Annotated in this window: 47 protein-coding genes and 1 rRNA gene (1 of these 48 running past the window's edge); 16 read left to right on the top strand and 32 right to left on the bottom strand. The window is 67.5% G+C overall.

Going from position 1 to position 57671, the window contains the following annotated elements; genetic code table 11:
* From rrf to AC1DKN_RS10200, 4 genes are all read left to right on the top strand, one after another.
* Positions 1-96: ribosomal RNA gene (rrf, locus tag AC1DKN_RS10185) — 5S ribosomal RNA — on the top strand; the annotation flags it as partial.
* A 303-nt stretch (positions 97-399) separates the two neighbouring features.
* Positions 400-1878: a CBM96 family carbohydrate-binding protein gene (locus AC1DKN_RS10190; RefSeq protein WP_476871192.1), complete on the top strand. Its 1479-nt coding sequence runs from the start codon at positions 400-402 to the stop codon at positions 1876-1878.
* Positions 1879-2014: 136 nt separating this feature from the next.
* Positions 2015-2875 carry an SDR family NAD(P)-dependent oxidoreductase gene (locus AC1DKN_RS10195; RefSeq protein ID WP_476871193.1) on the top strand — a complete coding sequence of 287 codons (861 nt, stop codon included), beginning with the start codon at positions 2015-2017 and terminating at the stop codon, positions 2873-2875.
* 94 nt (positions 2876-2969) lie between these two features.
* Positions 2970-3269 (top strand): excalibur calcium-binding domain-containing protein, encoded by a 300-nt coding sequence (locus AC1DKN_RS10200; protein ID WP_476871194.1) that lies wholly within the window; start codon positions 2970-2972, stop codon positions 3267-3269.
* A 192-nt stretch (positions 3270-3461) separates the two neighbouring features.
* On the opposite strand, the gene AC1DKN_RS10205 is transcribed toward AC1DKN_RS10200, so the two are convergent.
* From AC1DKN_RS10205 to AC1DKN_RS10230, 6 genes are all read right to left on the bottom strand, one after another.
* Positions 3462-5279 carry a putative bifunctional diguanylate cyclase/phosphodiesterase gene (locus AC1DKN_RS10205; protein ID WP_476871195.1) on the bottom strand — a complete coding sequence of 606 codons (1818 nt, stop codon included), beginning with the start codon at positions 5277-5279 and terminating at the stop codon, positions 3462-3464.
* A 146-nt stretch (positions 5280-5425) separates the two neighbouring features.
* Complete coding sequence (locus AC1DKN_RS10210; protein WP_476871196.1) at positions 5426-7561, bottom strand: putative bifunctional diguanylate cyclase/phosphodiesterase; 2136 nt, start codon at positions 7559-7561, stop codon at positions 5426-5428.
* 103 nt (positions 7562-7664) lie between these two features.
* The gene (locus AC1DKN_RS10215; RefSeq protein WP_476871197.1) at positions 7665-9938 is read right to left on the bottom strand and encodes a putative bifunctional diguanylate cyclase/phosphodiesterase; all 2274 of its coding nucleotides are present in this window, start codon (positions 9936-9938) and stop codon (positions 7665-7667) included.
* 148 nt (positions 9939-10086) lie between these two features.
* The gene (locus AC1DKN_RS10220) at positions 10087-11259 is read right to left on the bottom strand and encodes a glycosyltransferase family 4 protein (protein ID WP_476871198.1); all 1173 of its coding nucleotides are present in this window, start codon (positions 11257-11259) and stop codon (positions 10087-10089) included.
* A gap of 385 nt (positions 11260-11644) precedes the next feature.
* Positions 11645-11884 carry a hypothetical protein gene (locus tag AC1DKN_RS10225; RefSeq protein ID WP_143264731.1) on the bottom strand — a complete coding sequence of 80 codons (240 nt, stop codon included), beginning with the start codon at positions 11882-11884 and terminating at the stop codon, positions 11645-11647.
* A gap of 66 nt (positions 11885-11950) precedes the next feature.
* Positions 11951-13387 (bottom strand): flotillin family protein, encoded by a 1437-nt coding sequence (locus tag AC1DKN_RS10230; RefSeq protein ID WP_476859199.1) that lies wholly within the window; start codon positions 13385-13387, stop codon positions 11951-11953.
* Between the two features lie 356 nt (positions 13388-13743).
* Here AC1DKN_RS10230 and AC1DKN_RS10235 point away from each other — a divergent pair, with 356 nt between their 5' ends.
* Positions 13744-15240 carry a phenylacetate--CoA ligase family protein gene (locus AC1DKN_RS10235; RefSeq protein ID WP_476871199.1) on the top strand — a complete coding sequence of 499 codons (1497 nt, stop codon included), beginning with the start codon at positions 13744-13746 and terminating at the stop codon, positions 15238-15240.
* A 41-nt stretch (positions 15241-15281) separates the two neighbouring features.
* Here the strand turns inward: AC1DKN_RS10235 and AC1DKN_RS10240 are convergent, their stop codons facing one another.
* Both AC1DKN_RS10240 and AC1DKN_RS10245 read right to left on the bottom strand, forming a co-directional pair.
* Positions 15282-16217 (bottom strand): HNH endonuclease, encoded by a 936-nt coding sequence (locus AC1DKN_RS10240; protein ID WP_476871200.1) that lies wholly within the window; start codon positions 16215-16217, stop codon positions 15282-15284.
* A complete protein-coding gene (locus tag AC1DKN_RS10245; RefSeq protein ID WP_476871201.1) occupies positions 16214-17440 on the bottom strand; it encodes a serine hydrolase domain-containing protein in 1227 nt (408 codons plus the stop codon). Before AC1DKN_RS10245 ends, AC1DKN_RS10240 begins: the two co-directional genes overlap by 4 nt.
* 211 nt (positions 17441-17651) lie before the next feature.
* On the opposite strand from AC1DKN_RS10245, the gene AC1DKN_RS10250 reads away from it, so the two are divergent.
* The 3 genes from AC1DKN_RS10250 (at position 17652) to AC1DKN_RS10260 (ending at position 20552) form a co-directional block, all read left to right on the top strand.
* Entirely contained in the window at positions 17652-18191 is a 540-nt protein-coding gene (locus tag AC1DKN_RS10250; RefSeq protein ID WP_476849152.1) for a GNAT family N-acetyltransferase, read from the top strand.
* Between the two features lie 54 nt (positions 18192-18245).
* Positions 18246-18683, top strand: coding sequence for a VOC family protein (locus tag AC1DKN_RS10255; protein WP_476871202.1), 438 nt, complete (start codon positions 18246-18248; stop codon positions 18681-18683).
* A gap of 174 nt (positions 18684-18857) precedes the next feature.
* Positions 18858-20552, top strand: a complete 1695-nt coding sequence (locus AC1DKN_RS10260) for a SulP family inorganic anion transporter (RefSeq protein ID WP_476871203.1) — start codon at positions 18858-18860, stop codon at positions 20550-20552.
* A gap of 41 nt (positions 20553-20593) precedes the next feature.
* Here AC1DKN_RS10260 and fdxA read toward each other — a convergent pair whose 3' ends face one another.
* The 9 genes from fdxA to AC1DKN_RS10305 form a co-directional block, all read right to left on the bottom strand.
* The gene (gene fdxA / locus AC1DKN_RS10265) at positions 20594-20923 is read right to left on the bottom strand and encodes a ferredoxin (RefSeq protein WP_028277294.1); all 330 of its coding nucleotides are present in this window, start codon (positions 20921-20923) and stop codon (positions 20594-20596) included.
* A 6-nt stretch (positions 20924-20929) separates the two neighbouring features.
* Positions 20930-22405, bottom strand: coding sequence for an aldehyde dehydrogenase family protein (locus AC1DKN_RS10270; RefSeq protein WP_476871204.1), 1476 nt, complete (start codon positions 22403-22405; stop codon positions 20930-20932).
* 56 nt (positions 22406-22461) lie between these two features.
* The gene (locus AC1DKN_RS10275) at positions 22462-23250 is read right to left on the bottom strand and encodes an SDR family oxidoreductase (protein WP_223915886.1); all 789 of its coding nucleotides are present in this window, start codon (positions 23248-23250) and stop codon (positions 22462-22464) included.
* Positions 23250-24182 (bottom strand): dihydrodipicolinate synthase family protein, encoded by a 933-nt coding sequence (locus AC1DKN_RS10280; protein WP_476871205.1) that lies wholly within the window; start codon positions 24180-24182, stop codon positions 23250-23252. The genes AC1DKN_RS10275 and AC1DKN_RS10280 overlap by 1 nt, the downstream gene beginning before the upstream one ends.
* Positions 24183-24243: 61 nt before the next feature.
* Positions 24244-25074, bottom strand: coding sequence for an enoyl-CoA hydratase-related protein (locus tag AC1DKN_RS10285; RefSeq protein ID WP_476871206.1), 831 nt, complete (start codon positions 25072-25074; stop codon positions 24244-24246).
* On the bottom strand, positions 25071-26318 hold the full coding sequence (locus AC1DKN_RS10290; protein WP_476871207.1) for a CaiB/BaiF CoA transferase family protein: 1248 nt from the start codon (positions 26316-26318) through the stop codon (positions 25071-25073). The genes AC1DKN_RS10285 and AC1DKN_RS10290 overlap by 4 nt, the downstream gene beginning before the upstream one ends.
* Positions 26315-27697 carry an FAD-dependent oxidoreductase gene (locus tag AC1DKN_RS10295; RefSeq protein WP_476871208.1) on the bottom strand — a complete coding sequence of 461 codons (1383 nt, stop codon included), beginning with the start codon at positions 27695-27697 and terminating at the stop codon, positions 26315-26317. The genes AC1DKN_RS10290 and AC1DKN_RS10295 overlap by 4 nt, the downstream gene beginning before the upstream one ends.
* 32 nt (positions 27698-27729) lie before the next feature.
* The gene (locus AC1DKN_RS10300; RefSeq protein ID WP_290370335.1) at positions 27730-27864 is read right to left on the bottom strand and encodes a hypothetical protein; all 135 of its coding nucleotides are present in this window, start codon (positions 27862-27864) and stop codon (positions 27730-27732) included.
* A gap of 112 nt (positions 27865-27976) precedes the next feature.
* A complete protein-coding gene (locus AC1DKN_RS10305) occupies positions 27977-28585 on the bottom strand; it encodes a helix-turn-helix domain-containing protein (RefSeq protein WP_028277301.1) in 609 nt (202 codons plus the stop codon).
* Between the two features lie 590 nt (positions 28586-29175).
* Here AC1DKN_RS10305 and AC1DKN_RS10310 point away from each other — a divergent pair.
* Together AC1DKN_RS10310 and AC1DKN_RS10315 are read left to right on the top strand one after the other, a co-directional pair.
* Positions 29176-30480 (top strand): MFS transporter, encoded by a 1305-nt coding sequence (locus AC1DKN_RS10310; protein ID WP_476856620.1) that lies wholly within the window; start codon positions 29176-29178, stop codon positions 30478-30480.
* Between the two features lie 148 nt (positions 30481-30628).
* Positions 30629-31096, top strand: a complete 468-nt coding sequence (locus AC1DKN_RS10315; RefSeq protein ID WP_476871209.1) for a cytidine/deoxycytidylate deaminase family protein — start codon at positions 30629-30631, stop codon at positions 31094-31096.
* Between the two features lie 233 nt (positions 31097-31329).
* On the opposite strand, the gene AC1DKN_RS10320 is transcribed toward AC1DKN_RS10315, so the two are convergent.
* A complete protein-coding gene (locus tag AC1DKN_RS10320) occupies positions 31330-31749 on the bottom strand; it encodes a DUF4383 domain-containing protein (RefSeq protein WP_253906807.1) in 420 nt (139 codons plus the stop codon).
* Between the two features lie 220 nt (positions 31750-31969).
* Between AC1DKN_RS10320 and AC1DKN_RS10325 the strand changes: the two genes are divergently transcribed.
* The gene (locus tag AC1DKN_RS10325) at positions 31970-33289 is read left to right on the top strand and encodes a cell division protein PerM (RefSeq protein ID WP_476871210.1); all 1320 of its coding nucleotides are present in this window, start codon (positions 31970-31972) and stop codon (positions 33287-33289) included.
* 22 nt (positions 33290-33311) lie between these two features.
* On the opposite strand, the gene AC1DKN_RS10330 is transcribed toward AC1DKN_RS10325, so the two are convergent.
* Positions 33312-33755, bottom strand: a complete 444-nt coding sequence (locus AC1DKN_RS10330) for a hypothetical protein (RefSeq protein WP_476859185.1) — start codon at positions 33753-33755, stop codon at positions 33312-33314.
* A gap of 39 nt (positions 33756-33794) precedes the next feature.
* Here AC1DKN_RS10330 and purN point away from each other — a divergent pair, with 39 nt between their 5' ends.
* Complete coding sequence (gene purN / locus AC1DKN_RS10335) at positions 33795-34370, top strand: phosphoribosylglycinamide formyltransferase (protein ID WP_476871211.1); 576 nt, start codon at positions 33795-33797, stop codon at positions 34368-34370.
* A gap of 471 nt (positions 34371-34841) precedes the next feature.
* Positions 34842-35477, top strand: a complete 636-nt coding sequence (locus AC1DKN_RS10340; protein WP_476871212.1) for an endonuclease domain-containing protein — start codon at positions 34842-34844, stop codon at positions 35475-35477.
* Between the two features lie 70 nt (positions 35478-35547).
* Here the strand turns inward: AC1DKN_RS10340 and AC1DKN_RS10345 are convergent, their stop codons facing one another.
* Positions 35548-36900 carry an MFS transporter gene (locus AC1DKN_RS10345; protein WP_476871213.1) on the bottom strand — a complete coding sequence of 451 codons (1353 nt, stop codon included), beginning with the start codon at positions 36898-36900 and terminating at the stop codon, positions 35548-35550.
* A 150-nt stretch (positions 36901-37050) separates the two neighbouring features.
* On the opposite strand from AC1DKN_RS10345, the gene purH reads away from it, so the two are divergent.
* The gene (purH, locus tag AC1DKN_RS10350; RefSeq protein ID WP_476871214.1) at positions 37051-38736 is read left to right on the top strand and encodes a bifunctional phosphoribosylaminoimidazolecarboxamide formyltransferase/IMP cyclohydrolase; all 1686 of its coding nucleotides are present in this window, start codon (positions 37051-37053) and stop codon (positions 38734-38736) included.
* 1027 nt (positions 38737-39763) lie between these two features.
* Here the strand turns inward: purH and AC1DKN_RS10355 are convergent.
* The gene (locus AC1DKN_RS10355) at positions 39764-40762 is read right to left on the bottom strand and encodes a trypsin-like serine peptidase (RefSeq protein ID WP_476871215.1); all 999 of its coding nucleotides are present in this window, start codon (positions 40760-40762) and stop codon (positions 39764-39766) included.
* 245 nt (positions 40763-41007) lie between these two features.
* Between AC1DKN_RS10355 and AC1DKN_RS10360 the strand changes: the two genes are divergently transcribed.
* Complete coding sequence (locus tag AC1DKN_RS10360) at positions 41008-43230, top strand: NADP-dependent isocitrate dehydrogenase (RefSeq protein WP_476871216.1); 2223 nt, start codon at positions 41008-41010, stop codon at positions 43228-43230.
* A 197-nt stretch (positions 43231-43427) separates the two neighbouring features.
* Here AC1DKN_RS10360 and AC1DKN_RS10365 read toward each other — a convergent pair whose 3' ends face one another.
* From AC1DKN_RS10365 to AC1DKN_RS10410, 10 genes are all read right to left on the bottom strand, one after another.
* Entirely contained in the window at positions 43428-43964 is a 537-nt protein-coding gene (locus AC1DKN_RS10365; protein ID WP_476871217.1) for a mucin-associated surface protein, read from the bottom strand.
* The gene (locus AC1DKN_RS10370) at positions 43961-45163 is read right to left on the bottom strand and encodes a serine/threonine-protein kinase (RefSeq protein WP_476859222.1); all 1203 of its coding nucleotides are present in this window, start codon (positions 45161-45163) and stop codon (positions 43961-43963) included. Before AC1DKN_RS10370 ends, AC1DKN_RS10365 begins: the two co-directional genes overlap by 4 nt.
* 474 nt (positions 45164-45637) lie before the next feature.
* Entirely contained in the window at positions 45638-46894 is a 1257-nt protein-coding gene (locus AC1DKN_RS10375; RefSeq protein ID WP_476871218.1) for a hypothetical protein, read from the bottom strand.
* Positions 46895-47046: 152 nt separating this feature from the next.
* Positions 47047-48117: a Gfo/Idh/MocA family protein gene (locus tag AC1DKN_RS10380; protein WP_476871219.1), complete on the bottom strand. Its 1071-nt coding sequence runs from the start codon at positions 48115-48117 to the stop codon at positions 47047-47049.
* Positions 48118-48300: 183 nt separating this feature from the next.
* The gene (locus AC1DKN_RS10385) at positions 48301-49008 is read right to left on the bottom strand and encodes an ABC transporter ATP-binding protein (protein ID WP_476849134.1); all 708 of its coding nucleotides are present in this window, start codon (positions 49006-49008) and stop codon (positions 48301-48303) included.
* A gap of 2 nt (positions 49009-49010) precedes the next feature.
* Positions 49011-50459, bottom strand: coding sequence for an ABC transporter permease (locus AC1DKN_RS10390; protein ID WP_476871220.1), 1449 nt, complete (start codon positions 50457-50459; stop codon positions 49011-49013).
* A gap of 287 nt (positions 50460-50746) precedes the next feature.
* Entirely contained in the window at positions 50747-51850 is a 1104-nt protein-coding gene (locus AC1DKN_RS10395) for a substrate-binding domain-containing protein (protein WP_476871221.1), read from the bottom strand.
* A 65-nt stretch (positions 51851-51915) separates the two neighbouring features.
* Positions 51916-53184, bottom strand: a complete 1269-nt coding sequence (gene mmsB, locus AC1DKN_RS10400; RefSeq protein ID WP_243180208.1) for a multiple monosaccharide ABC transporter permease — start codon at positions 53182-53184, stop codon at positions 51916-51918.
* Between the two features lie 54 nt (positions 53185-53238).
* Positions 53239-54795, bottom strand: coding sequence for a multiple monosaccharide ABC transporter ATP-binding protein (gene mmsA / locus AC1DKN_RS10405; RefSeq protein ID WP_026537837.1), 1557 nt, complete (start codon positions 54793-54795; stop codon positions 53239-53241).
* Positions 54796-54926: 131 nt separating this feature from the next.
* Positions 54927-56117, bottom strand: coding sequence for an ROK family transcriptional regulator (locus AC1DKN_RS10410; RefSeq protein ID WP_028277321.1), 1191 nt, complete (start codon positions 56115-56117; stop codon positions 54927-54929).
* A 241-nt stretch (positions 56118-56358) separates the two neighbouring features.
* Here AC1DKN_RS10410 and AC1DKN_RS10415 point away from each other — a divergent pair, with 241 nt between their 5' ends.
* Positions 56359-57165: a nitrilase-related carbon-nitrogen hydrolase gene (locus AC1DKN_RS10415; protein ID WP_476871222.1), complete on the top strand. Its 807-nt coding sequence runs from the start codon at positions 56359-56361 to the stop codon at positions 57163-57165.
* Here the strand turns inward: AC1DKN_RS10415 and AC1DKN_RS10420 are convergent.
* On the bottom strand, positions 57144-57671 hold the final stretch of the coding sequence (locus AC1DKN_RS10420; RefSeq protein WP_476871223.1) for a PucR family transcriptional regulator. The gene runs 1248 nt beyond the window's last position; only the last 528 of its 1776 coding nucleotides appear in the window; the start codon falls outside the window, past its right edge — the gene reads right to left on this strand; the stop codon is at positions 57144-57146. The two genes, AC1DKN_RS10415 and AC1DKN_RS10420, sit on opposite strands and share 22 nt — an antisense overlap.

The raw sequence follows: 57671 nt of genomic DNA on the forward strand, positions 1-57671 counted from the left end.
AAAACGCCCGGTCCCATCCCGAACCCGGAAGCTAAGACCCACAGCGCCGATGGTACTGCACCCGGGAGGGTGTGGGAGAGTAGGTCACCGCCGGAACACCATTAACGGTCGAGGACCCCCACCACCAGGTGGGGGTCCTCCCGCATTTAACCCAAAAAGCGCCTGGTGAATCAAGGCGTTCAGTTCTGGCATATGCCTAAGAACCATGGAAAACCTTGGGAATTCCCCTAACCGGTGGAACCTTGGGAATACCTTTAGATGGCCAGCTATTTTGGTCATGCGCATTGAGGGGCAGGATTTGACCGGCTAGGGTTTGAATTCCTACGGACCACTAAGGCGCAGGGTGCGTCGACCGGACCTTATAGGAGTCCCGCGATGCGCGTAGATCCTGGATTCGCCTTGGGCAAGAAGGCAACTAAGGGGCATCGGTTTGCCCGGTCCTTTGTGGGGCGCCGAGGGATTTCCCTGGCGTCAGTTGTCTTCCTGGTGACTGCCACAATTTCCCTTATTGCCGGCCCCGCAGAAGCCGCCACTTTGACCTTTTCTACCACGGCTGATGCCGTGGTGAAGCGTGACAGTCCCACTATCAATTTCCGCACGGCGACGGGCCTCAAGGCTGATAATTCGCCGGTCGAAATGATCTTCCTCAAGCTCACGGTCACCGGCACCGCCGGCAGTACCGTGACCGGCGCCAAGCTCCGGCTGTTCGCTACGGATCCATCCAACTCGGGCGGCCAAGTCCGACGGGTCCTCAATAACTCTTGGAGTGAGAACACGATCACCTTCAACAACGCACCCGTTGCGGAAACGCCGATTGTGGCTTCGCGCGGCGCTGTTGCCGATAACACCTTTGTGGAGTTCGATCTCTTCAGCGCGATTAAGGGTGACGGGACGTATTCGTTCCGCATCAGCAACACATCCTCTGACGGCGTCATTTACAGTTCCAAGGAAACTTCCGTCACCACGCAACGGCCCCGACTGACCGTCACCACGAACGCGACGCCGCCGCCACCTCCTCCGCCGCCCCCGCCGCCGCCGCCGCCCCCCGGCGACAACCCGTGCGGCACGGCGACCGCCCCGCCGGCAAAGTACGACCACGTCATGTGGGTGCTTTTTGAGAACAAGACCTATTCCCAGGTCATCGGGAACGCCAGCGCGCCGTACATGAGTACAAAGGCCACCCAGTGCGCCTCGGTGACCACCTGGAGTGACGCCGGCACGGGACTGCCCTCATTGCCGAGCTATCTGGCCATGACCTCCGGTAGCACACAAGGAGTCACTTCTGATTCGAACCCCGCGGGCCTGCCGCCTATTACGGCCGACAATATCTTCCGGCAGGTGCGTACGTCCGGCCAGTCCTATAAGAGCTATATGGAGGACATGCCGTCGAATTGCCGGCTGAGCGCGTCCGGCCTGTATGCCGAGCGGCACAACCCCGAAATCTACTACCAAGGGACGGGGGACAGGGCGGCATGCGCTGTCAACAATGTGCCCCTGGGCACGGTGAGCGCCGGGCAGCTGGCGGGCGACCTCGCCAACAACACTCTGCCGAATTTCTCCGTGGTGGTGCCGAACGTTTGCAATGACATGCATGACTGCAGCGTCGCGACGGGCGACACCTGGCTCTCGCAATGGCTGCCGGTCATCTTGAACAGCCAAAGCTACCGGGCGGGACGCACGGCGATATTCGTGCTCTTTGACGAAGATACTCCGGTGCCCAATTTCGTGGTGGCACCATCCGTGGTCCCGGGCACCGTTATCCAGGGCAACTACAGTCACTACTCGCTGCTCCGGACCACCGAAGAAATGCTGGCCATCGGCCTGAAGTTGCAGAACGCCGGCACGGCCCTGAGTTTCCGGTCGCCGCTGCGCATCTAGGCGCTGCGGGGGATTCCCAGCAGAGTCTCGGAAAGCTCCCGGCTCCGGCGGAACGAACTCCCAGTTGCACTCGTTAGAATTCGACGGGGCTGGATTCCAAAAGACCAGCCCATCGCTTCGTTCTAAGGACACCTCAATGCCCGAGCGCACTATCGTCATCACCGGAGCCAGCGACGGCATCGGCGCGTCCGCCGCGCGGACCTTCGCCCGGCAGGGGGAACGTGTGGTCGTCGTCGGGCGTTCCGCGCAAAAGACCGAGGCGATCGCGAACGAAATCGGCGCGGAATTCTTTGTCAGCGACTTCGCCGACCTTGCCCAGGTGCGGACCCTGGCCACGCAGCTGAAGGAAAAGTACCCGCGGATCGACGTCCTGGCGAACAACGCCGGCGGCATCATGGGTCCCCGTGAGCTCACCGTGGACGGCCACGAGAAAACCTTCCAGGTCAACCACCTGGCCCCGTTCCTGCTCACCACCGAGCTGATCGAGGTGCTGACCGCCAGCCAGGCCACCGTCATCAACACCTCAAGCGTCGCGAATTCGCTCTTCGCCAAGTTCGACATCGACGACCTCGACGCGGCCAAGAGCTACTCCACCAACCGCGCCTACGGCAACGCCAAACTCGCCAACATCCTCTTCACCGCCGAACTCCACAACCGCTACAACACCGAGGGGATCTCGACGGCGGCGTTCCACCCCGGCGGCGTGGCCACCAACTTCGCGGCCGACTCCACGAGCCCCATGCGCCTGGCCTACAAGTCCTTCCTCAAGCGCTTCATGCTGACCCCTGACCAGGGCGCGGACACCCTTGTGTGGCTCGCCAACGCCACCCCTGGCCACGACTGGATCTCCGGCGCTTACTACGCCAAGCGGACGCTCTCGAAGGCCAACAGGCAGGCCTACGACGCGGGCCTGGCCAAGGCCCTGTGGCAGCGCAGCGAAACGATGGTGGCCCAAGACCTCGACAAGCTGGACCAGGGCCCGGATCACGGCGCCTGAGCCTGACCGGAAACGCCGAATTCGTGGGTTAGCATTTTCCTGCCCCTCGCCGATCCGCGGCCGAGGGCTTCTACCTGGGGGAGTGCTCTTAAACGTGCGCCTGAAGAAATTGCTTATCGCGTCCTTGGCGGGTACCGCCGTCGTCCTGAGCGCCACGGCCGTGCCGGCAACCGCCGCGCCGGCGCCGAAGTCGTACAAGAACTGCACGGAGCTCAACAAGGTGTACCCGCACGGCGTCGGCCGCAAGGGTGCGCGCGACAAGACGACCGGAAAACCGGTCACCACGTTCCGCGTCGACAACACCCTGTACAGCTACAACGACGGCGGTGCGCGTCACTGGGGCGAATACGACCTCGACCGCGACAACGACGGCATTGCCTGCGAAAAGCGCTAGGGCCGGGAGCCTGCCGGGACTCTGATACCTGGGGCAGGCCCGGACGATCCAACGAAGTGCCACGAACGGCCGCTAAGCCATGAGGCTTAGCGGCCGTTTGCGTCCAATGGCGGAGTGTGGCGGAGTATGGCGGCGATAACGCGACCCGCCCCGACGGCCAGCGGCCGGCCTGACGTCAGCCGGCCCGCCTGCCTACCGCGCGGCGTCGACCTTGTCCAGGGCGTTCAGGGCACTCTCCATGGTCCCGGCCAGGTGGCTGGCGGGGGCCGGCTTGGCGAACAGGTAGCCCTGCAGGGAGTCGCAGCCGCGGTCCATCAGGTATTTGGCCTGCGCGGGCGTCTCGATGCCTTCCGCCGTGACTTTCAGGCCGAGGGCATGCGCTGCGCTGATCATGGTGGCGAAGAACGGGAGCTGTTCCTGGCCGGTCTTGATCATGGCCACGAAGGAGCGGTCGATCTTGACCTTGTCCAGGGGCAGTTCCTGGAGCCGGCCGAGCGTGGAATACCCGGTGCCGAAGTCGTCCATGGCAATCCGGACGCCGGCGCCGCGCAGCTGCCGCAGCTGGCCCAGCACGTCCGAGGAAGCGTCGAAGAACACGCTCTCCGTCAGCTCAAGCGTGAGCTGGCGCGGGTCAACGCCCGTGGACGCCGCAATCGCCAGCACGTCCGCGGCGAAGTCCCGGTGCTGGAACTGCAGGCCCGAGACGTTCACGGCGACGCTGTAGGCAGGATCGCCGGCCAGCCAGGGCCGGATCTCGGCGCAGGCACGGCGCAGGACCTCGTCGCCGATCTCGCGGATCAGGCCGCTCTGCTCCGCGACGGGCAGGAACTGGTTCGGCGGCACCAGCCGTCCGTGCCGTTCCCACCGCGCGAACGCCTCGAACTGCACCACCGAACCGATGCCGGGAGAGACCACGGGCTGGTAGTGCACCGAGATCTGGCCCAGTTCGACGGCGCGCCGCAGCCCGGAATCGCCGTCGGCCTTGTGGGCCGCGGTGTTCAGCATCTCCGGCCGGAACCGCATCCAGTTGTTCTTCCCGGCAGCCTTTGCGGCGGTCATGGCGGCGTCGGCCTGCCGCAGCAGTTCCGCGCCGTCCAGCGTCTGCCCCGACTTTGACGCCAGGCCCATGCTGACGCCGGGCCGGACCATGGAGCCGCCGACGCGCAGGGGGGCGTAGAGGGACTCGGCGATCCGCTTGGCCACCGCGTCCGCGTTGAGGCATTCGGTGAGCAGCACCGCGAACTCGTCGCCGCCGAGCCGGGCCACCGTGTCATGCGGGCGTACGCAGTTGCGCAGCCTGGATGCCACCTCCACCAGCAGTTCATCGGCCGCGGAGCGTCCCAGCACGTCATTGAGGTGCTTGAAGTCATCGAGGTTCAGCAGCAGGATGTCCACCGGATCCGGGCGGCGCAGGGCCGCGGCGAGCCGCTCGTTGAAGAGGGGGCCGTTGGGCAGCGCCGTCAAGGGGTCGCGGAGCGAGCCCGCCTTGAGTTCGTCGTCGTGCTCGGCAAACGCCGCAGGAGCGGCAGCCGCTGGACCTCCGGAAAGTGAAGCTCCCGCTGCACCGGAAGTACGACGGCGGGCAAAGTCGCCGCTGAGGGTGCGCCCGGCGCTGCCGGCGCCCGGGTTCCGCCCTGCGGTGCCGCGGATCGAGAGGGCCACGGACGTTCCGGCGTCGGCTGCTCCGGCCGCAGCGGGGACCAGCGAGCACGTGATTTCAAGGGGGAGTACCGTGCCGTCGGCGCGGCGGCCCGAGCCGGCGAACGGGGAGCCGGGGGACGGGGAGCCTGGGCGTGCGGCCTTGGCCAGCCCGGCCAGGACTCCGTGGAATTCCTCCCGCGAGGCCTCGGCCAGGAGCATGCTGTGGTCCGCGCCGAGCAGCTGCGCCCGGGGGTAGCCGAAGAGCCGTTCCGCGGCCGCATTGAGGAAGGAAATGGCTCCGTCCTCGGCGACCAGCAAAAGTGCGTCCGGGCTGTACTCCAGCAGTTGTTGTGCGAAACCAGCTTCCACGATGTCTAACAGCCCCCCGGCGATGAATACGGATAGCGGGCACCTTGCGGAGAGCAGGCGCACTGCGCTGACTGAATCATATGCGGTGCGGGCTCCCCGGACGGGATGGCCATCATGCCGCAATCAAATGTGTCGAACGGCCCCTGCTACCCGGGCAGCGGCACGCCCTCGAGGTCGGCGATGGCCGCCGCCGAGTTCCGGACCGCGCGGTGCCTGGCCGCCCCGGGTTCCGGGCGGGAGAAGAGGAAGCCCTGCAGGGCATCGCAGCCGTGGTCCATGAGATAGCGTGCCTGGGCCGGTGTCTCGATGCCCTCGGCCGTGACCTTCAGCCCCAGGCTCCGGGCCATGTGGATCATGGAGGTGAGGATGGGCAGCTTTTCGACGCCGGTCTGCAGCATGGACACGAAGGACTTGTCGATCTTCACCACGTCCACCGGCAGGTCCTGCAGGCGGCCCAGCGAGGAATAGCCGGTCCCGAAGTCGTCCAGGGCCACCCGGATGCCGGCCTCACGAAGGGTCTCGAGCTGGCCGATCACGTGGGAATGGGCGTCGAAGAACACGCTCTCGGTCACCTCCAGGACCAGCTGGCGCGGGTCCACGCCGCTCCACGCCGCAATGTCCAGGACGCGCTCGGCGAAGTCCCGGTGCTGCAGCTGCACGCCGGAGACGTTTACGGCCACGCTCCGGAACGGGTCCTCCCCGAGCCACGGGGCGAGCTCGGTGCAGCTGCGCCTGAGCACCTCGGCCCCGATTTCCCGGATCAGGCCGCTGCGTTCGGCGGTCTCGATGAACTCGTCCGGCGGAATCAGCTCGCCGTCCCACTCCCAGCGGGCCAGGGCCTCGAACTGCACCACCTCGAGCCTGTCACTGGAGATGACGGGCTGGTAGTGCACGGTGATCTGCCCCAGTTCCACCGCCCGCCGCAGCCCGGCCGTGAGCTGGGTGCGCTCCAGCAGCGCGGCCAGCATCTCGGGCCGGAAGTGCACATAGCAGTTCTTCCCGGCCTCCTTGGCCGCGTACATGGCCAGGTCCGCCTGCCGGAGCAGTTCCGACGACGTCTCGGTGCCGGCGTCGCGCGATGCCACGCCCAGACTGAGGCCGGGCCGCATGAGCGTTCCCTCGATGGAGACGGGGGCGTTCAGGGTGCTGACCACGCGCTGGGCCACGGTGTCGGCGTCCCGGCAGCCGACCAGCAGGACCACGAACTCGTCCCCGCCCAGCCGGGCGACGGTGCCGTGCGGACCCACGCAGTTCTGGAGCCGGCGCGAAATCTCGACCAGCATCTCGTCTCCGGCATGATGTCCCAGGACGTCGTTGACTTCCTTGAAGTCGTCCAGGTCCAGGAGCAGCACGTGTACCGGTTCCGGGGTCAGCAGTGCCGCGGCGGCCCGTTCGTTGAAGAGCATCCGGTTGGCCAGCCCGGTAAGCGGGTCCTGAAACGCGAGCTCCTTGAGCTTGCCCGCCTGCTCGGCCAGTTCGTCCATGGCGCGGCGGGCCTGGTCCTGGGCGCGCCGGCGTGGGGTGATGTCCCGGAAGTTCCAGATCCGTCCCACGATCGCGTCCGCCACCTTCTGCGGGCGCGAGTACAGCTCCACGGTGCGGCCGTCGGCGAACTCGAGGATGTCATGGCTCTGCATCAGGTTGTCCGCGTAGAGCGCTGCAACCTTTTGCAGGAAGGAGTCGGAATCCACCAGCTGGTCCGCGATGAACCGCACCAGCGCATCGGGGTCCTCGGCCGCGATCAGTTCCGGCGGCATGCCCCACAGCAACAGAAACTGGTCGTTGATCCCGGTAATTTGGCCTTCGCTGGAGAGCACGACGATACCGTCCGACGTCGATTCCAGCGTGGCGTCCACGAGGGAGAGGGCCAGCCGGCGGCCGGAATCGGGGTCGTTGCGGTGCTCGGCGTCGCGGACGGCTACCGCCATGGCCGTGCCGCCGTCGACGCTCACCAGCGAGCATGTGATCTCCAGCGCGAGGTCCGAACCGTCGCGGTGCAGTCCGGCGGCCGCGAACGGGCGGCTTCCGGCCGGGCTTTTGCGTCCCAGCCGGCCGAAGACCCGCAGGAAGCCGCTGTGGGCTTCCTCCGAGAGCAGGATGGTGTGCTGAACGCCGAGGAGTTCCTCGCGGGGGTATCCGAACAGCCGTTCCGCGGCCGAATTCACGAAGGCGATGGTCCCGTCTGCGGTCAGCAGCAGGAACGCATCAGGACCCTGCTCCAGCAGGTCTTCACCAAATCCAGTTCCCACGACGATACCGGCCCCCAAGCGACGGAAGTTCATAGAGCGATGATGTTCCCGGCCGAGGGCCCGGAGCATTGCGTTTCACTGAATCATAGGGTCCTTCGGCCCCGTGTCCAGCACCTCGGCCATGGAACTTTGCGGGTCACCGGTTGCCGGGCACCCGATCGCCCCGCAGCGCGGCGATGGCCAGGGCCGCCCGGTCCAGCGCGGGCTGGAGCGTGGCCTCCGGCTGGGGGCCTGAAAACAGGAAACCCTGCAGGGAATCGCAGTGCAGGCTCATCAGGTAGCGGGCCTGGGCGGCCGTTTCCACGCCCTCCGCGGTGACGGTCAGCCCCAGTCCGTGGGCCATCCCGATCATGGCGTTCAGGATGGGCAACTGCTCGGTGCCGGTGTTGATCATGGACACAAACGACTGGTCGATCTTCAGCGTGTCCACGGGCAGGCCCTGCAGGCGTCCCAGGGAGGAGAAGCCGGTGCCGAAGTCGTCCAGCGCCACTTGGGCGCCGGCCGCACGCAGGGTCATGAGCTGCTGGATGACGTGGCAGTCGTCTTCGAAGAAGACGCTCTCCGTGACCTCCAGGATCAGCTGGCGCGGGTCCACGCCACAGGATTCCGTCACGGCCATGACCAGCTCGGCGAAGTCCCCGTGCTGCAGCTGGACACCGGAGACGTTCACGGCCAGGGACCGGGTGGAGTCCTCGTCCAGCCAGGGCTTGAGCTCCGTGCAGCCGCGAAGCAGCACCTCGGTGCCGATCTCGACAATGAGGCCGCTGCGTTCCGCCGCCGGAATGAAATGCTTGGGCGGAACGAGCGCGCCATCGCGCACCCAGCGGGCCAGGGCCTCGACCTTAGTCACGGTCCCGCTGCCGGCGGAGACGATCGGCTGGTAGTGGACGGCGATCTGTCCGCTGTCCACGGCGCGCCGCAGGCCGGCCTCGAGGTCGTTGCGGTCCACGAGGGCCTTCATCATCTCCGGCTTGAAGCGCATGTACCGGTTCTTCCCGGCAGTCTTCGCCGCGTACATCGCGACGTCGGCACGGCGCAGGAGCTCGGAGGCGTCCACAGCGGACTCGCCGATCGAGGCGAGCCCCAGGCTGAGGCTGGGCCGCAGCATGGTGCCGTCGATCCACACCGGGACGCGCAGCGAGTCGACGATCCGGGCGGCGACCGCCTCGGGCTCCAGCGAGTCGAGCAGGAGCACCACGAACTCGTCGCCGCCCAGCCGGGCCACGATGTCGCTCGGGCGCACGCACGCGCGCAGGCGCCGGCCGACCTCAATGAGCATCTGATCCCCGGCGTGGTGGCCCAGGATGTCGTTGACTTCCTTGAAGTCGTCCAGGTCAAGGAGCAGGACGTCGACGGCGCCGCCGTGCTGGTCCGCCAGCGCGCTTGCGAGGCGGTCGTTGAACAGTTGGCGGTTGGACAGTCCGGTCAATCCGTCCCGGAACGCCAGCGCCGTCAGCTGCGCGGACTGTGCGGCGAGGTCGGCCATGGCCCGGGTGATCCGGTCCTGGGCCACCTTGGCCGCGGTCACATCCCGGAAGCTCCACACGCGTCCGACCACCTGGTCCGCGACTTTCTGCGGGCGGGAATAGCGTTCAAAAGTCCGGCCGTCGCGGAATTCCAGGATGTCGTGGCTTTCCGCCGCGGGGTCGGCGTAGAGGGCCTCGACCTTCTCGACGAACTGGGCCGGATCCTGCAACTGGTCCAGGACGAAGGCCATGACCGCCTCGTCCTCCCCGGTGGCCAGCATCTCCCGAGGGATGCCCCACATGGTGACGAACTGATTGTTGACACCGGCGATCTCGCCGTCGCTGCTGACCACCAGGATGCCGTCGGCGGTGGATTCGAGCGTCGCGCTCAGCAGCGACATGGCCTCGCGGAGGCTGTCATCGTTCTCCGGCCGGTGCGAGGTGTCCCGGACCGCGGCGATCATGCTCGCGGTCCCTTTACCCGTCCCGTCTCGGGCGCCTGTACCGGTGAAGAAAATAGATCCGGCCACCTCGGCCTGGAACTCCGTACCGTCCCGCCGCACCCCGTAAGCCTCCACGGGGGCAGTGTCAGTGTCAGTTTCGGCGGCAGCGGCGTCGCCGTCGGGGTGGGCGCCGCGGCGGAGGTTGAAGAACAGCCGCTCGAGGCCGTTCCGGAACCCCTCGGCCAGGAGCATGCGGTGGTCCGAGCCCACGAGTTCCTCGCGAACGTACCCGAACATGCGCTCCGCGGCGGTGTTGACCATCCTGATGGTCCCGTCCTCGGCCACCACCAGCAGGGCGTCGGGGCTGGATTCCACCAGGTCCCCGTAGCCCGGGACCGCGGCGGATACTTCCTGGGGGACTGTCGTTGGGACTGTGCCGGGGGCTTCCTCCGGGTACGACGACGCCGTCACCCGGCTACCGCCGTGCGAACCTGAGACCACCAACGAGACATTTAGAACCCTCCCATCGGGAAATCATAGGCGCCGGAAGCCTCCCTTGGGTGTCAAGAGGGTGTCAACACGTGGGCGGGGCCGAATCCGTGCCCGCGGCGGAGGACTTACCGCCCAGTTGCGCTATCACCTAGGGTGCTTAAAACCCCGGTTTGGCAGCCCTAAGTGACAGGGCAACGTGGGGGGAGCGGCCCACTTGGGACTCTCGAATCACGGCCTTGTAGTGGCCAACGAGTTCGGCGCCGAGCACGGACCACGTCCGGCCCTGGACCGAGGCGTGCGCGGCCGCGGCGAACGCTCGGCGCTTGGCGTCGTCGCCCATCAGGTCCATCACCCGGGCACGGAACCCGGCGAGGTCGCCGGGCTCGTACAGCCAGCCGGTCCGCGAGTTCTCCACGAGGTCCAGCGGGCCGCCGCGGCCCGTGGCCACCACCGGCACCCCGGACGCCATGGCCTCCTGGATGGTCTGGCAAAATGTCTCGAACTCGCCGGGATGGACGAAGAGATCAAAGGAGGCCACGGCCCGGGCGAGGTGGTCGCCGCCGAGGAAACCGGTGAATACCGCCTGCGGCAGGGCAGCTTCCAGGGCGGGCCGCTGGGGCCCGTCGCCGATGATCACCAGCCGGGTCCCGGGAACATCCGCCAGCACCGCCAGATCCTCCACCTGCTTCTCGGCCGCCAGCCGGCCCACGTAGCCGATGAGGCGCTCGCCGCCGGGCGCCACGGCAGCCCGCCAGCCGGCGTCGCGCTTCCCGGGGTTGAACCGCTGCGTGTCCACGCCGCGCCGCCACATGTCCACGCGCGGAATGCCGCGGCCGCGGAGCTGGTTGAGCGCGAACGTGGAAGGGACCAGGGTGCGCGAGGCCAGCAGATGGATCTGGTCCACCCGGTTCCAGGCCCAGTTCTCCAGGAAGGGGACGCCGTAGCGGCGCGCATAGCCGGGCACCTCGGTCTGGTAGATGGCGACCGTGGGGATGCCGAGCTGGTGGGCGGCCTGCGCTGCCCGCCAGCCGAGCACGAACGGGGACGCGAGGTGCACGACGTCGGGCGCGTAGTCGGCAAGGATTCGCTTGACCCGATACACACCGCCCATCGCCAGCCGCAGATTCGCGTAGCCGGCCAGCGGGACCGAGGGGAGCCGGAGGACGTGGGCGCCATAGACCTCGTCCGGTACATCCGTGTCCTGCGTGGACGGTGCGATCACCAGCACCTCGTCCCCGCGCTCGTGCAGATGCTCCAGCACGCGCAGGATGGAGTGGGTGACCCCGTTCATGAGCGGCAGGAATGATTCGGCGACGATTGCGATCCTCACCCCTCCACGGTGCGGGCGGCGGTTTGCGGTGCGGGGGAGCGGGCGTTGCCGGGAGGGGAAGAGTGGGTTAACAGGTGGGCGAACTCAGGAGGGAACGCCACAGGGCGCGCGGAAAGGCGGGCGGTTGCAGGGAACTAGTCGGGCGCCCTCAAGTGGGCGCACTCCAGTGCGGCCATGCGTCCACGGCGCAAACCCTACGAAGCAGCGGTGCCGGATGGCATGACGAAAGTCGAGCTACAGCGGGTCGGGCCAGTTGCCGACCGGGAAGCGGGCACGGATGCCGGAAACCGGACCGCAACGCGCACGCTTGTTGCCTTCCATCAGAAATACCTCCAGAGGCTACGGAACTTCAGAATACTCCCGTCGCCTCTTACCGTCCAGAGGGTCAATCGGCCTTGAGGACATCCGGAAGTTCGTCCACAAACACCGTCTGCGGCGGTTCAAAATAGATGACCAGGACCTGCTCGCCCACGGCGAAAACGCTGGTCTTATCGAAGGGGTGCGCGTGGAACGCACTGGTTCCGCCGCGCACCGGCAGCATGACCTCTCCGATGGTGCCCGGGCCGATCCGTCCGGTGACGCGGCCGATCTTTCCGGTCAGGCTCCGGTCAACATCCTTATGCATCAGAACCCCAGTACATCAGAATCCCAGTACATCAGGTCCTCCGGCTCTCCGCGCGCATTCCCGCCCCTACGCCTCAGGCGCCTTCGCCGGCCGTTTGCCGCCATCCCGGGTGTTTTTGAGGGCCGTGGAGAGCGCCGGGAGGTAGTCGCCCACCTGTGCCAAAATCCCGCCGATCATCCGGTTGACCCCTTCGCCGCCGTTGAGAACGGTCATCTGGCCGACGTGCGCGAACGGCTCGGCCGCCGCCGCCACGATCGCCGGCATGTTCTCGGCGAGCTGCTGGGAGATGACGGCGTCCTGGTTGGTGCCCAGTGCTTCGGCGCGGGCCTTGATGCCATCTGCCTCTGCCAGCGCCTTGGCTTTGATGGCGGAGGCGGCGGCATCGCCGCGGGCCTTCGTGGCGGCGGCCTCGGCCTCACCGGTGACCTTGGTGGCCCCGGCCGCGGCTGCTGCCGCCGTCGCGTTCGCCTGGGCCTGCACCTCGGTCCGCCGGGCGTTGGCCTGGGCCTCGAGCTCGGTGCGCCGGGCCAGCGCCTCGGCAGCGCTGATGTCCGCGGATTTCTGGCCTTCCGCGTCGGTGCGCTTGGCGTAGGCCCTCGCGTCGGCGGGCTTGCGGACGGTGGTCTGCAGTTTTTGTTCCTCCCGGTCGGCCTCGAGCTTGGCCACCTCGGTTTCCTGGACCACCACCTGCTGGCGCGCCGTGGCGTCGGCCAGTGGCCCGGCCTGGGCCGCGTTCGCCTTGGCGCGCTCGGCATTGGCCTGCGCCTCGGACTGCCGGATGGCGGACAAGCTCCGGGCATCGGCAATCAAGGCCTCGGCCTCCGCTTCCTTTTCCGCCGCCTCGCGGTTCCGGGTGGCCTCCGCGATGCGGGCCTCCATTTTGACCATGGCAATGTGCGGCTTGGCGATGTTCTGGATGTAGCCCGTGGGGTCCTGGAGGTCCTTGATCTGCAGCGAGTCGACGACGAGGCCCAGCTTCTCCATTTCCACGCCGCTGGCGCTGCGGACCTGGGAGGCCAGCTTGTCGCGCTCGCGGATGATTTCCTCGACCGTCATGCTGCCGATGATCGAACGCAGGTGGCCTTCGAAGACGTTGTACACCTGGCTTTCCATCTTGGGCTGCTGGCCCAGGAACCGGCGCGCGGCGTTGGCAATGAACGGCGGGGCATCGCCGATCTTGTAGATGACCACGCCGTCGACAATCACCTGGATGCCCTGAGAGGTCACACAGGAGACCTTGAGTTCGGTTTCGTTCAGCGTCAGGGACAGCGGCCGCACCGTCTGCAGGCCCGGCAGCACCAGGGCCCCCTTGCCGGTGACGATCTTAAAGTCCATCCCCTCACGGGTTTCCAGCGTGCCGCGCGTCAACCCGGAGATGATGAGGGCCTCGTTCGGTTCCGCCACTTTCCACATCAGTTTTGTCGCCACCCAGATGACGCCGACGACGGCGACCGCCCCCAGAATGATCGAAATGAGCGGATACAAAAATGACAAGTCCGGCATAACCAGGTCCTTTCACGGCGGTGGAAAAGAAATTAAGCAAAGCCCCAAACGATGCTGCTGGTAGTCCCCGGCCGGCCTGGAGGCAGGAATTCCCACGCCGCCCAGCCAGCTGTTGTACACAGTCTGTGGTGCTTCCGGCCGGGAGTCCAGCAATTCGACGATGTCCGGGCATACGCCCAAGTCCCGCCGGTGCCTAAAGCCCCTGTTGGGAGCCTCCACCGCCGTGCCAGCGTGGAAGAGGGTGCGGGCGTTGAAGGGCGGACGAGCGCGCCTGCCTGAGTGAGCGGGGAACGGCGGACGACAGGGGTACCGGACCCGTGAAGGGGTGATGGGTGATGCGCGGCTCTCCTCTTGGGATGACACGGACGGCCGGGATCGCGTGGGACATCTGGCGGGCGGGGAGGGCAAACCAGGATGAGGTCGCCCGCCGGCAGCGCGACCGGCTCGCCGCGCTGGTTGAGTGCGCACGGTCCTCCTCGCCCTTCTTCCGCAGGCTGTACCGGGACGTCCCGGACGTGGTCCCGGACGTGGTCCCGGACCGGGCCAAGGATCTGGGCAGGTATTTAGGGGAGCTGCCTCCGGTGGGCAAGCGCGAGCTCATGGAGAACTTCGATGACTGGGTGACCGATCCCCACATCACGCTCGCCGGGCTGAAGCAAGACCTGCTCGATGACCCGTCGCGGATCGGCGGCCTCTACCGCGGACAGTACCTCGTGGTGACGACGTCGGGGTCCACTGGTGAACCCGCGGTCCTGGTCCATGACCGGACCTCGCAGCTGGTGGCCATTCTCCTGGGCCCGATCCGCGAACGGCGGACCCTGATGGCGGCCAAGGAGGCGCGGGCTTTCCTGCACCGGGGACTGCGGGCCGCGGCGCTGATCGCGGACGGGGACCACTTTGCCGGCGTCGTGCTGACCGAATCCGCGCGGCGGCGCAGCCCCCGCATCGCCCGCCGGGTGCGCGTATTCTCCGTGCTCCGGCCGCTCCCGGACCTCGTGGCGGACCTCAACGACTTCCAGCCGACAGTGCTTTACGGGTATCCGAGCGCCATGGTGCAACTGGCCGCCGAACAGAAAGCGGGACGGCTACGGATTCATCCGCTCCTGGCGGTCGCGTCCGGAGAGAGCCTGGCAGCCCACGCAGCGGCCGAGATCGAGGCGGCCCTCGGCTGCCGGGTCACTGAGCGATACCTTGCCTCGGAGGCGCTCGCCCTGACCAGCCGCTGCCGGCAAGGGCTGCTGCACGTCAACGCGGACTGGAACATCGTGGAACCGGTGGACGACGCCTTCCGGCCCGTCCCGCCCGGCGAACTCTCCCACACGGTGCTGGTCACCAACCTGGCCAACCGGGTCCAGCCACTCATCCGGTACAACCTGGGCGACCGGGTGCAGCTGGCTGCCGGCCCGTGCGCCTGCGGCAGCCCGTTTCCCACGCTGCGGGTCGAGGGCCGCAGCGGCGGCGTGCTGAGCTTCGCTGCCGCCGACAAGGCAACGTTGGACGGCACAAGGTTGGACGGTCCAGGGTTGGACGGTGCAGTGCCGGACGGGGCAGTGGTGGACGGTGCAGGGTTGGACGGGAATGTGGTCACCGTGCTGCCGTTGGCGCTGGGCACGGTGATCGAGGAGACCGCCGGCGTCCGCCGGTTCCAGGCGATCCGCACCGGGCCGCGCTCGCTCACCGTGCGGCTCGAGCTCTGGCCGGATGCCGCGACGACGGCCGTGCGGACGGCGGTGGGGGAGCGCCTGGGTGCGTTCTTCGCGGCCCAGGGCGCCGCCGGCGTCGACGTCCGCTTTAGCGATGAGCCGCCCCGGCCGGACCGGAGCGGCAAGTTCCGCGAGGTGTGGTCCGCCTGAGCCGGCTGCTGCTGCCCCTGCTGTTAGGGCTGTTAGGGCTGTTAGTGCTGTTCCAGGATCCGCCGGGCGTCCTGCTGGGCCTGGAGCTGCTCCGGGGTCACGGACTGTCCGGTCAGGAACCCGGCGGCTGCCATGATCCGGCGCAGCTCCGCGACGCTGCGCGGGGTCCGTACCCCGTGGTGCGCCATGGCATGGCAGTTGGCGCAGAGCGGGACGAGGTCTGTGATGGGGTCCAGTTCATACCCGCTGCCCAGCTGTGACACCGGGACCAGGTGGTGGACCGGGATGAAGTCCTTGCCGATCTCGCCGTAGGCGATTTCAAACGAGAATCCGCACGCGGCGCAGCTGGTCCCGTGGTGGGCGACGCAGACCCGCCGGGCGTCTGGACTGTGTTCGTACTTGTTTACTTCGACCCGGGTGACCGCCGCCGCCGGGATGGTGCCGGGCACGGGCTGGGTGGGGTCCGCCGGTACCGGGCCAAACTCACCCCAGAGGCCGCGGAGCAGGGGCTCGACGGCGGGGTCGACGGTCAGCGCGGGGCCGTGAAGGGCTTCCCAGTCGATGCCGGGCACGGCCTCGGCGAGGACCCCGGTCGGGATCTGGTCGCCGGCAGGCAGGAGGGCGTCGAAGTCCACGTGGATGTAGAGCGGGGGTGCGCCTTGTGCGCCGGCCTGTGCGCCGGGCGGCGAGTCGGCCGGTACGCCGGTCCGGGCGGCGCTCGCGGAGTCCGGTGCCTGGACGCGGGGAGCCGGCCGTTCCGCGACGATGATGCCGTGGCCGATCAGGCCGCGTCCGTGGCGGCCCTGTAGCACCAGCCACGCGTCCGTGCCGGCCGCGTTGCCGGCTCCGCTGTCGAGAGAGGTCCCGACGTCCCAGCTGGCCAGGTGCCGGCCGGCTTCGGCGACCTCTTCCAGCACGGCCGGGTAGGTCCAATCGTTCCATTCGTCGGGGTCCCAGACGAGGATGATTGCTGTCATCTGCCAATTGTCGCAGTGCCCGGACTGCCTGCGGCATTGTTGAGCGGCCCGGTCGGCCCGGTCATGCACGTGGCGTTGAGGGTGTCCTCCGCGATGGACTCCATTTGGTGCAGAATGTGGGTGTCCCCGCGTGGGAGCGGTTCCGGCGGGTAGGCCACGGCCATGGTGAGCTGCCGGGTTCCGTCCGCGCTGGTCATGGTGATGGTGCCGTAGCCGGGCACGTCGCCGGGATGGCCGTAGTAGAAGTCGTTGGTGCACAGATCGTTCCAGCGGACCACGCCGAGTCCGTACCTGGCGTAGAGCGGGCTCTCCATTTGCGTGATCGTCGCCGGCTTGAGCAGCTTGTTCTGCAGCAGCGCGCGGTAGAACGTATTCACGTCCGCCACGGAGGACACCATGCCGCCCGCGGCGTTGTCGATCTGGGCGGCCGGATAGGTGACGTCCAGTTGTTTGCGGTCCAGCGCGATGTAGCCGTGGATCATGGACGACGGCGCCGGCCCGGCCGCCGTCATCAAGGTTTCACTCAAACCCAGCGGCTCGATGATGTCGGTGCTGATCACCTCGCCGATCCGCCGGCCGCTGAGGCGCTCGACGATCAGTGCCAGGGCAATGTAATTCGAGTTGGAGTATTCAAATCCCTGGGCCAGCTTCGCCTGCCAGGAGATCCGCCCCGCCATGGCCAGTAGATCCGCCAGGCTCACCTTGGTGGTCAGGGCTTCGCGCACTGTGGCCGGATCGAACAACGGCCCGTCCACCGACGGCATGCCGGAGCGGTGCTGCAGCAGCTGGCGGACCGTGACCGGTCCCGGCGGGTGCATCACCTTGTTGAACTCCGGCAGGTAGGTGCTGACCGGCGCGTCCAGTTCCAGCCGGCCCTCCTCGGCCAGTTTGAGCACGCAGACGGCCACCATGGACTTGGTGACCCCGCCGATGTGCACCGGGTCCGTTATCTCGGCCCGGGACGGGCTGTTCAGGTTTCGGACCCCGTAGGCCGCGGACCACTCGTCCCCGCCCACGCGGACCTGGATGAGGACGGCCGGGGCGCCCTCGTCGAGCAATCTCCTGCCGAACTGTTCGAGCACGGCCCGGTAGCCGGAATCGGGCGGCGCCGGCGCCGGCGGTTTCGGCCCGGGGACGCAGCCGCCGAGGGCGGCTGTAAGCACGACGGCGAGGATTGCGGCCGTGAACCGGCGGGATTTTTCGCGGATCCAGACCATCGGCATGAGGGTCCTTCTTGCAGGTCGGGAGTGCAGTCAGGGCAGGAAAACGCCCCCAGCCAGGCACAGTCCTAATGCTTGTGATGGTCCTCAGGCAGACATCAGTCGACCAGAGCCATAAGTCACGGGTATGGATTCGACGTTGCTTGCGACATTCCGAGATCGCGGGCAACCGGCGCAGCGGGCTCAAAGCCTTCGATCATCCATAATTATCGCTGTGGACCATGCGCGAGTACCTCGGATCGAGGTCGTCTTCGAAACGGATCGGCTGCTGCTGCGGCCATGGCGGGTGTCTGATGCCGCCGTCCTGCGCGAGCTGTGGACCGAGCGCGATCCTCGCGTCCCTCCGCATCGTCGCATCAGTCCCGATGGTCACCCCACGCTGGAAGATATCGAGGACCGGATCCGTCGTGATAGCCGACACCCCTTCCCTGGGTTGCTGGCCGCAGAGCAAAAGAGTTCGGGGCAGGTCATCGGCTACTGCGGGCTGATTCCCAACGAGCACGGACGGGCTGGAGAGCCAGAACTCGCGTTCGAGTTCCTCCGCGAAGTCTGGCGCCAGGGGTTTGCGACCGAGGCCTCGTGGACCGTCCTCCAGCGGGCGCAGGCGTCGGGCTACCGACGCCTGTGGGCTACAGTCCGTGACTGGAACACAGCGTCACGCCGTGTGCTGGCCAAACTCGGATTTGTCGAAACCGGGCAAGTAGAACCTGACGAAATCCACGGCGATTCTCTCTTCACTACGAAGACACTCTGACCATAATCCGGCCCGGCACTGGAGCAAGTCGGTCCGTCTTGGTAGCTTCAACGCATGGCCATCAAACTTGAAAACGTCGGTATTGCGGTTCGTGACCTCGAAGCAACAATCGCCTTTTTCACCGACCTCGGTCTCACCGTCGTCGGCCGTGATACCGTCAGCGGCGAGTGGACCGACACTGCCGTCGGACTTGATGGCAACCACGCCAAGATTGCGATGCTCCAGACCCCGGACGGTCATGGTCGACTTGAGCTCTTCGAGTACATCCATCCTAAAGCGATCGAGTCGAACCCAACCCGTCCCAACGACATCGGCATGCACCGCGTGGCCTTCTCGGTTGACGACATCGACAAGGCCCTTGAGGTAGCTGCGAAGCACGGATGCCGTCCGCTACGCGGTGTGGCGACCTACGGTGACGTCTACAAACTCACCTACCTCCGAGGTCCCAGCGGAATCCTCGTGATGCTCGCCGAGAAACTGAAAAAAGACTGACACCCGGATCGGCCCGATTAGCCTGTGAATCGCGGCCATGCGATCGAGCTGATTGGCGGCCCATCCGGGTCAGTATTCACCAGAGTCAAACCGGCAGCTCACAGTTATCTGCGCAAGGCTGGGGTCGCCCGATGATGGATGGCGAGCAGGGGCGTGATGGGACATGATCAGAAGATGCGCCGATCCGGAAGGACTGCATTCTGGGCGGTCCCGCCGGCCCTGCGTGGCTACAGGATCGAGTGGCTGCGCCACGACTTGGTGGCGGGCGCCGCGCTCTTCGCGATCTTGGTCCCAGCTGGCATGGCGTACGCCCAGGCCGCCGGCCTTCCACCGGTGACCGGCCTGTACGCGACGGTAGTGCCCCTGCTTGTCTACGCGGCAGTCGGGCCATCGCGTGTGCTGGTGCTGGGCCCGGATTCCGCACTCGCTCCGATGATCGTGGCAGCATTGATTCCCTTGGCCGCGGATAACGAGCAGAAATCCGTGGCCCTGGCCGGTCTCCTCGCCATACTGATTGGCGGCATCTTGCTGCTCGGCTCAGTGCTGAGGTTGGGAATCGTCACTGGACTGCTGTCGAAGCCCATCCGGCTCGGCTATCTCAACGGCATCGCCTTGCTGGTGGCCGTGTCCCAGCTTCCCACCCTCCTGGGGATCTCCGTGGAAGGCGGTACACCCTGGGAAAAACTCATCGCCGCCGTGCCGAAGGTGCTTGCCGGCGAGACCAATTTGACGGCGCTACTGCTCGGCTTGGTCTCGCTGGCGCTCATCTGGGTTCCCCGCCGGCTGAAATGGAAGGTTCCGGGCGTGCTCATTGCGGTGGTTGTGTCCTGCATCGCCGTGGCCGTGCTGGGACTCCAAGAGCGTTTGACGGTCACAGGTGCCCTCCCGCAGGGGCTCCCTGCACCGGCCCTGGGCGGAATTGGCTGGGCCGACGTCCTGACACTGTTGCCCGCCGCCGCCGCGATCGCCCTCATCGTCTTCGTTGATACCGGTACCCTGGCACAATCCCTGGCGGCCGCAGAGGACGGCAGGGTATCCGGCAACCACGAAATGGCAGCCTTGGGCGCGGCGAACGCTGCCACCGGGCTGCTCGGTGGCTTCCCGGTGTCGGCCAGCACGTCCCGCACGCCGGTGGCAGTCGAGTCCGGGGCGAAATCCCAGCTCACGGGGGCCGTAGGCGCCGTCCTGGTGCTCGGCTTCATGCTTGTGGCGCCTGGCGTCACCGAGTTCCTGCCGGCCACAACCCTTGCAGCCATTGTCATCGCCGCAGCCGCCGCAATAGCCGACCCGGCCGGTGTGCGACGGCTCATCGGCATGAGCCGCAGTGAATCGTTGGTGATGCTCGCGGCCTTCCTGGGGGTGACCATACTGGGCGTCCTCCCGGGCATCGCCGTTGCCATCGGCTTGGCAATTCTGGACTTCCTACGGCAGGCCTGGGACCCCTACCGTGCTGAACTGGTGGACGTGCCCGGGGTTCCGGGGTACCACGACGTGAGCCGTCATCCGGAAGGGGAACGCATCCCCGGCCTGTTGATCCTGCGCTTCGACGCACCGCTGTTCTTCGGCAACGGCGCCTTGTTGGGGTCCTTCGTGCGCAACGAACTGGACCAGGCGGGGGACGGCATAGAACGCGTGGTGCTGGCGGCAGAACCAGTGACGGGAATCGACACGACTGCACTGGACGAGTTGGTGCAGCTTGACGAATGGCTGGACCGGCACGGCGTGGACCTGGTGTTCGCCGAGCTCAAAGACCCGGTCAAAGACAGATTGTTGCAGTACGGCATGGGCGCCCGCTTCTCTCCCGAACATTTCTACCCAACAGTGAGCGAAGCAGTGAGGGCGTTCCAACGGGAGAAAAGGGAGGGGTAGGGAACGGTTGTCCCCGGTCATCAGCCAGTTCAGTCACGGGCTCAGCCGACGGCGCGTGCGCCTAGAGGCGCACGCGCCACCACCGGGTGGTCGCGGTGCAGGTTTCCGAGGGCTGAGGCGCCCTGCGGCGACCCCAGCTCCTCGAAGAACTCCACGTTGGCGCGCACGTAGTCGGCCCACTCGTCCGGGACATCGTCCGAGTAGTAGATCGCCTCGACCGGGCAGACGGGATCGCAGGCGCCGCAGTCCACGCATTCGGACGGGTGGATGTAGAGCGAGCGTTCACCCTCATAGATGCAGTCCACCGGGCATTCGTCGATGCAGGCCTTGTCCTTGACGTCCACACAGGGCTGGGCGATCACGTACGTCATGGCTGGCTACACTCCCGTGTAGACGGTCTTGCCCCACGTGAAGAAGTCCAGTGCGGACTTCCCCTGCTCGCGGAACGTGTTGGTGGAGGAGTCCTTGACGCCGCCGAACGGCACGTTCAGGTCCAGGCCCGCCGTCGGACGGTTGACCTTGATGACGCCGGCCTGGGCGCGGGCGGCGAAGTCCGTGGAGAACGCCAGGGAGTCGGTGCAGATCCCGGCGGTCAGGCCGTAGCGGGAGTCGTTGATCGCGGCGAGCCCGGCCTCGTAGTCCGGGACCTCGAGGACGGCCACGACGGGTCCGAAGATCTCTTCGGTCACGGCGGCGTCGTCGAAGGGCAGGTCCGTGAGGATGGCGGCCGGGAAGAGGAACCCGGCGTCCGTGCCGCCGTCGTACTCGCCGTGCAGCAGCGTGGCGCCGCGTTCGACGGCGGTGCGCACCGCGGCCTGGTTCTGTTCCAACTGCTGGCTGCTCACCACGGCGCCCATCCTTGCGGCCTCGAGGCCGTCGCCGGCGGTGTACTGCGCGGCTTCCTCGGTGAGGGCCGCCAGGAATTCCTCGCGGATGCCGGGCGTCACGTAGACGCGGGACGTGGCGGTGCAGGCCTGGCCGGTGAGGCCGAACGCGCCGGCCGCCACCACCTGGGCAGCCTTGCGGGGATCGGCGTCGTCCAGGACCAGCACGCCGTTCTTGCCGCCCATTTCCAGCTGGACCCGGGCGCGGCGGGCGTTGAGGATCTCCTGCAGCCCGAGCCCGACGTTGGTGGAGCCGGTGAAGGACAACCCGGCGATGCGGGGATCGCGGGCCAGGGCGTCGCCCACCACGCGGCCCTTGCCGTGGACCACGTTGAACACGCCGGCGGGCAGCCCGGCGTCCTGCAGGGCGCGGGCCAGGTGCGTGGCGGAGAGCGGGGTGAGCTCGGCCGGCTTGATGACCACGGCGTTGCCGCTGATCAATGCAGGGGCGGACTTCCAGGCCGGGATGGCGATGGGGAAGTTCCACGGCGTGATGAGCCCGACGACGCCGAGAGCCTCGCGGCGGGTGGTGATGGTGGTGTCCGGCAGGCCGCTGGGCAGCACCTCGCCGGTGGCGGCCCAGCCGAGGGAACCGAAGAAACGCAGCACGTCGGAGGCGCGCTTGACCTCGCCCTTGGCCTCGGCGAGGGTCTTGCCCTCTTCACGGACGAGGTCCTCGGCGATGGCGGTCTGGCGCTCCAGGAGCAGGTTGCCGGCGGCCATCAGGATCGCGCCGCGCGACGGGGCGGGCAGTGCTGCCCAGGCTGGCTGCGCGGCGGCGGCGGCTGTGATGGCGGCGTCGACGTCGGCTGCGGTGCCGCTGGGGGAGAGGGCGGCGAGCTCGCCCGGGCGGGCCGGGTTCATCCGCTCGGTGTCCGCCCCGCCGAGCCATTCGCCGTTGATCAGGTGCCGGGCGGTGAGGAGGTCCCGGGCTGTTGCGGTTGAGGTGTCTGTGTCGGTGGAAGTCATGGTGTTCCTTCGTGAGAGTCGGAGCAGGGTGTGTGCTGAGCGTTCAGCGCTTGTGGCTAGAGCCCGCGGATCAGGCCGCCGTCGCAGCGCAGTGCCACGCCGGTGATGTAGGAGGCCGGGGCGCTGCAGAGGAACGCCGCGGCGGCGCCGAATTCCTCGGGTTCGCCGTAGCGGCGGGCGGGGATGGTCTTGCGGGATTCGAGCTGGATTTCCTCGGGCGTGGTGCCGCGCCGTTTGGCGGCGGCCTGGTCGAGTTCCGCGACCCGGTCCGTGGCGATGCGTCCGGGAAGGAGCATGTTGACCGTGACGGCGTCCAGGGCGACCTCGGCGGCGAGGGTCTTGAGGTAGCCGGCCAGCGCCGCGCGGCCGGTGTTGGACACGGCCAGGTTCGGCAGTGGTGCCACGACGCCGCTCGACCCGACGGCCAGGATCCGGCCCCAGCGCCGTTCCCGCATGCCCGGCAGGATGTGCGAGACCAGGGCGTGGTGCGGTTTGACGAGTTGTTCGAACGCCGCGGCGATGTCGTCCGCGCCGAGCGTGGCGGCCGCGCCGGGCTTCGGCCCGGGACCGTTGAGGACCAGGATGTCGATGGGCCCGAGTTCCGCGACTGTCTGTTCGACGGCTGCGGCCACGCCTTCGGCGGTGCTGAGGTCCGCTTCGATGGCGACGGCGCCCGGTCCGTAGGCGTCCGTCAGTTCGGCCACGATCTCCTTGGCGCGGACTTCGCGCCGGCCGGTGATGGCCACCCGGACGCCTTCGGCGGCGAGGGCCCGGGCGATGGCGAGGCCCAGGCCGCCGGTCGAGGCGGCCACAAAGGCGGTCTTTCCGCTGATTCCGAAATCCATCAGTTCCTCCCCGCCGTGGTCAGCACGGCGGCCGGGTTCTGGCCGAGGGCCTCGGCGGCCTCGGCCAGGTGCGTGCGCAGCCCGGTCCGGAGAACCTCCGGGAACGCCGCGGCCGGTGCCCGGACGCCGGCGTCGGCAATGAGTCCGCGCTGGTGCAGGCATTCCTTGCGGATCGCCAGCGCGATTTTCGCCTGCTGCTCGAAGTTGATCAGCGGCAGGTAGGGCAGCAGGGCATCGCGGGCGGCCTCGTAGCCGTCTTTCTGCCAGGCCTGCACGCAGGCGATGAGCGCTTCCGGGTAGGAGAAACCGGTCATCGCCCCCGCGGCGCCGGCCATGAGCTCGTCCAGCAGCCCCTGGCCGCCGAGGCCGCCGAAGACCGAGACGTCGAGGGCTGCGGTCAGGTGCCCGATCGCCACGGACGTGGGCGGGGCCTCGGCCTTGACCGCGGTGACGAAGCCGCAGGCCTGCACCACCGAAATGAGCGCCTCGGTGCTGATGTGGATGCCGCTGGCCAGCGGGTAGTCCTGCAGCACCACGTTGGCGCCGGTGGAGTGGTGGATGGCGTTCAGGTGCGCGATGACCACCCCGGGGGTGGCGGAGTTGGCCTGGACCATGACGGCCGACAGCCGGTCCCCGGTGGCGGCCTGGATGGAACGGATTTCATCGACGGCCGTGCCGGTGAAGAGGGAAGTCACTCCCACCACGAGGGGCAGGCGCGTTTCCTCCATGACCACTTCCAGGACCAGGCTGCGCTCGGCCGCCGTCAGGGCCGCGGCCTCGCCGAACACGCCCAGGACCGTGAGTCCCGTGGCGCCGATCGACTCGTAGTAGCTCACGAGCCCGGCCAGGCTGTCCGTGTCGACATCCAGGGTGCTGCCCTGGAACGGTGTGGCGACGACGCCCCACACGCCGGGTGTCAGTGACTCCCGCATTGGTTTCTCCTTCTAAGCTCTTGTTGTTCTTCGAGCGGCTAAATATCGGGCCGTGGAACGGCTAGCGTCCCGACCAGTGCGGGGCGCGCTTCTCCTGGAAGGCGCGGACGCCCTCGGCGGAGTCTTCGCTGTCCAGCGCCGCCATGAGGGCGGGGAGCCGGAGGCCGCGGGCCTCGGCGGCGGTCAGGTGCGCGGTCTGCGTGACCATCTGCTTGACCGCCCGGACCGAGGTGGGGGCGCAGGCGAGGATCTGGTCCACCCAGCGCTGTACCGCGGCGTCGAGCTGGTCCGCGGGGACCACCTCATTGACCAGGCCCATGGACTGCATCTCGGTGGCCTCGGCCTTCCGCCCGGTCAGGAGCATGCCCATTGCCTGGGTGTATGAGATCCGGCGCACCAGCTGGTGGATGCCGCCGTCGAGCGCCAGACGCCCGACGCGCGGTTCCGTCAGCCCGAAGCGGGCCGTGTCCGCGGCGATTACGATGTCCGCGCCGAGCACGATCTCCATGCCGCCGCCGAGCGCATAACCGTTGACCCGGGCGATCACCGGGATGTCCAGCGTGGTGCGCAGGCTGAGCCCGCCGAACCCGTTCGGGTCCAGACCCGCCCAGTATTCGAGCCCGGTCTTGTCCACGGCGGAGGCGGACATGTCCGCGCCGACGCAGAAGGCCCGGGTCCCGGCACCGGTGATGACCACGGCGCGGACGTCCGGATCGGCTTCGAGCTGGTCCCAGATCTCGTTGAGCCGGGCCTGCGCGCCGCCGTCGACGGCGTTGAGCACGTGCTGGCGGTCGATGACCACGGTGGCGACGTGGTTCTCGATGGTCAGGGTGACCTGGTCAACGGCGGCGGGAACCGAGGCGGTCGTCCCGGCTTCTGAAACGGCGGTCACCGAAGGACCCCCAGCTGCTGCAGGCGCTCGATGGTCTCGGCGTCGAACCCGTTCTCCAGCAGCACCTCGACGTTGTGTTCGCCGAGGCGCGGGGCCACCCGGCGGATGGTGGGCGGGGTGGCGGAGAGCCGGATGGGTGCGTTGAGCATCTTCACGGTGCCGACGCCGGGGTGTTCGGCCTCGACGATCATGTTGTTGGCGTGTGTCTGCGCATCGGCCAGGGTCTGTTCCAGGGTGTGGACCGGGGCGTTGAGCAGCCCCTGGCCTTCGAGCCGGGTGGTCCAGTATTCGGTGGTGTTGGTGGCTATGCGCTCGCGGAAGATCGCCTGCAGTGCCGGCTTGTGCTTGAACTGCTGTTCGAGGTTGGCGAACTCGGGCCGCAGCGTGAGGTCCTCGTCCAGGCCCAGGGCCTCGGAAATGCGCAGCAGCGGGTCCGGGGTGAAGCCGCCCACCATGCAGACGGCGCCGTCGGTGGTTTCAAAGACGCCGCTGAGCGGCATGGCGCCCCAGTTGACCTCGTAGCCGCGGTTGAGCTGCATGCAGGCCTCCTGCATCTGCAGGTGCAGCATGGAGTCGTACATGGTCACCTCCACCTTCTGCCCGACGCCGGCGGACTCGCGGGTGCGCAGTGCCAGCAGGATGCCCTGCATGAGGTGCATGCCCGTGATGTAGTCGCACAGCGTGGTGGGGTAGATGGCCGGTTTCATGTCATCGGACTCGCGCCGCCACATGACGCCGGAGTAGGCCTGGGCGATCGCGTCCTGGCCGCCCTTGTGCGAGTAGGGGCCCTCGGGGCCGAAGCCGGTGCCGGAGGCCCAGATGATGCCCGGGTTCTGCTCCTTGAGGTCCTCGTAGCCGAAGCCCATCCGCTCCATGACGCCGGAGCGGAAGTTGCTGACCACGACGTCGGCGTCGGCGAGCAGCCGGCGGAGGACGGCTTTGCCCTCATCGGTGCGGGTGTCCACGGAGATGCTGCGCTTGTTCCGGTTGATGGACAGGAAGATCGGGTTGTCCTGGCCGTCCTTGTCCGGGAACGAGTTGCGGGAGATGTCTCCGGCGCCGGGGCGTTCCACCTTGATGATGTCCGCGCCGTAGTCGCCCAGCAGCTGGGTGCAGGACGGGCCCATGAACACCTGGGTGAAGTCCACGATCTTGATTCCGTCCAGGGGGAGCGGGGTGCCGGCCTCAGCGGCGGCGGTTGCCGCCGTCGTGCCTGACAGCAGGTCGTCGATGACGGTGCTCATGCCCCCACCACCGCGTCCACGTCAAGGGTGGCGTTCGACGACGGGACGTCGCCCGGGTCGGCGCCGTGCCGGCGCATGCCCTGCTGGATGTCCAGGGCGGAGACGTCGCGGACGAGGGTGCCGTTCTGGATCGCCAGCGCGGCGGCGACGCCGACTGCCTGGCCCATGGCCATGCAGGGCGGGATCTCGCGGGACATCTTCTGGGCCTCGGGGGTGGCGGAGTAGTGCCGGCCGGCGACGAGCAGCTGGTCCACTTCCTTGGGCAGCAGCGAGCGGAACGGGTAGTAGTAGTCGCGGCCGCGGGCCACGGTGTCGGCGAAGTGGCGGCGGGAGGTGACATCTTCCTTGGTCATGACGTACTCGCCTTCGAGCAGGCGGGTCTGGCGCACGCCCATCTGGGACGCGACGTCGAGCATGTAGCAGTTCTCGAAGCCGGGCAGGTTGGCGCGGACGTAGTCCACGGCCTCGGTGATGCGGTCCCGTGCGGCGAACTCGGCGGCCGTCATGTCCGCCGGGTCGACGCCGTCGAAGCCGGTCATGTGGGGTGCGTTGCACCAGACGACGCCGTCGATGGGGGTCTTGAGCCACCACAGTTCCCAGGCGCCGCCGAGGAGGCGCTTGATCTTGCGGTTGATGGCGCGGGCTTCCTTCGGGTTGGCCTGTTCGAAGGCCTCCGCGGCGTTGGTGTCGACGTTGCCCAGGCGGAAGACGAGCGTGGTGAGGTAGCTGTCCTTGACGTAGCTGGCGCCGGCCCGGGAGGCGACGTCGATGTCGCCGGTGGTATCGATGACGATGTCGGCCATGAAGGCCTGCGGGCCGGACTTGGTCTCGCAGATCACGCCCTTCATGACGCCGTTGTCCACGATGGGGCGGGAGAACCAGGAGTGCAGGCGCAGGTTGACGCCGGCCTCGCGGACGAGGTCGTTGGAGACACGCTTCCAGCCGTCCGGGTCGAAGGCTGCGGCGTAGCAGACCGGCTTGGGGGTGGTGTGGGAGTGGAAGTCGAAGGTGCCGTAGCGGCCCCACTTGTTCCACAGTTCCTCGGAGGTCTTGCGGTCATCGGCCGGCGGGACGATCGCCAGGCCCAGCTTCTGCAGCCGCTGGACGTACTCGGAGACGATGCCGGTGACCGTGATTTCCTGGCCGTTGATCATGTCATCGAGCACCAGGACCATGCCGCCGGAGGCGAGGCCACCCAGGGAGGAATAGCGTTCCAGCAGCGTGACAGAGGCGCCCGAGCGGGCCGCGGTGACGGCTGCGGCCACGCCTGCGGGGCCACCGCCGACGACGAGGACGTCGGAGCGGGAGATGACAGGGGCGGTGAGGTCCGCCGTGGTGGTGCTGAGTTCCAGCGACGACATGGCTGTGGACGGGTTCATGGGGGATCCTTACTGTTTCGGCCGAAGTGCCGTTAGAGGCGTGCCGTGGGAACGGGTGCCGTTGGAACGGTGCCGGTGACGTAGAAGACGGTGACGTAGAAGACGGTGCCCGGCAGTAACGCGGCAACGCTGACCGCGAAATCGACCCGGGAGAGGGTATGACGCATCGCGGCCCGTTGCGGGGCCGTGGTGCAGGCTGTTGGAGGGGTTCCGGCGGACACCGCGGTATAGAAGAGGCGTCCGGACCGGAGAAAGGTGACGGCGGCTAGGGCCGGCGGATCACCACGCGTGAGGTGCGTTAACCCAGATTGCTACGCAGACCTCTTCGTAGCTGTTCTTGTACCAGTGGGGCGTATCCGAGGAGAAGGTGATCGAATCGCCTTCTTCCAGGGTGTACTTCTCGCCGTCCAGGAAGATGTCCTTCCGGCCGGAGAGCACGATGCCGAATTCCTCGCCGCTGTGCCGGAAAGGAGTGGCGCTGGTGTCGTGGCCTGGCGGACTCACGATCCATTGGGCCTCCAGCGCACCGTTGAGGTCCGGGGTGAGCAGTTCATAGACTGCTTCACCTACGGACTTCTTGGTGACGCCCTTGAGGTTCCGCCGCTCGGCCTTGCGGACCACGGGGGACCTGGTTTCCTCCTGTCCGAGGAAGAACTTCCCCACCGGAATGTCCAGGCCGTGTGCCAGCTGCGCCAAGGTGGTGAAAGAGGGATTGGCCAGGCCGCGTTCGATCTGGCTGACGATCGCCGGGCTGAGGCCAGTGACTTCCGAGAGCTTCGCGAGGGTCATCCCTTTGTCCTTGCGCATGTTGCGGACCTTGTTGCCGACGGTGGCAAGAAGGACGCTTGTGCCGGCGGGGGAATGTCCCGTGACGATTTCGTTGGTCATGCTCCGACTCTCTCTTGGTGAGCTAACACACATAACTATAGTGAAAACTTTTAGCGAATCAAGGTTTTGCTGAATATTTTTGCGGTTCCGGGCCGAATCTGCGCCTGACGTGGGGCTTTGTAATCCGGCCCGGGCCCGGCCTGCTGCGGGCGGACGGGACTTCTCCGAAAACCATTGACTCTGTGAAGATCTTCAATATAGTTGTGTGAGCCGCAACACTTTTGGGAAGAACGCTTCAAACAGGTTAGGGCGCACAGCCTTCTGGCGGAAGGTGCATCCGACCCGCGAACACGTTCCTTTCCTTAAGCAAAGCTGCCGTGACATCTGCCAAGCCATCCGCAGAGCACGATGTTGGCCGGTCACCAGGGACCAGTTCCTTGTTGCCGAGCTGGATGGCCCGTTTGCATTCAAGCGCTACGAAGAGGCATGCGTAGCTATCTGGGCTAACTCGCCTCCCATGTGGTGAGCCGGTCCCGCCCCGCGGACCAAGCCAAACGATAGTTTCGATTGCCGGCGACCCCAACAGGGGTGCCCGCCGGCAATCCGTACCCTCACGCACCCCGAAAGTGCGGGGGAAGGAAAAAGGAATCATGACTGACACTGTCGTCAAGACTGACCTGGAGACCGGCCGCAAGTCCCGGCTATCTCCGGAAGTCCGCCGGGGACTGCTCGGCCTTGGACTTGGAAACACCCTGGAATGGTACGACTGGATGGTCTTCGGCCTGCTGTCGGCCTTCATCGGACCCAAGTTCTTCCCGTCGCAGGACCCCGTTGCCGCGACGCTGAGCGCGCTGGCAGTCTTTGCCGTCGGCTTCGCGTTCCGTCCGCTGGGCGGCATCCTGCTCGGCACCTTCGCCGACAGGATCGGACGACGGCGGGTAATGCTCTGGTCCATCATGATGATGGCGATCACCACCCTGATCATTGCCGTGTCGCCGACCTATGACCAGATTGGCCCCGCGGCCGGCGTCATCCTGCTGATCTGCCGCATCGTTCAGGGCATCTCCACCGGTGTCGAAGCTCCGCTGTCCACCGCCCACGCCGTCGAACTCGTCCCCGAGGGACGCGAGGGCTTTGTCGCCGGCATCATCTCCTTCTACGTCAACGCAGGCATCCTGCTCGCCTCGCTGGTCAGCTACCTCTCGTCCCTGATGCTCGGTGGGGCCGTCATGGCCGACTGGGGATGGCGTGTGCCGTTCATCGTCGGCGCAGCCTTCGGCTTCGTCGTTGTCTACCTTCGCCGGACGCTTCCGGAAACCATGAAGCCGGAAGAGCTGGCGAACAACTCCGCCAAGACCGTCTGGGGTGGAGTGCGCAAGCACTGGCTCAGCGTCCTGGCCATCACCTTCGTCGTCGGCGCGGCGCAAGCCTACAACTACGCCTGGAACACCGGCCTTCCCACGGCGGCCCGCACCGGCTTCAAGGAGGACGCAACCGCCGTCTTCGCGCTCACCACCATCCTCGGCGTCGTGCTGGTTGTCGGCAGCCTCATCATCAGCAAGGTCGCTGACGGCAAGTCAATGTCCAAGTGGTTCCTGATCACCCGTGCGCTGGCCATTCCGTCCGTGTTCCTGATGCTGATGTACGTCAAGCCCGGCATCGCCGGCTTCGCGGCCGTCCTCCTCGGCGGCTCGGTTGTGCTGGTCCTGAACATGACCCTGTACAACGTGGTCACCAGCTCCCTGATGCCGAAGGGTTGCCGCGGTGCCGGCACCGCGCTCGGCTACGGCCTGGGCGTCGCCCTCTTCGGTGGCACGGCCTCCTACCTCCTGGTCTGGCTCCAGTCCATGAACGCCTCCTGGATCTTCCCCGTATACGTGGCTGTCCTGTCGGCGCTCAGCATCGTCTTCTACCTGCTCGCCCGGAAGAAGAACGGCATCTTCATCGGCCGGTAGAGCACCCAGCCGGCCACGAACGCAGCCGGCTACGACCACGGCCGGTTACGAAGACAGCCAGGCCAGAACACAGGCACGCAAGAACAGCGGTAAGCAGGAACGGAAAGTGGGAACCCTCATGGACGTCAGTCGCCCGGACACAAACGGTTTGCAGGCAAACGTGATCTCCTTTGATGTCGACGCCTCCGACGTGGAGCTTTACGAGGCAGCGCGCGCGCTGTTGCTCACCGCCCACCACAGCGAGAACCACCGGGTGGCGGCCGCCATGCGCGGTGAGTCGGGGGCCATCTATCTCGGACTGCACATTGGCGCCAAACGCATCAATGTGTGCGCCGAATCCAGCGCCCTCGCCAATGCCCGCATGGCCCAGGAGCCAGCAATCCACTCCGTGGTAGCCGTCAGCATGGACGGGCAGGGACACCCCCAGGTCACCAACCCGTGCGGCGTCTGCCGGGAGTTGCTGCGTTCTTACGGAACCGAGACGTCTGTACTGGTCGATGCCGGGGGCGAGGTGGGCAAGGTCCGGATCAAGGAACTGCTGCCCTTTCCCTGGATGCGTGCCACCGAAACGGAGTGGGACACTGTTCCGCCCCGCGTTCAGGAACACGCAACCTAACGAGCCGCCGCGGCACCCGCATCATCACCGGCGGCAACGGCAGCGGCAGGGCATCACGGAAGGCCGGGACTCACAAAGTCCCGGCCTTCCGCCGTGCCGGGAGGTTCCGCCGTCGGGCGGCCCCAGACGCCACACAGAAAGCTGGTGCAGCCGCCGCGTTTCCGCTAAACCGCTGCACCAGCAGGTAGTACGAATTTTCTGAATACTATGAAACGTTACTCATTCGCGGCTCCCTATGTCCCGGGGGTTGATGACCGGGTCTTTACGTCTTCTTCCAGGTGCCTTGTCATCAGCCAGCCTGCGCCGGCCATTACTACGCCCATCACCATGAAGGCCCAATTGTCCATGGTGTTCAGCGACAGGAAGTTGGCCGCCGAATCCACGCCGACGATGAAACCGTAAATGCTAAGGACGATGTACAGCAGACCGGAGCCCATGAGGAAATTCCGGGCGCCCATGGCAGTCCGGGACATGGTCAGGCCGGTGGCGCCGATCGCGAGCTGAACGATGTTCAGCAACATCGACACCTGGAACAGGCCCAGGAACAGGGCCTTGGAATCGGGCCCGAAGAACCTAAGTTCGCTGTAATTCGTAGTGATGCCGGGGATGAACCCCAGGATGCCCACGACGATCAGGACGATACCTGCACCCATGCCGACGTTCTGTACATCTGTCCGACCAAAATGAACGCCGTGCGCATGAGGAGATGCGGTAGTCATTATCTGCCTCCAACCACTGATTGCGGACATTTACAATTTTACGACCGGGGTGCGCAAAAAGCGCCGGGGGCCCCCGACGGCAAATCCGGCGGATCCGGCCAATGTGCCTGTCGGAAACCGGCCGGGTGCCGGGCCCGTGGCACCATGGATCTCGATGAAACTGCGCGCTGATCAGACCGGACAACGTGGCCTTCCCATGCCCCTGTGGCTGCAGGGTGCCCTCGAGTCCGCCCAGGCCGCCGTCATTTCCGCCCTCGTGGTGGTGGCCCCGATCGTCATTGTCTGGGCCACGGCCGGATTCCAGCATGACGGATTCGATGTCCTGGCACGCCTGGCCGGCCAGGCCTGGCTGCTGATCCACGGCGTGCCCCTGCTGCTGGACACCGCCGGTGCCGGGTCCGCCGCGCAGCCGGAATCCGGGACGCTCTCGCTCATCCCGCTGGGCCTGGCCCTCATCCCGTTCCTGCTCGCCTGGCGCGCCGGTCGGCGCCTTGCCCGCGCCTCATATACGGACCAGCTCTGGCAGGCCCTGCTCGGCTCCTGGCTGGCGTATGCCGGATTCGGGATTGCAACGGGCTTCGTCTGCCGCACGGCCGACGTCGGCATCAGCCTGTGGGCCGCCGCGTTCATTCCCCTCGTCCCGTTCGGGCTCGGCATGGTGGTGGGCGCGCGCCGCGAGGCCGGGTCGTGGAGCCGGCTGATCGGCGTCGACGCCGTGGCCTGGCTCTCCCGTACCAGCCAGCACTCGCGTTGGGCCGGGTCCTACCTGGGTTCGGCCATCAAGGCAGGCTCGGTGGCGCTGATGGCGAGCCTGGCGATGTCCGCCGCGCTGCTTGCCGTCGACCTCTTCATCCACTGGAACCTTGTGGTCGCCGTTTATGAAGGGCTCGACGCCGGTGCCATGGGCGGCGGTGTCCTCACCATCGTGCAGCTCGGCTTCCTGCCCAACCTCGTCGTCTTTGCCCTGGCCTGGATCTCCGGCGCGGGGTTCGCCCTGGGCGTCGGGTCGCTGGCCGGATCGCTCGGGACCGCCGTCGGGCCGCTGCCGTCCGTTCCGGTGTTCGCCGCCCTGCCTGCCGGTTCCCTTGACTTCGGCTTCGTGGCCCTGGTGGTGCCTGCGCTGGCCGGGGCGCTGGCCGGCTGGTGGTTCCTGCGCGAAGGCGAAAACCACTTCGACGAATGGCTGTCCATCAAGATCCGGGCCCGCTGGTTTACCGCCGCCGCCTCCACCCTGGTGCTGGGCGCGGTGATCGGCTCCGTCGGCGGGCTGCTCGCGGCGGGGCTCGCCTGGCTGGCCCGCGGTTCGGCCGGCATCGGTCGGCTGACGGAGATCGGGCCCGACCCGCTGCGCACGGCACTGTTCGTGGCCGCGGAGGTCGGGATCGGCGTCGTGATCGGCTACGCGGCCGGACCGTGGCTGGAACGCCAGCAGAAGCTGCGCGAGGCAGACCTGGAGACGGTCAGCAGCCGCTAGGGCAGCGGCGTCGGTGCAGCTGTTAGCGCAGCTGCGTGGGCAGCTGGCTCGGCAGGGACTTCTCCAGCTGCGTCCTGCATTCCGAGGTTGCCTGCTGCGTCAGGGCGTAGCGGACGCACTGCTGGTAATCGCGGATCTGGTTGAAGAACAGCGTCGAGGCCAGGACCACCAGCAGCATGACCGCCGAAACCACCAGCCCGGATATCGCGCCGTACAGAACCAGCCGCGATTCCTTGTATTTCACCGCCCGGACCAGGACCACGATGCCCAGCACAATCCCCGCCACCGTGAGCAGCGCCGTCAGCCACACATAACCCACGTCGAGCTGGAAGACGAAGAACGAGCCCAGGACCGCGATGACGAACAGCCGGAACAGGGTGTGCGTCAGCCGTGCGGAATCTTGTGCTGCCTGGCCGGCCGGTTGCCGGTCCGACTGGCCGCTGCCGGATTCCGTGGGGGGATTCATGTTTTCCAGCCTACGCGAGCGGCCCCATAAGCTAGGACCATGCGCATAGTTGTCCTCGTTTCCGGCACCGGCTCCAACCTCCAGGCAGTAATCGATGCCGTGAAGTCCGGCGCGCTCGACGTCGAGATCGCCGCCGTCGGCGCCGACCGGCCGGGGACCTTCGGGGTGGAACGCTCCGCCGCCGCCGGGATTCCCACGTTTGTGGTGGACTTCAAGGCCTACCCGGACAGGGCGGCCTGGAACGCGGCCCTGACCGAAGCCGTCGCCGGCTTCGCCCCGGATGTGGTGGTGTCCTCGGGCTTCATGCGGATTGTCAGCGCCGACTTCATCGACGCGTTTGACGGCAAATACCTCAACACCCACCCGGCGCTGCTGCCGTCCTTCCCCGGCGCCCACGGTGTCCGCGACGCGCTGGCCTACGGCGTGAAGGTCACCGGCTGCACGGTGCACTGGGCCGACGCCGGGGTGGACACGGGCCCCATCATCGCGCAGGAAGCCGTGGCGGTCGGGGACGGCGAGAGCGAGGAATCCCTGCACGAGCGCATCAAGGTGGTGGAACGCCGGCTCCTGGTCTCCACACTGGCTTCCCTCGCCGCGGCCCACACCCCCGCCTGATTTCCGCCCTGCCTGATTCCCGCGCTGCCTGATTTCCCCGCTTGACCCAACTAGCTCGCAGTAGGGGCCGTTTTGGGCGCTCAAAACGGCCCCTGCTGCTGGCCAGTTGGGTAGACGGGCCGCGGCTTGTGGATAACTCTCCTTGGCGGTCCGCGACTTTGCGACTATGGGTCGATGAAGAGACCCGAGCCGCTCCCAGCGCCGCTCGGTTCGGCGCCGTTTACATTCCGGGAGGCAGCCGACGCCGGGGTCAGCCGTCGCCGGCTCAGGCATCCCTCACTGCGGGTTCCGAGCCGCGGGATCCGGCTGCCTGCAGAACACTCCACTGACGTGAAGCTGAATGCCCGGCCCCTAACTCTTGTCACGCAATTCTCTGCAGCCTCCCACGCGACCGCCTTCCTGATCTGGGACTTCCCGGGCTTTCTCCCGGGCTCTGGTGCCCCCGGCATCCACATATCTCGTCCGGACTCCATGGCGATACCGCGGCGCAGGGGCGTGATTGGCCATGTCGGGCAATTCTTCGCCGACGAAATCACCACGATCGACGGCGTGTTGGTAACCTCACGGACCAGGACGTGGTTGGACTGCGCCCGGAAGATGAGCATTGACGAACTGACCGTGGTGGCGGACCACCTGCTGCGCCATCCCCGGCCCGAGTTTGAAAGCCGGACCATGCCCTATGCCCGTCCCGGGGAACTGGCCGAGATGCTGGACCGCCACAAGGGAACACCCGGTATCCGCAAGGCGCGGCTCGCCTTGGAGCAGGCCCGAATCGGTGCGGATTCGGCCCCCGAGACGAGACTCCGGCTTGCCCTCTGCCGCTCAGGACTACCGGAACCGGAACTGAACGTGCGCACGGTCCTGCGCTCCGGCGTCGTGCGCCAACCTGATCTTGCCTATCCGGAACACCGGGTTGCTGTGGAGTATGAGGGGGCCGTGCACTCCGACGCGGCCCAGGTCATCCGCGACATCGCCAGGGAAGAGGACTACAGCGGCGCGGGCTGGACCCTGGTCAGGCTCTCAAAAAGGCACATGCAGAACGACGCGCGCGCCGCCGTGACAAAGGTCCGCGCCGTTCTCGCCAGCCGTGGTTGGCCGCCCAACTAGCTCGCAGCAGGGGCCGTTTTGAGCGCTCAGAACGGCCCCTGCTGCGAGTCAGTTGGGCGGGGTGGGCGCGTTACTCGAGCCGGCGCTGCTTCGTCTCGGGGGCGAAGAACGCCATCCACAGCACGGAGAGCAGCACGAGGCCGCCGGCCAGGGCGAACGACGTCGCGAGCCCCAGTTCCGGCCACAGGAAGGCCGCGAAGATCAGCGGACCGAACCCGGCGCCGAGCCGGGAGAACGTCGAGGCCCAGCCGAAGCCGGAGCCGCGCAGTTCCGTGGGGTAGAGCTCGGAGACGTAGGTGTAGAGCACCGGGATGGCCACCTGCACCACGAAGCCGAACACCAGGAGCCAGAAGACGGCGGCGGTGGGGATGTCCACCACGATCGCCACGATCACGAGCGTCAGCGCGGACAGCGGTCCGGTGATCGCCAGGATCCACTTGCGGCCCACCCGCTCCACCAGCAGGGCGGCCACCACCACGCCCAGTAGTCCGACGGCGGCCATCGACGCCGTGGTCAGGAAGGCCTTGTACTCCTCGAAGCCGGCGCCGATCAGGATCCGCGGCATCCACGTCAGCGACAGGTAATAGACGAGCAGGATGCTGAAGAACAGGGCCCATGCCGCCGTCGTGATCTTCCAGTTGAACTGCCAGAGGGCGCGCAACTGCGTCCACGCACTCCCCGCCGAGAGGCGTGGTGCATCCTGCGGTGCGGGCAGGCTGTAGACGCGGGCCTCGGCGCCAGTGGCCTGGACCAGGGCGTCGATCACCTTGGCGGCCTCGTCGCGGCGGCCCTTGCGGATCAGGAACAGCGGGGATTCCGGCACGCTGCGGCGGATCCAGAACACCAGCAGCGCCGGGAGCACCATGACCAGCATGGTCAGCCGCCAGTCCGCGAAGGCCGCGACCAGCCCGGCGGAGACAAAACCGCAGAGGGCCGCGCCGATCGGCCACCAGCCGTCCATCGCGGTGAGCACCCGGCCGCGCTGTTTGCGCGGGGTGAACTCGCCCACCAGCGCATAGTCCACCGGGATGCAGCCGCCCAGGCCGAACCCGGCCAGGAACCGGTACACGACAAACCACATGAAGTCGGGGGAGAAGGCGCCGAGCACGGTGAAGATGGAGAAAATCAGCAGGGTCGCGGTGAAGGCCTTCTTGCGGCCGATGGTGTCCGCGATGGTGCCCCAGACGAACGCGCCCAGGGCCATGCCAATGAGGTTCGCCGTGCCGATCCAGGCGGCATCGCCCGGGCTCAGCGACCAGTGCTTGGACAGCAACGGAATGAGGATGCCGTTGAGGGTGACGTCCCAGGCATCGAACATGAAGCCCAGTCCGCCGATCAGGAAGATCCGGCCCTGGACCTTCCACCGCCACGGCAGTTCCTGGACCACCTGTTCGCCGCTGGGCACAGTGGTGTACGTGTTCATCTTGGCCTCCTGTGAAAACTCTACGTGGCCGGGCCGCGGCCTGCGCGTGCTTCACACTCCGGCGCGCGGGAGGGCCCGGCGGCGGGACGCGATAAACTGGCCGCATCCCCACCACCCGCGGCCCCGCCGCGATATAAGACGGAGACTTTTGTGAGCTTCACGCAGCTTGACCGTGTATCCATCGACCGAGTTCCCATCCACCGGGCACTGATTTCGGTCTACGACAAGACCGGTCTGGAGGAGCTCGCTCAAGGCCTGCACGCCGCCGGCGTCAAGATCGTCTCCACCGGCTCCACGGCCAAGAAGATCGCCGCCGCGGGCATCCCCGTGCAGGAAGTCGAGGAAGTCACCGGCTCCCCGGAAATGCTGGACGGCCGCGTCAAGACCCTGCACCCGCGCGTGCACGGCGGCATCCTCGCGGACCGCCGCGTCCCGGCCCACATGCAGACCCTGGCGGACATGGAGATCGAGCCGTTCGACCTCGTCGTCGTCAACCTCTACCCCTTCGTGGAGACCGTGAAGTCCGGTGCAGCGCCGGACGACGTCGTCGAACAGATCGACATCGGGGGCCCCGCGATGGTGCGCTCCGCCGCGAAGAACCACGCCGCCGTCGCGATCGTGGTGGACCCGGCGTCCTACGGTGCCGTGGTGGAGGCCGCCGCCTCGGGCGGTTTTGACCTGAAGACCCGCCGCCGGCTCGCCGCCAAGGCGTTCGCGCACACCGCGGCCTACGACACCGCCGTGGCCACCTGGACCGCCAGCCAGTTCCGTGACGAGGACGGCGACGGCGTGATCGACTGGCCCGCCTACGCCGGCCTGGCCCTGGAACGCTCCGAGGTGCTCCGCTACGGCGAAAACCCGCACCAGCAGGCCGCACTGTATGTGGACAAGGCCGCCCCGGCCGGCATCGCCCAGGCCGACCAGCTGCACGGCAAGGCCATGAGCTACAACAACTTCGTCGACGCCGACGCCGCCCTGCGCGCCGCCTTCGACTTCGCCGAACCCGCCGTCGCCATCATCAAGCACGCCAACCCGTGCGGCGTGGCCGTGGGGTCCGCGTCGGCGGCCGACCCGATCGCCGACGCCCACGCCAAGGCCCACGCCTGCGATCCCGTGTCCGCGTTCGGCGGCGTCATCGCCGCGAACCGCACGGTCACCGCCGGGATGGCACGCACCGTCGCCGGCATCTTCACCGAGGTCGTCATCGCGCCGGGCTTCGACGACGAGGCAGTGGAGATCCTGTCCAAGAAGAAGAACATCCGCCTCCTGGCCCTCCCGGACGGATACGGCCGCTACCCGACCGAGTTCCGCCAGGTCTCCGGCGGCATGCTGGTGCAGGCCACGGACAAGGTCGACGCCGACGGCGACACCCCCGCGAACTGGACCCTGGCCGCGGGCGACGCCGCCGACGCCGCCACCCTGGCCGACCTCGCGTTCGCCTGGACCGCGTGCCGCGCGGCGAAGTCCAACGCCATCCTGCTCGCGGACAACGGTGCCGCCGTCGGCATCGGCATGGGCCAGGTCAACCGGCTCGATTCCTGCAAGCTCGCGGTCGAGCGCGCCAACACCCTCGGCGTCACCGTGGAGTCCGATGTCGAGGGTGCTGGCGGGGCCTCGAATGCCGACGCCGCCGCTTCGCCGGAGCGTGCCCGGGGCGCTGTAGCGGCCTCGGACGCGTTCTTCCCGTTCGCCGACGGACTGCAGATCCTGGTCGACGCCGGCGTGCGCGCCGTCGTCCAGCCCGGCGGCTCCGTCCGGGACGAGGAAGTCATCGCCGCAGCCAACGCCGCCGGCATCACCATGTACTTCACGGGGGCACGCCACTTTTTCCACTAGGGCCCTTCCACTCGGGTAGTGCTCTTCCACTCGGGCTGCGGTTCGCGCACAAGGGACCCGAGCGCAAGAGACCGGCACAAAAAATGGACATGCCCTCCCTGGCTGGGGGACATGTCCATTTTTTGTGCCATCGAGTGGGCTGGTGGCCGGTCCCTGGGACATGCTCATTCGTTCCGCGGGACATGCTCATTTTTCGCGGCAAGGAGTGGGCATATGGGGGATATGTCCAGGCTTCGGAGTGTGGAGAGAGCATGTCCCGTGCGACCCTGGGCTGCCTTGGCCATCCGGGGGACATGCTCATTCTTTTCGGTGCGTACCGGGCCAACCCAAAGGACGTGCTCACGGGTTCAGGAGCTCGAGACCGACCCGGTCGGACATGCCCATTCCTTTCCGGGACATGCCCTCCCTGGCCGGGGGACATGTCCATTTTTTGTGCCATCGAGCGGGCTGGTGGCCGGACCCTGGGACAGGCTCATTCTTTCCGCGGGACATGCTCATTTTTCGCGGCAAGGAGTGGGCATATGGGGGATATGTCCAGGCTTCGGAGTGTGGAGAGGGCATGTCCCGTGCGACCCTCGGCTGCCAGGGCCAGCCGGGGGACATGCCCGTTCTTTCTGGAGCGCAGCGGGCCATCCGGGGGACATGCTCATTCGTTCCCAAGCGCCGAGAAGCCGCCCGGGAGGACATGTCCTTTCCTCATGGCAAGGCCCGGACATGTGGGGTATATGTCCGGGCCTTGGTGTTAGCGGAGGGCATGTCCAGGGGGGGCGATCCGCCGTCGCACATAAAGCCAGCGCGGGGCCACTGCGTCCTCCCCACTGCTGAAGATGGGACGCAATGACCCCGCGCTGGGGTAAACAGGGTAAACAGGGTAGACAAGCCCGGCTGCGCGGGCCCCGCGAACAGGCCCCCGCGAACGGAGCGCGGGCCCCGCGAACAGGCCCCCGCGAACGGAGCGCGGGCCCCGCGAACAGGCCCCCGCGAACGGAGCGCGGGCCCCGCGCGAACGGGGCCCCGCGCCCTCAGATCAGGAAGCGGCCGCCGTGGTGTAGGCCTGCTGGATCACGCTGCCCCAGTACGGGCCGTACATCTTGGTGGAGTTGCTGCCGTAGCCGTAGCTGTTGATGGAGTTCTGGTAGCCGGCGGCGCTGGTGCCGATGAACCACGGACCGCCTGAGGAACCGCCGGTCATGTTGCAGGGGATCCCCTGGGTGTTGAACTGCGGGTTGTAGGGATCGTTCGTGGCGGTGCCGGAGCAGCTCTTGAGGGATTCACCGTTGAAGGGCGCTGCGGCGGGGTAGCCGAATGACTTGTAGCTCAGGCCGCGGGCGGCGTTGAACTGCAGCCCGGAGCCGCCGACGACGTCGCTCAGGTACTGGCCGTTGAGCGTGGACATGACGGCGAAGCCGGTGTCGTAGGTCATGTCACCCGAGGAGCTCCACTGGGTGGGGGCGTAGAGGGCCTTGGCCGTCCACTTGCCGTAGGGGGCCGCGCCGTTCAGGTACGCCGGGACGAACGTGAACTTGGTGGCGAAGGCGCCCGGGCCCTCATTCACGCAGTGCCCGGCCGTGGAGACCGTGCTCTTGTTGCCGGAGGAGACCGAGTTGCCGGAGCAGACGTAGTTCGTCCCGCCGAGGGTGAAGAAGACCTTGCCGATGTGCGGGACGGGGGTTTCGCTCGCATTGGTCTTGGTCTGGAGCGTCTGGGATTGCAGCTTGGGAGCCGCGGCCTCGACCTTGCTCGGCGCGCCCGTTTCCGCCGGGCCCCTGGCCGCGGTGGCCTTGCCGTTGCGCTTCATGGCCCTGTCGGCCAGGACGTCGCCGGGGACGGCGCTGCGCATGCGTTCCGCGGTCCAGTAGTCGGCCGCGCCCGTCTCGGTGACGGTGTGGCTGGCGACATCGGAGGTGGAAACCGGTGCCTTGGCCGGTGCGGGGGAGGCCGTGGCCGCCCCCGCGGCACTCAGGGCCAGCAGCGCGGCGGCCGAAAGAGTCAGCAGGCTGGTGGCCAGAGTCTTGGGTGTTCTCATGGGTGTCCTAACCGGTGGAAAAGCGGGGCGGCCGCTGTTGGCGGCCGCTGGATGGAACGAAACTACGGCAATTTGACTAACCTGTAAAGTCGCTTGTCAATTTTTGTTATGCCGTGTCGTGATGTCACTCATCCGTCCGCGCACGACGCCGGTAGGCGCCAACGGGGGCACCTCGGGTAAGTTAGGGGTGTTGAGATAACACAAGATTCCGGAAATACCCAGACCTTCAGGGAGACGCCCGCGCAATGGCAAAGATTATCTATACCCACACCGACGAAGCGCCGATGCTGGCCACCTATTCGTTCTTGCCGATCATTGAGGCGTTCGCCTCGACGGCCGGTGTGGAAGTGGAGACCCGCGACATCTCGCTGGCCGGCCGCATCATCGCCGTGTTCGGCGACTACCTCACCGAAGAGCAGCGCGTCAGCGACGCCCTGGCCGAGCTTGGTGCCCTCGCCAAGACGCCCGAAGCCAACATCATCAAGCTGCCCAACATCAGCGCCTCCGTGCCCCAGCTGAAGGCCGCAATCGCCGAACTCCAGGGCCACGGCTACGCGCTGCCGGACTACCCGGACAACCCCTCCTCGGACGAGGAAACGGACATCCGGTCCCGCTACGACAAGATCAAGGGCTCCGCCGTGAACCCGGTCCTGCGCGAAGGCAACTCGGACCGCCGCGCCCCGCTCTCGGTCAAGAACTACGCCCGCCAGAACCCGCACAGCATGGGCGCCTGGACTCCGGAGTCAAAGACCAACGTGGCCCACATGGACGCCGACGACTTCCGCTCGAACGAGCTGTCCGTGGTGATCGAGGCCGACACCAACATCAAGATCCAGCTCGTCAAGGAAGACGGCACCGTCAAGGTCCTCAAGCGTGCCTTCCCGGTCCTGGCCGGCGAGGTCATCGACGGCACCGTGATGCGTGCCGCGGCGCTGGATGAGTTCCTCGCAGCCCAGGTCGCCCGGGCCAAGAACGAGGGCGTGCTGTTCTCCGCCCACCTCAAGGCCACCATGATGAAGGTCTCGGACCCCATCATCTTCGGCCACGTCGTCAAGGCCTACTTCGCGGACCTCTTCGCCACCTACGGTGAGCAGATCGCCGCCGCCGGCCTGAGCCCCAACAACGGCCTTGCCTCCATCCTCAACGGCCTCGAGGACCTGCCGGAGGAGATCCGCGGCGAGGTCCAGGCAGCCATCGAAAAGGGCCTCAACGAAGGCCCCGAACTCGCGATGGTCGATTCCGACAAGGGCATCACCAACCTGCACGTGCCCTCCGACGTCATCGTCGACGCCTCGATGCCGGCCATGATCCGCAGCTCGGGCCACATGTGGGGCCGCGACGGCCAGGAAGCCGATACCCTCGCCGTCCTCCCGGACAGCAGCTACGCCGGCATCTACCAGGTCGTGGTTGATGACTGCCGCGCCCACGGGGCCTTCGATCCCACCACCATGGGCACCGTCCCGAACGTCGGCCTCATGGCCCAGGCCGCCGAGGAATACGGCAGCCACGACAAGACGTTCGAGATCCAGTCCGCCGGCACCGTCCAGATCGTCGACGACGCCGGCACCGTGCTGATCGAGCACAAGGTTGCCCCGGGCGACATCTGGCGCGCCTGCCAGACCAAGGACGTGCCGATCCGCGACTGGGTCAAGCTGGCCGTCACCCGCGCCCGCGCCTCCGCCACGCCCGCCGTCTTCTGGCTGGACAAGGGGCGCGCGCACGACGCCCGGATGATCGCCAAGGTGGAGGAATACCTCAAGGACCACGACACCGAGGGCCTGGAAATCGCCATCATGTCCCCGGATGAGGCCACGGCCTTCACGGTGGAGCGCCTCCGCAAGGGCGAGGACACCATCTCGGTGACCGGCAACGTGCTCCGCGACTACCTCACCGACCTCTTCCCGATCCTGGAACTGGGCACCAGCGCCAAGATGCTTTCGGTGGTGCCGCTGATCAACGGCGGCGGCCTGTTCGAGACCGGCGCCGGCGGATCCGCCCCGAAGCACGTCCAGCAGTTGCTCAAGGAAAACCACCTGCGCTGGGACAGCCTGGGTGAATTCCTCGCACTGGCCGTCAGCTTCGAGCACCTCGCCACCAGCACCGGCAACGCCCGCGCCCAGGTCCTGGCCGACACCCTGGACCGGGCCACCGGCACGTTTCTGCTGGAGGACAAGTCCCCGAAGCGCAAGGCCGGCGAGTTGGACAACCGCGGCAGCCACTTCTACCTGGCCAAGTTCTGGGCCCAGGAACTGGCCAGCCAGAACGACGACGCCGAGCTCGCCGCGGCCTTCGCCGCCGTTTCTGACGCGCTGAACTCCAACGAGGACACCATCACCGGCGAACTCCTGGCCGTCCAGGGTTCCCCGGTGGACCTTGGCGGGTACTACCGGCCGGATGCGGCCAAGGTTGCAGCGGTCATGCGCCCGTCGTCGAAGTTCAGCGAAGTGCTTGCGACGCTGACCAAGTAGTCCCAGCCTCAACCGGCGCCAGACCTCAGGCAGCGCCCGGGCCGGCCGCCACGCAGAACGCCCCGTCTCCCGAAAGGGAGGCGGGGCGTTCTGCTGTCCGCCCGGGATTCCGGTGCGCGCGTCGCTGCTGGTCGTAGGGGTGGCTGGTCGGAGGATGGCAGGAAAGAGGAGCGGCCGGGCGGGGGAGGGCTGCGGGGTCAGGCCTTGCCGTTGCCCTTGTGCTTCGATTTCCCGGTGGCGGCCTTGGCCGGGGCCGGGGCGACGGCGGCCGGGGCCGTCCGCGCTGCAGCGACCTGGGCTGCTGCCTGAGCCGCGGCAGCCTTTTCAGCCGCTGCTTTGTCGGCTGCCGCTTTGTCAGCCGCTGCTTTTTCCGCAGCCTTCCGGGCCGCCTCGGCCGCCTGCTGCGCGGTAAGGTCCGCCCGGACGGCGTCAATCGATGACTTGATGCTCTGGTGGCGTCTGAAGGACACCTCGCCGCTCGCGGCGACGGCATCCAGCCGGGTCAGCAACTCGTCAAGGTGCTTCAGGGAACCCTCCGGGTCGTTGGCGGCTGCAGCCTGGCTGACAGCCAAGACTTCGGATTGGAGTTGCCGGGCCGCGCCGCTGCCCAGTTCGGGGGCGGGGGAGCCGCAACCGGCCAAAGCCCCGGCGGCCAGCAGTCCGGCAAGGAGGCTTGCGGACACCCGATACCTCACCCGGCCGCGGTCTTGCCCGGCGGTTCGCGAATCGCTCATGGTTCCACACCCTTCTGCAGTTCCCTCAGGTGATCGCCGAGCGGTCCGGTGACGGTGGGGTAGGGGACGACGTCGGGCGCCGCGGGGGCGGACAGGGCGACCGCGATCGTCGCCACGACGGCAAGGACTGCCAGCGCGGCGAGCAGCACGGCCACGCGGGTGCGGGGCCGGGCCCGGAGGAACCATGCGGCCCCGCGCGACACGGAGCGGCGGCGGCGCGGCCGCAGCGGCAGGGCATCCGGGTCCAGCGAGTTCAGGGGGCGTGTTCTCGACGCCGCAGCCGTTGCGGCTCCGGGCCTGGGTGGGCGGGGCCGCCTTGCCGGCGGGGCCGGGAGGACCCGGGTGGGTTCCGTTGTGACGGGCCCGGGCAGCGATCCGGGGGAAACGAGGGCAACACGGAAGGCTGCCTCGAGATCGGCGGCCGCGGGGCGGTCCAACGGGTCCAGGACGGTCATGGCCTGGATGAGCCGGGCCCACTCCTCGGGCACGGCGTCCGGGATGACGGGGGCGCGGTGCAGGCGGGCCACAGCGGATTCGACGGCGCTGCCCGGGTACTCCACCTCGCCCTTGAGGCATTCGAGCAGGACCAGGCCCAGCGAGTAGATATCACTCGCCGGACCGAGGTCGGCACCGCGGGCCTGTTCGGGACTGAGGTAGGCGGCAGTTCCCACCATGGTTCCCGTGGCGGTCAGCCGGGTCCCGTCGATGATCCGGGCGATGCCGAAGTCTGTGAGCTTGGGCCGAAGCGGCTCTCCCGGCCGGACCGGCACCAGGAGGATGTTGGCGGGCTTGATGTCCCGGTGGACGATGCCGAGGCCGTGGACGTAGGCGAGGGCATCGGCGATCCCGGCGCCCACCACGGCCAACTCGGCCAGCGGCAGGGGACTGTGGCGGATCCGGGTCCGCAGATCCTGGCCGTCCACGAGCTCCATGGTCAGGAAGGGCCGGGGCTCCTCGGGAATCCGGGTGTCCGTCCCGGCGTCGAACAGCGTCACCAGGCTTGGATGATTCAGGGTCGCCAGCAGTTCGATCTCCGCTTCCTGCCGGCGAAGCTCGTCAGGATCCGCCGATTGCGGTGCAAAGAGTTTCAGGGCAACGTCCCGGCCAAGGTTCAGGTCCTTGGCCGTGTAGACCGATGCCATGCCGCCCCGGCCAATCACCTCCCCCAGCTGATAGCGGCCGCCCAGGGGCTCCGCCATGATGCTGTTGGGCGAACTGTCCACGCTGTCCCCGTACCTTTCGTGTGCGCCCCGGCGGCGCTCCTAAAGAATGATACGGGTACGGGTATCTGATTGCGGTCCGCGTGGTGCGCGGGGGACCTCCGGTCCCGGCGCCGAAGCGTCTTCCCTCACCGGACCCCCACCCGCGGACGCCCCTCCGCCGGAGCATGCCGTTGGGTCCCCCAGCGGACCCAACGACCTCGCTCCGGCGGTACAGGACCTTGATGGGAGCGGTGGCATGCGCTAGGGCGGGCGGGGCTTGCAGCCGGGCCTCGGCTGCGGACCGGAGCGCTCAGGGTGGGCGGGCGCTGAGAGGGTCAGGCCGGCGGGAATTGGGGTGCCGGAAGCCCGGCGGTGGACGGTCGTGTCCATGGGGGATTCTCCTGGGTGACTGTTGGCGGGCGGCAAAGGCAGCCCGACGGGCCGTGCTCTGTGGAGGCAGAGACGGCCCGACTAGTCAGGAGAAGAACCGGGATCAGCGCTAACGGCTGCGTACTCGTGCTGGAGCGGTCCGCCGATGGCGTCGGCCCCGATGGTGGGCACGTAGAAGACCAGGCTGGGCATCCACGCAGCCGTTCCGGCAGGCCCGCCGCCGGAGTGCCCGCTGCCGGACCCCGAGCCCGGAGCCGGCGGGAGTGCGTCAGGCGCAGGCAGTCCCGTTCCGCCATGCCATGGGCTCGGACCCGGGTTGCCGGAGGGAGCCGGCGGTTCACCGGTCCCGGCAGGGGCCTTGGCCGGCGGGGCAGCGCCGGACTGGAGAGCTGCCGCGCCCCGGGGTTCAGGGATCAGCAAGGCGGGATAGGCAACCGTGGCACCCGGGGAAGGAGATGCCGGGAACGGACGGGCCGCCACGGTGCCGGTGGGAGCAGGCGCCGGCAGTTCAGCTGGTGCTGCGTTGGCGGCGGTTGCTTTTGCGGCGCCCGCCGGTGCCGATTCGCCATCGACAGCGGCCGGCGTCCCCGCAGGCGATCCCGCCGCGACGTCGCCGCCTGGAACGACGCCGTCTGGAACGACGCCGTCTGGTGGCCCGGCCGCCGGGTCGCCGGGGAGCGGAGTTGCTGGATCCGGAGCCGGAGCCGGGGCCGCCGGGTCGCCGGGCGACGAAGGTGCTGGAGCCGGTACCGCAGGGTCCACCACCGGCGGAATAACACCGGGGACCGGAACCGCAGGGTCCACCACCGGCGGAACAACACCGGGGACCGGAACCGCAGGGTCCACCACAGGCCCGGTTGCCGGCGGGGTGAGTGCCGGCGCAGGGAGCGAAGGGTCAGGGAGCGCCGGAGAGGGGAGCACCGGGTCCGGTGCCGCCGGCCCAGGGGCGGGCGGTGGCGCGTCGGGAACCGCCGGGTCAGGGGCGGTGTCCGCGGGCCCGTTCGGGTCGGCATGAACGACGTCGGCGGAAGCTGCTCCCGGCCCCGGAACAGAGCCCGCCGCCCAGGCGCCCGCCGGGACCGCAGAGATGTCCACGGAAACCACGCCGTCGAGGGAGGGAACAGGGAGGTCGTCGGCGTCCGTACAGGAGGCGGCGGCCGTGCTCTCCCCGGCGTCGTCGGCCGTCCCGTAGAACGCGCAGGCGTCGTCCGCCTGCGCGGCCGTGCAGGTCAGTGTCAGCCACGCGGCGCCGGCGACGGCGGCCAAAAGCACGCGCCGCAAGGGGCGCAGGGGGCGCAAGGTGCGGCCCGCGCGGGAGGACGCTGCTGCAGGATCCATGCGCGCACCCCCGATCCCGGAAGACTGGACAATTGCCTACAGGGTAAGTCGGCCCCAACAGGAGAGTCCAGAGCGGGGCCGAAACTGTAGGCATACCGAGACACTTGGAATGCGCCGGGTCCGTTGCCTGGGGCGTGGAAAATGCGAGGCGGTTAGTGGGCGTCGTTGGGGTAGCTCACGCCGAGCTGCGCGCGTACGCCGTCGAAAAGCCGCATGGTGTTCAGGGAGTCCTCCAGAGGCATGACCGGGCTCTCGGTGAGGCCCTGCTGGATGCACCGCGTGACCTCGCGGAGCTCGTAGGTGTAGCCACGTCCCACCACGGTGAACTGCTCCGTCCGGGGCCCCTCGAAGCCGATCCGGACCAGCAGTTCCTTCGGGTTGTTGATGGAGCCGGGGCTCTGGAGGTAGCCCTTGGTGCCGGCGACGGTGGCCGTGCGGGGGCCGTAGGCCATCAATGACGAGGTCAGTTGGGCCTGGGCGCCGTGGTGGTAACCGAGCGTCAACGCATTCTGGGCGTCGACGCCGTCGTCGTTCAGCCAGCCGGTGGCGCTGACCGTTTGCGGGAACCCCAGGGTGCCGAGCGCCCAGAGCAGGGGATAGACCGTCATGTCCAGCAGGGCGCCGCCACCGTCCTTGGGTGCCCAAAGCCGGGAACCGGGCGAGTACGGCGCCGGAAAGCCGAGGTCGGCGCCGACCCATTTCACCTCGCCGATCTCGCCCGAGACAGCGATCTCGAACGCCCGCTGCATGCTGGGCAGGAACCGGCTCCACACCGCCTCCATCAGGAAGACTCCGTTGGTCCGGGCCGCCGCGATCAGCTCGGCTGCTTCCCGGGCATTGATCGTGAGGGCCTTCTCGCACAGCACGTGCTTGCCGGCGTTGAGGGCGGCGAGGGCTATCTTGTGATGGTGGGCGTGCGGGGTGGCGACGTAGACGACGTCGACGGCGTCATTGGCGAGCAAGCGGGCATAGCCACTGGCGCCCTCCTGGTCACCGTAGGCGTGGACAAAGCCGTAGTCGGCCGCGAACGCGTCCGCGGCCGCCTGTGTGCGGGAGCTGACGGCGTACAGTTCCGCATCCGCCAGCAGCCCAAGGTCGCGTGTGACCGAAGCGGCGATCCCGCCGGTGGCGATGACACCCCAGCGCAGCCTGGCACCGGTGGCTGTGCGGGGGTCCTGGTCCGGCTGGCTGAACAGCCACGGCTTTGCGATGAGGGCAGACATGATGCCATCTTCTCACCCAGGGGCGGGCGGGCCGCGGTCTTGACGGCCCTGGCATGGCGGAGGTTCGACGCGGAGATCCAGTCTCACGAAGTTCAGCCCCGGCGGCTCGACGCCGGAGCTGCGGGCGGGCCCCCAAGGCCTGCCCGCAGCTCCGCCGCCGAAGTCCCCGCAGCCGGCCGGTCCTCAGCCGGTCAGGGCCGCCGTCGCGCGGTTCCGGGCCGGTTCCTCCGTGAGCCGGCCCTGCTGGAGCCGGAAGCGCCGGTCCGTCTTGTTGGCCAGGGCACGGTCGTGGGTGACCACCAGGATGGTGGTGTTGTGGTCCCGGCTGAGCGTGCTGAGCAGCTCGATGATGTGCTCGCCGGTCTGTTCGTCCAGGTTGCCGGTGGGTTCATCGGCCAGGATCAGTTTGGGTTCGTTCGCCAGCGCCCGGGCGATCGCCACCCGCTGCTGCTCGCCGCCGGAGAGCCGGTTGATGCGCCGCCCGTGCTTGTCCGGATCGAGCTGGACCTGTTCGAGCAGCTGCCGGGCCCGCTCGGCCCGCGCCGCCTTGCGCACGCCGGCGAATTCCATCGGCAGCATCACGTTGTCCACGGCCGAGAGGTTCGGGATCAGGTTGAACTGCTGGAACACGAAGCCGATGTCCCGGCGCCGGTAGTTGGTCAGTTTCCCGTCGGGCATGCTGGCCAGGCTCACGCCGTTGACCACCACGTCGCCGCTGGTGGGCTTGTCCAGCGCCCCGAGCAAGGAGAGCAGGGTGCTCTTGCCGCTGCCGCTCTTGCCCACGATCGAGGCCAGCGTGCCCTGCTCCAGCTCGAAGCTGACATCGTTGACCGGCTTGATGGTCCGGTCGCCGGACTTGAACGTGCGGACCAGGTTCTTGACTTCGATCATGGCTATTCTCCTCGGAGGACTTCGATGGGACGGATGCGGGCGGTGAGCAGGGCCGGGACGAGCGCGCCGATGATGGCGACGCCGAAAACTGCGGCGATGCCCGCGGCGATGACGCCGGGGGAGGCGCTCGCCGTCACGGAGGTCAGCAGCTGGCTGGCCCCGCCCAGCGGTCCGCCCGCCCCGCCCGGGAACCCGCCCCCGGGAAAGCCGCCAGCGCCGCCGCGCTGGCCGGTGGCCGCCGCGCTCGTGCTGCTGCTTGAACTGATGAGGGCGCTGGCGATGCCGCCGCTTGCGAGGGAGGCGACGGCGGCGCCCACCACGCTGCCCATGGCCACCAGCACGAGGGCCTCCAGCACAAACTGCAGGCCGATGGTGCGGTTCGGGGCGCCGATGGCCTTCAGGACACCGATCTCGCGGCGTCGTTCGCGGACCAGCATGACCATGATCAGGAGGATGATCAGGCCGGCGGTGCCAAGGGCCGCGACGAAGGCGATGAAGGAAATGTTCTTGACGCTGTCCAGCGAGCTGACGGCGGTCTCAAGGTTCCGCTGGCCCTGGGTGACGTCGGCCCTGTCGGAGCCCAGCGCCGCCTGCAGGGCGGTTTTGGCGGCGTCGACGTTTTCCATGCTGTTGACCGTGACGATCATGGTGGAGAGTTCGTCCGGGAGCGCGGCGAGGGTCTGGGCGGTCGGCAGCGTCACGTAGAGCGCATTGTTGCCGAACGCGGTCCCGGCGTCGAACAGCCCCCGGACGGTGAAGCTCTGGTCCCCGATGGTGAACGTCGAGCCCACGCTGAGGCCGTTCTTGGTGGCCAGGGTGGTGCCCAGCAGGGCGCCGGTGGACGCGGCGGTGTAGTTGCCCAGGCCGGTGCCCTGCGTCAGCTGCAGGGGCTTGCCGGTGGAGTCCACCTCGGCGCCGATGCCCGTTGCCGTGATGGGCAGCGAGAACGCCGGCGCGGCCTGCGCGGTGCCGCCGGTAATGCCCGAGGTGCTGCTTCCGGAGGCGCCGGTACTGGCTTGGTTACGGTTGCCGAGGGTGCCGGCGTCGACGGCGGCCGTGAGGCTCGTGGTGACGGAGGTGGCCGACTGGCCGCCGGGGCCGCCTTGGCCTGTCCGTCCTGACGCGGCCTCGGCGGCAATGTCAGCGGCGTTGCGCAGGCGCAGCGCCTTGGTGCCGACCACGGTGCTGACGTTGGGGACGGCCGCCGCCGTCGCTGCCTGCGCCGAGGTCAGCGGCTCGCCGCCGCCCTCGAAGCCCTGGCCGCCGGCCGGGTTCACGGTCAGGACCGTGCCCACCGAGGCGTTCAGCTCGGCAACCTTGCCGGTGACGGCCTGGTTGGCCACGAGCATGGCCAGGGCAAGCCCAATGGCTACGGCCAGCACCGCCACCACAGCGGCGGTCCTGACCTTGTTTCGAAAGGCGTTGCCTACACTCCGGGCAAGAACGCTCACGGTGCTCCTAGTTTTCTTGGGTGTCTCTGGGGTATCTCCTGCCGGACCCGATGCCCGGCGCTGGTCCCACAGTGGTACGGGCCGCTGTGCGAACCTCCCCCGGGAGCTATGGATCTGCTGTGAAGCGCCTCGCCACAGGCAAGGTCACCGCTAAGGTCGCCAAGGTCCCAGCCGGCGCACCACCGCCAGCGCATCACGGCCAACGCAAAAGCCCCGGCCCTCCCTTGCGGGAGAGCCGGGGCTCTGTACTCTGGCGCGGCTGGTGAAGCGGACGCCCAGATAAGGAACTACTGCTTGGTGATCGGGCCGAGGACCGGGTCGTTCTCGTACGCCGTGTGGACGTTGTCCTTGGTGACGATGACCGGCTCCAGCAGGTAGGCGGGAACAACCTTGACCGTGTTGTTGTAGGACTTGTCGTCGTTGATCTCAGGCGTCTTGCCTGCCTGAACGTCGTTGACCATGACGATCGAGTGCTCAACGAGCGCGCGGGTGTCCTTGTCGATGGTGGAGTACTGCTCGCCCGCCATGATGGACTTGACCGACTCAACCTCGGAGTCCTGGCCGGTGACAATCGGAAGCGGCTTGCCGGCGGCCTTGACGGAGGTCAGGATCGCGCGGGCCAGAGTGTCGTTCGGGGACAGCACGCCATCAAGCGGGGCGGTCCCGTAGGTTCCGGCGAGCAGGGTGTCCATGCGCTTCTGGGCGTTCTCTGCCTTCCAGCCCTGGGTCACAGCCTGCTCGAAGCTCGTCTGGCCCGAAAGGACCTTGAGGGTGCCGTCGTCGATCTTCGGCTTCAGGACGCTCATGGCGCCGTCGAAGAAGACCTTCGCGTTGGCGTCATCAGGGGAACCTGCGAAGAGCTCGATGTTGTACGGGCCCTCCGGCTTCTTGCCCTTCATGCCGTCCAGCAGCGCCTTGCCCTGGAGTTCACCGACCTTGAAGTTGTCGTAGGCCACGTAGTAGTCCACGTTCGGGGTGTTCAGCAGCAGACGGTCGTACGCGATGATCGTTGCGCCGGCGTCCTTGGCCTGCTGGAGCTGGGTGCCCAGCTGTGCACCGTCGATGGCGCCGACGATGATGAGCTTGTCGCCCTTGGTGATCATGGCGCTGATCTGGTTCTGCTGCTCCGAGACGCCGCCGTTGGCGAACTGCACGTCCGGCTTGTAGCCGGCCTTGGTGAGGCCGTCGTTGAACAGCTGCTCGGCCAGGACCCAGTTTTCGGAGGTCTTCTGGGGGAGAGCGACGCCGATCGCGGATCCCTTCGGGAATGCTTCGCCTCCAGTGGAGGAACCGCTGGTGGTTCCGGTGTCGGAACGGCCGCAGGCTGTCAGCGCCAGTGCCGCAATAGCAGCGATTGCTGCTGCCTTTCCTGCTTTACCAATCATTCGCATTGCTTGGTTCACTTTCTTTTGGTGGTGTGCGGAGAACTGTGGGGTTGGGGAACCGGGGGAGGGGGTCAGATGCCCCTCGAGATGACCTCTTTGGTCTGGGTGGTCTCGTCGGCCTTGATCTCGCTGCTGCGGCCGAAGTTTTTCATCAGCATGCCGACGATCGATTTCTTGCCCTGGGTCTTGTTGTAGACGTCGAAGGCGACGGCGATCAGGAGCACGAGGCCCTTGATGATCTGGGTGAGGTCGGCGCCGACGCCGAGCAGCTGCAGGCCGTTGTTCAGGACGGCCATGACCAGGCCGCCGATGATCGAGCCGATCACGGTGCCCACGCCGCCGGTGACCGCGGCGCCGCCGATGAAGACGGCCGCGATGGCGTCCAATTCCCAGCCGACGCCGTCGAACGGTCCCGAGGCGGTGGAGCGGCCGACGAAGATCATCCCGGCGAGGCCGGCCAGGAAGGACATGTTCATCATGACCAGGAAGTTGACCTTCTTGGACTGGACGCCGGAGAGCTCCGCAGCGTGGCGGTTGCCGCCGACCGCGTAGATATGGCGGCCGATGACGGTCTTGGAGGAGATGAAGCCGTAGACGATGATGAGGACGGCGAGGATCAGGCCCGGAACCGGGAAAGACGTGCCCGGACGGCCGGTGGCGAAGAGGTATGTCGCGTAGAGGATGGCGCCGCAGACCAGCACCAGTTTGAGGACCATGACCCAGGCTTCAGGGACCTCGGCGCCGAGCTTCTTGGCGTTGCGGCGGGACCGGATCTCGCTGAAGATTACGAACGCTACGGCGAGCAGGCCGATCAGCATGGTGGGGTTGTTGTAGCCGGTCTTCGGGCCGAACTCGGCCAGATAGCCGGAGCCGATGTACTGGAAATCCGCCGGGACCGGGATGGTGTTCGACTTGCCGACGAACTGGTTGGCGCCGCGGAAGATCAGCATGCCGGACAGCGTCACGATGAACGCGGGAATGCCGACGTAGGCCACCCAGAATCCCTGCCAGGCCCCGATCAGGACGCCGAGTCCCAGCCCCATCAGGACGCCGATGTACCAGGGCAGGCCCCAGTCGCGGATGAAGAGTGACACGCAGACACCCACGAAGGCCGCGACGGAACCGACCGAGAGGTCGATGTGCCCGGCGATGATGACCAGCACCATACCGATGGCGAGGATCAGGATGTAGGAGTTGCCGTTGAAGAGGTTGATGACGTTGCCCGATGTGAGCGTGCGGCCCTCCGTGAAAATCTCGAAGAACACGATCAGCGCAACCAGGGCGAAGATCATGCCGAATTGGCGGGTGTTGCCGCCAAAGAGCTTCTTGAGCGCGTTCATTGTTTCAGTCCTTGTGTCCGGGGTGTTCGGATTGTTCTGGTTTGTCCCAAAGGGTCAAGCGGTCTTGCGGGCGGACGTCATGAGTTTCATGAGGCTTTCCTGGCTGGCTTCGTCCTTGTTCAGCACGCCGGTGATGGCGCCTTCGAAAATCGTGTAGATCCGGTCCGAGAGGCCCAGCAGCTCGGGCAGCTCCGAGGAAATGACGATCACGGCCTTGCCCTCGTTGGCGAGCTTCTGGATGATGCCGTAGATCTCGTACTTGGCCCCGACATCGATCCCGCGGGTGGGCTCGTCCAGGATCAGCACGTCCGGGTCGGTGAACATCCATTTCGCCAGCACAACCTTCTGCTGGTTGCCGCCGGAGAGCTTTGCGACGCCTTCCTCCACGGAGGGCGTCTTGGTCCGCAGCGACTTCCGGTATTCCTCCGCGACGGCGTATTCCTTGTTGGCGTCCACCACGAAGTTCTTGCTGATCTTGCGCAGGTTTGCCGAGACCGTGGTGGCTTTGATGTCGTCCAGCAGGTTCAGGCCCAGGGACTTGCGGTCCTCGGTGACGTAGCCGAGCCCGGCGTCGATCGCCTGGCGGACGTTCTTGAGCTGCAGTTCCTTGCCGTCTTTGTAGACATGGCCCGAGATGAAGCGGCCGTACGAGCGCCCGAACACGGACCGGGCCAGTTCGGTGCGTCCGGCCCCCATCAGGCCCGCGAACCCGACGATCTCGCCGCGGCGGACGAAGAAGCTGGAGTTCTTGCAGACCAGGCGGTCCTGGATCTGCGGGTGCCCGACGTTCCAGTTCTTCACCTCGAAGAGGACATCGCCGATCTTCGGCTCGTGGTCCGGGAACCGGGATTCCAGGGTCCGGCCCACCATGCCCTTGATGATGCGGTCCTCGTCGACGCCGTCGGCCTTGACGTTCAGGGTCTCGATTGACTTGCCGTCGCGGATGATCGTGATCTCATCGGCGATCTGTTCGATCTCGTTGAGCTTGTGCGAAATGATGATCGAGGTGATTCCGCGGCCCTTGAGGCCCAGCATGAGGTCCAGCAGGTGCTGGGAGTCGGACTCGTTCAGCGCCGCCGTGGGCTCGTCCAGGATCAGGAGCTTGACCGACTTGTTCAGGGCCTTGGCGATCTCGACCAGCTGCTGCTTGCCGACGCCGATCTCCTTGATGGGGGTCTCCGGGTCCTCGCGCAGCCCCACCCGGGCCAGCAGTTCGGTGGACCGGGTCCGGGCCTCGGCCCAGTCGATCACGCCGCGCTTGGTGGGCTCGTTGCCGAGGAAGATGTTCTCCATGATCGACAGTTCGGGGATGAGCGCGAGTTCCTGGTGGATGATCACGATGCCGGCGTGCTCGCTGGCCCTGATGTCCTTGAACTCCTGGACTTCGTTCTGGTAAACGATGTCCCCGGTGTACGTGCCGTAGGGGTACACGCCCGAGAGCACCTTCATCAGGGTCGATTTACCGGCGCCGTTCTCACCGCAGATGGCGTGGATCTCGCCGGCCTTCACCCGCAGGCTCACATCGGCCAAAGCTTTAACGCCGGGGAACTCCTTGGTGATGGAGCGCATCTCGAGGATTAGCGGATCACTGTGCGTGTTGAGGGACGTCATCTGCCCTTACGCCTCCAATGCATGACTTCGTTGTCCGCCCCTGCAAACCGCAGGGCCGTCTGATGGAAAAGTAAACTGGATCACAGCCCTTGTCGTCAAGTCTTTAACGCAACAGGCACATAACGAAATGGTTAGTTTCGCCGGATTCCGGCGTGCTGGAAGACCAAAGCCGTGGCCCCGAGGGCCTCGGCCCGGTCGCCCAGGGACGACATCGTGAGGGTGGTTGTCTCGCCAATGACCGGCACCGCGTGGCGGATCAGGCCGCGCCGGATCGGGTCCAGCAGCAGCTGGCCAAGGCCCGCCAGCGGGCCGCCGACCACAATGACCTCGGGGTTGATCAGGTTCGCCACGTTGCCCAGCGCGCGCCCGACGGCGAGCCCGGCGTCGTCCACGACACGGAGCGTGGCGGAGTCCTTCTCCAGGGCCTTGCGCACGATGTCCCCAGGCGAGAGCGGCCGGTCCTCGCCGCGGCTCAGGAGCTCGATCATGGTGGTGGTGGAGGCGATGGTTTCCAGGCAGCCGCGGTTCCCGCAGCGGCAGATCAGTCCGTGCTCGTGGATGGTGGCATGGCCGATTTCGCCGGTGATGCCCACGTTGCCGTAGTACGGGACACCGTTGAGGATCAGTCCCGCGCCGATGCCCGAGCCGATCTTGAGGAACATCAGGTTGCTGATGCCGCTGTGCGGCCCCCAGGTGACCTCGGAGAGGGCGCCCAGGTTGGCGTCGTTGTCCACGAAGACGGGGAGTTCCAGCGCTTCTTCGAGGCGTTTGAGGATGTTGATGCCCACCCATTCGGGCAGGATCGCGCCTTGCGCCACGGTGCCGGTGCGGCGGTCGATCGGGCCGGGAATTCCGACGCCGGCACCCACCAGGGCGCTGCGTTCCACACCGCTGTCCGTGAGCAGCCGGTCCAGCACGCCGACGGCGGCCTGGATGCCTTCCTCGGCGTGATGGCCCAGGGGCAGCAGGACCGACTCTTCAGCGATCACGTGGTAACTCAGCGAGGCCAGCACGACGCGCAGGTGGCGCCGGCCGAAGTCGATTCCGACGGCGACGGCCCCGTTGCTGTTGAGCCGGACGTTCAGGGCGCGCCGCCCGGAACTGGTGATCGGTTCAGTCGAGGCCAGCCCGGCGTCCTGCATGATTTTGACGATGTTCGAGACCGTGGCTGTCGAAAGCCCGGTCTGGCGGGCCAGTTCCGCCTGCGTGGATGGGCCTGCGAGGAGGCATTCGATGATCCGCTGCTGGTTCAAATGCCGGAGGGCGGACTGCGATCCGGGGTTCTTGGTTCGGCTCCTCGTTGAGCGCGTTGGTGAGGGCATGCTATGAAGCGTGACGCATTCGCGCCTTGTAGTCAAGAAGTTAACGCAACGATAACGGCCGCGCCGGTCGAATGCCGGGGAGAGGGCGTTCAGCACCCGCCGTCTATGCGGCAAGGACGTTCTGCCCCGCCGGCACGCTGGCCGGGTGGAATTGCACCACACCCAGCGTTCCGGGCCACGGATACTCTGGTCGGGAGAACCCGCCGCGACCCGCGGAGGCGTCCGGAAACGTGAGGTGGTAATGGTGCTGCTGGCCCTGATGCAGGCGAACTCCGCCGTGCTGGACATCGAGGCGAACTGCGCCGCGGTGGAGGCCGCGGCGCGCAATGCGTCCGCCGCGGGCGCGCAGCTGCTGGTGACCCCGGAACTCTTCCCCGTGGGCTACGCGCCGCGGCGGCTGCGGGAGGCGTTCGATCCCGGCAGGTTGCCCGCGCTCCGGGAAGCCCTGGCCGGCATCGCGCGGCGCAACGACATCGCCCTGGTCTACAGCCTGCCCACGGTGACGCCGGCCGGCGGGTGGCACATCTCCGCCACCCTGGTCGACGAGGCGGGCGAGGAGCTGCTCAGTTACGACAAGGTGCACCTGTTCGGCCCGGACGAGCGGGCGGCGTTCACGCCCGCCGCGGCTGCCCCCGGCGTCGTGGATTTCCACGGGCTCAAAACGGCGCTGGTCATCTGCTACGACATCGAGTTTCCCGAGTCGGCGCGGGCGGCCGCCCTGCGCGGCGCGGACCTGCTGCTGGTGCCGACGGCACTCGCCGGCGGATTCGACGTCGTGCCGCAGGTGCTGATCCGGGCCCGCGCCCTGGAGAACCAGCTGACGGTCGCCTACGCCAATCACACCGGTTCGGAGGATGACAGCGACTTCCGCGGCGGCAGCATGGTCGCAGGCCCGGACGGCTCGGTCCTGGCCGCGGCCGGGGCCGGGCCGGAACTGTTGTTTGCCGAGCTGGGTGAGACCGGCCACGCCGCGGCAGACGGCATCGAGGACGCCGTGGACTACCTGCGCGACCGCCGCCCGGAGGTCTACCGCTCCTGGGGATTCTGACCGGCAGCCGACGCCTGACCTGCGCTGGCCGGTGCGCCGGACGCCTGACCTGCGGTGGCCGGGGCGGGCGGCTCAGGCTCGGCCTGGTACTGCAGGGCGATCCAGAGTTCCGCGCGCGCCTGGGCCTGGTTGAGGTCAAGGCCCAGCAACTCAGCGATGATGCCGATCTGCCGGCGGACGCTGTTTCTATGCAGTCCCGTGGCCTTTGCCGTGGCGTCCCAGCTTCCGTTTTCGCCCAGCCAGGCCCGCAGGATGCCGAGCAGGCTGTCGCGGCGCTCCGGCTCGAGGGCGAGCAGGGGCGCCAGCAGATGGCCCGCCAGCAGGGTGCCGGCAGCGGGTCCCAACAGGCCGGCCACCGACCACGTCACGTCATCCGCCCGGACGCTCCGGCGGCTCGTGAGAACGCGGTTGCGCAGTGAAGCGGCCTGCCGGTAAGCCTCCGGCAGGTTCGCGAAATCGGTGCCGCTGCCGATCACCAGGCGCCAGCCGAGCCGCTCCACTTCGGC

Source organism: Arthrobacter sp. 01N444, from assembly GCF_056399305.1.

Bases quoted from the DNA above. Each gene is read 5' to 3' on its own strand.
- AC1DKN_RS10195 (WP_476871193.1), top strand. From the start codon at position 2,015: ATGCCCGAGCGCACTATCGTCATCACCGGAGCCAGCGACGGCATCGGC.
- AC1DKN_RS10210 (WP_476871196.1), bottom strand. From the start codon at position 7,561: ATGAACTTCCGTCGCTTGGGGGCCGGTATCGTCGTGGGAACTGGATTT.
- AC1DKN_RS10225 (WP_143264731.1), bottom strand. From the start codon at position 11,884: ATGCATAAGGATGTTGACCGGAGCCTGACCGGAAAGATCGGCCGCGTC.
- AC1DKN_RS10230 (WP_476859199.1), bottom strand. From the start codon at position 13,387: ATGCCGGACTTGTCATTTTTGTATCCGCTCATTTCGATCATTCTGGGG.
- AC1DKN_RS10235 (WP_476871199.1), top strand. From the start codon at position 13,744: ATGACACGGACGGCCGGGATCGCGTGGGACATCTGGCGGGCGGGGAGG.
- AC1DKN_RS10240 (WP_476871200.1), bottom strand. From the start codon at position 16,217: ATGACAGCAATCATCCTCGTCTGGGACCCCGACGAATGGAACGATTGG.
- AC1DKN_RS10245 (WP_476871201.1), bottom strand. From the start codon at position 17,440: ATGCCGATGGTCTGGATCCGCGAAAAATCCCGCCGGTTCACGGCCGCA.
- AC1DKN_RS10255 (WP_476871202.1), top strand. From the start codon at position 18,246: ATGGCCATCAAACTTGAAAACGTCGGTATTGCGGTTCGTGACCTCGAA.
- AC1DKN_RS10260 (WP_476871203.1), top strand. From the start codon at position 18,858: ATGCGCCGATCCGGAAGGACTGCATTCTGGGCGGTCCCGCCGGCCCTG.
- fdxA (WP_028277294.1), bottom strand. From the start codon at position 20,923: ATGACGTACGTGATCGCCCAGCCCTGTGTGGACGTCAAGGACAAGGCC.
- AC1DKN_RS10270 (WP_476871204.1), bottom strand. From the start codon at position 22,405: ATGACTTCCACCGACACAGACACCTCAACCGCAACAGCCCGGGACCTC.
- AC1DKN_RS10275 (WP_223915886.1), bottom strand. From the start codon at position 23,250: ATGGATTTCGGAATCAGCGGAAAGACCGCCTTTGTGGCCGCCTCGACC.
- AC1DKN_RS10280 (WP_476871205.1), bottom strand. From the start codon at position 24,182: ATGCGGGAGTCACTGACACCCGGCGTGTGGGGCGTCGTCGCCACACCG.
- AC1DKN_RS10290 (WP_476871207.1), bottom strand. From the start codon at position 26,318: ATGAGCACCGTCATCGACGACCTGCTGTCAGGCACGACGGCGGCAACC.
- AC1DKN_RS10295 (WP_476871208.1), bottom strand. From the start codon at position 27,697: ATGAACCCGTCCACAGCCATGTCGTCGCTGGAACTCAGCACCACCACG.
- AC1DKN_RS10300 (WP_290370335.1), bottom strand. From the start codon at position 27,864: ATGCGTCATACCCTCTCCCGGGTCGATTTCGCGGTCAGCGTTGCCGCG.
- AC1DKN_RS10305 (WP_028277301.1), bottom strand. From the start codon at position 28,585: ATGACCAACGAAATCGTCACGGGACATTCCCCCGCCGGCACAAGCGTC.
- AC1DKN_RS10310 (WP_476856620.1), top strand. From the start codon at position 29,176: ATGACTGACACTGTCGTCAAGACTGACCTGGAGACCGGCCGCAAGTCC.
- AC1DKN_RS10320 (WP_253906807.1), bottom strand. From the start codon at position 31,749: ATGGGTGCAGGTATCGTCCTGATCGTCGTGGGCATCCTGGGGTTCATC.
- AC1DKN_RS10325 (WP_476871210.1), top strand. From the start codon at position 31,970: ATGAAACTGCGCGCTGATCAGACCGGACAACGTGGCCTTCCCATGCCC.
- AC1DKN_RS10330 (WP_476859185.1), bottom strand. From the start codon at position 33,755: ATGAATCCCCCCACGGAATCCGGCAGCGGCCAGTCGGACCGGCAACCG.
- purN (WP_476871211.1), top strand. From the start codon at position 33,795: ATGCGCATAGTTGTCCTCGTTTCCGGCACCGGCTCCAACCTCCAGGCA.
- AC1DKN_RS10340 (WP_476871212.1), top strand. From the start codon at position 34,842: ATGGCGATACCGCGGCGCAGGGGCGTGATTGGCCATGTCGGGCAATTC.
- AC1DKN_RS10345 (WP_476871213.1), bottom strand. From the start codon at position 36,900: ATGAACACGTACACCACTGTGCCCAGCGGCGAACAGGTGGTCCAGGAA.
- AC1DKN_RS10355 (WP_476871215.1), bottom strand. From the start codon at position 40,762: ATGAGAACACCCAAGACTCTGGCCACCAGCCTGCTGACTCTTTCGGCC.
- AC1DKN_RS10360 (WP_476871216.1), top strand. From the start codon at position 41,008: ATGGCAAAGATTATCTATACCCACACCGACGAAGCGCCGATGCTGGCC.
- AC1DKN_RS10365 (WP_476871217.1), bottom strand. From the start codon at position 43,964: ATGAGCGATTCGCGAACCGCCGGGCAAGACCGCGGCCGGGTGAGGTAT.
- AC1DKN_RS10370 (WP_476859222.1), bottom strand. From the start codon at position 45,163: ATGGCGGAGCCCCTGGGCGGCCGCTATCAGCTGGGGGAGGTGATTGGC.
- AC1DKN_RS10375 (WP_476871218.1), bottom strand. From the start codon at position 46,894: ATGGATCCTGCAGCAGCGTCCTCCCGCGCGGGCCGCACCTTGCGCCCC.
- AC1DKN_RS10380 (WP_476871219.1), bottom strand. From the start codon at position 48,117: ATGTCTGCCCTCATCGCAAAGCCGTGGCTGTTCAGCCAGCCGGACCAG.
- AC1DKN_RS10385 (WP_476849134.1), bottom strand. From the start codon at position 49,008: ATGATCGAAGTCAAGAACCTGGTCCGCACGTTCAAGTCCGGCGACCGG.
- AC1DKN_RS10395 (WP_476871221.1), bottom strand. From the start codon at position 51,850: ATGCGAATGATTGGTAAAGCAGGAAAGGCAGCAGCAATCGCTGCTATT.
- mmsB (WP_243180208.1), bottom strand. From the start codon at position 53,184: ATGAACGCGCTCAAGAAGCTCTTTGGCGGCAACACCCGCCAATTCGGC.
- mmsA (WP_026537837.1), bottom strand. From the start codon at position 54,795: ATGACGTCCCTCAACACGCACAGTGATCCGCTAATCCTCGAGATGCGC.
- AC1DKN_RS10410 (WP_028277321.1), bottom strand. From the start codon at position 56,117: ATGCCCTCACCAACGCGCTCAACGAGGAGCCGAACCAAGAACCCCGGA.
- AC1DKN_RS10415 (WP_476871222.1), top strand. From the start codon at position 56,359: ATGGTGCTGCTGGCCCTGATGCAGGCGAACTCCGCCGTGCTGGACATC.